This window comes from Acinetobacter sp. NIPH 542 (assembly GCF_000369825.1).
Lineage (GTDB): Bacteria > Pseudomonadota > Gammaproteobacteria > Pseudomonadales > Moraxellaceae > Acinetobacter > Acinetobacter oleivorans.
In genome coordinates, this window is sequence record NZ_KB850209.1 from 30,451 (window position 1) to 88,121 (window position 57,671).

The window sequence follows — 57,671 nt, forward strand, 5'->3', positions numbered from 1 at the left end:
GTTCAACCTGTTCAACCTGTTCAACCTGTTCAACCTGTTCAACCTGTTCAACCTGTTCAACCTGTTCAACCTGTTCAACCTGTTCAACCTGTTCAGCTACAAAAGCCTATTACCAATAATGTTGAGCCATTTCGGACACAGCATTCAAATATAAAACTTAATAATATTATTCTAGGCTTTTTTGAAGGTATTTTTATTGATGACCAAATTAATGAAATTGAGATTAATGCCTTAATAAAGTGGATAGAGTGTTATCCAGAAGTCTGTAATTTAAGCAATTTTGATGTTTTGTATCAATTATTGGTTAAAGCAAATGCTGATGCACAATTTTTAAAAGAAAATCGAGATGAATTGAATCAAGTATTAACAGGATTCAAGAGATCTACTTATTTTACTGCTGGGACTGCTGATGCTCAAAGATTACATGGTGTTCTTGCTGGATTGTTATGTGATGGGACAATCAATGACCGCGAGGTTGTTGCATTACGCATTTGGCTAGATGGCCATAAACATCTGGAACAAGACCATTTATTTAAGGAAGTTTATCCATTACTTGTTTCTGTAAGAGAATTAAATCAAGTTGAACCTGCCGTAATACAGGCATTAATTCAAACAATTAGTAAATACGTAGACCGTGAAAATTATTGTTTGCCTAAGCAAGCGGTAACTTCAACCTCAGAAAATATCAATCCTGATTTTTACCACGGTGATTTCGTTATTAATGGTTGTACTTTTTGCTTAACCGGCGCATCTGAACGATATACCAAAGCTGAATGGAAGGAAGTTATTGAAGTTAAGGGAGGTCTTTTTACAGATAGTCTCACTAAGAAAGTTGATTATTTAGTGATTTGTAACAAAGGAAATCCTCATTGGGCACACATGAGCTATGGGCGTAAGTTTGAACAGGCTCTGAAGTGGCAGAATGAAGGTGGAAAACTGAAAATATTAACTGAAGATGATTTTGTGAAGGTATTGGAGAGCAACCATGACTGAGTTAATCATTAAGATATTAAGTTTAGGAGGGGTTGCTGCGGTATTTGCATTTGGATGCAAATATGTATTTTTTTTCAATTTTCGCTATGGTTATAAAAAGAAAAAATTTGGTTTAATTAAAACTGGACTAGAAAATTTAAAAAAATTGTTCGATGAGCAATATGAAAATCCTAATTTACCACCTTATTTATTGCAAGCAGCTGTTAATGAACATCTGATAAGTACCAGATATAAATATAAAATTATTTTCTTTTTCATGAAGTATGAAGCTTTAAATATTGAGGAGAGTGCCAAGGCGGTTGATAGTGCATGGCCATTTTTAAAAGTTGTAGAAGTAGAAAATAATAAAGTTGAACTTAGAACAAAGTATACACTTGAACAGATAAAAAAAAGGAATAAATGGTGTTTAATGGTTTATGTAGTTCTTGGGGTGCTTTTGATCTCCGCTCAACTATTTGAAAATTATGTAGAAAGTTGGATAACGATTGATAGAATATTAATTGTTGTACCGATTATTATGTTTATTATGTTTATTGCTGCTTGGTTTGGAATAAAGTTTACTTCAATTATTGCACTTAAAAAGATGGTTAAATTTGGTGACCAAGATTTAAATCCATAGCTTATTAATAAAGCCCCATTGAAGGGGCTTGGCGTTATGCGACAAGATATAAGAACATGGAACTACTTAAAATAATGCCCATGATCATGCCGATTAAGATCGGGTATAGCTGCATTTATTACTCCCGTATGGATTTGCTGATTTAACTTGAGTTGGCTTTTGTTTTGGAGATCTTCTTCCTTATAAAAAGCTTTCATTTCAAGGATGTATCGAGTGAATTGATAATTCAGGATCATCCAAAAAATAATGAGGGCTAAAACAAGAATAACGATGAAAAAGATTAGAAAATTTGTCATTTAAAAGTAGCTTTATGAAAGTTTTCTTGTGTATTTTTACATTCCACCCAAAGGGTTACAGAGCCATAGCGCTGACGCTCAACGGGAATATCATTTCCACATTCTTCACATTCGGTAAGGAAAGGGCGGCTAAAGTGTTTAAGGTGTAATTATTAGAAAATTTAAAGATGGGTTTTCTCTTTTTTGTTATGATTTTGAACTCGCATTTCTAACATCTTACAACTCTCTACCTTCAAACATTTGTTGTATTTTCCTCAAGCATACCCACTTTATGTATCTGAAAACCTTTAATTGAAACTTCACATTTCTATTTTGAAAAGAACGTTGCTCTTTTAATGTACTGTGTTAAAGTTTGTAGTAGATCATAATGATTATAAGTACATTTTTTAAGAGCGGTTCCGACCAAAAACGACAAAATCTGTGAGGCGGGCAATGACATTCCAGCGTTTAGAACTAAATCAGGTTGAGCAGTTAAGTGCTTGTAGGATATCTCTGTTACTTGGATTAAATGCCGAGCAGAACTACATTGAGCAATTTTTCCGGTTTAGTCTTCGTCTTTTGAATTGTAAAAAAGCCTTATTGACTTTTAATCAGGAACCTTACTTTTGGCATCGTTGCCCAGAGGGCATGACAGCAATCTCGTTTAAACCTTCGAAACATTTAAAACAGTGCTTTGCTAAACAGCAGATCATTAATCACTCACATCCCTCTTATCAAAACTTAACCAACTATTTAAAAGAACTAAACATCGAGTGCAGCAGGGCATTGGCCGTGCATCTTTTACATCCTGATAAAACGTCTATGGGCTTTGCTGTCTTTTTCGATGACGATGCAGCTACATTTGAAGATGACGATATTCAATTGCTGCTCGATTACTGTTCGACTTTCATGCAGCAAGTCGAATTGAAGTTTAACTATGAAGAGTTAAACGAACTCTATGAACAACAAGTTGCGATTAACTCAAGTAAAACTAAATTTTTCTCGATTATTTCGCATGACTTGCGAGCGCCGTTTCATGGCTTGCTCGGGTTTTCTGAAGTACTCGCCAAAGAGCGTGAGACTTTAGATGAGTCTAGCATTCAAAACATTGCTGATTATTTATATGACACGTCACAATCGACTTATAACTTACTTGAAAGCTTACTGACATGGGCGATGGCAGAGGGTGGGCGTTTTGTTTATCACCCGATTAACTTTAAGCTTAGACAGGTTAGCAATATTGTTTGCGATGTACTGCACACCTTAGCTTTGAAAAAAAATATTGAACTGGTCAATGATGTTCCAGATGATTTAAACATCTATGCCGATATCAATATGATGACCTCTGTCATTCAAAACTTGGTTTCAAACGCGCTGAAATTTACAGATATTGATGGCTCTGGCAAAGTCTTTATTGAAGCCAAACAAGCTGATAAAAATATAGAAATAACCGTTCGAGACACTGGTTTAGGCATGACCGAAAAGCAAATGACAAATTTGTTCCATCCACGTATTACAGCCAGCTTTAAAGGAACCGCTGGTGAAAAAGGTGCAGGTTTAGGTTTAAGTCTTTGTAAACGTTTTGTCGAAATTAATCAGGGTAAAATTGATGTTAGTTCAAAAGAAGGGGTAGGAACGACATTTAAAGTTTTATTACCTTCTGCTCAAGAAAGTCATGAGGCTCATGCAGAGCATTACTCTTCAGCGGAAGCAAAATTAGTCTAATCCCTTTTCCTACCACTACTCGAACTGCTATAACTAAAAACAGAGTACGAGGAAAAGAGCTTTTTATATGAATGCGGAGCAGTTACAAAAAACATTGCGTGCTAGTCAGTATGCAGAACAAGTTTTAGGCTTGCATCAAGCTGTTTTAGAACAAGATTATCAACTAGATCAATTTACTGCACCGCTCTCGACTGAACAGATTTATCAATTTGTACAAACTACATTAGATGGAATTGGTGACGAAATATCTTGGATGCGTGGATTACGCATTTTACGAAGTCGTTTAATGTTCCGTTGGATTTGGCAAGATGCCAATCAGCTTACCGATGTTGTCACACTCACACGCGAACTTTCTGATTTTGCCGATGCCAGTATTTGTGCGGCAAAGGACTTTGCACGTGTAGCACTTGTGGCGAAACACGGTGAACCGATGAGCTACTCTGGCAAAGTTCAAGATTTGATAGTTGTTGCCATGGGTAAGCTGGGTGCGCAAGAGCTTAATCTGTCGAGTGATATTGACTTGATTTTTGCTTTTGATGAACAGGGCGAAACCAATGGTCGCAAATGCATTGATGTACAGCAGTTCTGTATTTTGTGGGGGCAAAAACTTATTTATTTACTTGAACACATTACCGCAGATGGTTTTGTATTTCGAGTTGATATGCGCTTACGCCCTTGGGGCGATGGCTCAGCACTAGCAATTAGTCACGCAGCTTTAGAAAAATATTTAAGTCAGCATGGCCGTGAGTGGGAACGTTATGCATGGATTAAAGCGCGTGTTGTGACGGGAGGTAAAGAAGGACAAGACTTGTTAGAAATGACACGTCCTTTCGTATTCCGCCGTTATGTCGATTATACCGCTTTTGCCGCGATGCGCGATATGAAAGCGATGATTGAGCGTGAAGTGTTACGTCGCCATATTGAGGATGATATTAAACTCGGGGCAGGCGGTATTCGCGAAATTGAGTTTATTGTTCAAGTCTTCCAGCTTATTTACGGTGGCTCTAAACGTGAGCTTCAAGACCGCCAATGTTTAGTCAGCCTTGAACACATTGGTGAAGCTGGCTTATTAGAAAGACAAGCTGTTTTAGAACTTGAGGATGCTTACCTGTTTTTACGCCGTGTTGAACACGCAATTCAAGCCCTCAATGACCAACAAACCCAGCTATTACCAGAAGAAGTAGACTTAAGACAGCGCATTATAGATACCTTAGGTTTTACGAGTTGGGATGAATTTATTGATGTTCTTAACGAGAAACGTCAAAAAGTTAAAGTTCAATTTAAGCAGCTCATTGAAGATACCAGTTCAAATGCCGCAACTGAAAACTTTGGACAGTTAGAACAGCAGTTAGATGAAGTGTTGGATGACAATGCGAAAAATCTGATTCATGAATTCTGGCACGGTCACGCACTCAAAAAATTACCATCAAATGCTGTTCAGCGATTAAAGACATTCTGGCCTCATTTAATTGAAGTGATTTTACAGTCAGAACAACCTCAAACTGCACTTTTGCGCTTAATGCCGTTGATTGAATCGGTCATGCGTCGAACCGTGTACTTAGTGATGTTGATTGAAAGTAAAGGCGCATTGCAACGCTTAGTGAAAATGGCGACGGTGAGTCCGTGGATTTGTGAAGAACTGACACAGTATCCGGTACTGCTGGATGAGTTCCTATCGATGGGCTTTGAGTTACCAAAGCGTAAGGACTTAGAAGACTCATTACGTCAGCAATTGCTTCGTATTGAAATTGATCAAGTGGAAGATCAAATGCGGGCACTTCGACTGTTTAAAAAGAGCAATGTACTCACTGTTGCGGCAAGTGATGTGTTAGCTGAAAGCCCGCTAATGAAAGTATCTGATGCATTAACTGATATTGCTGAAGTGAGTGTTAATGCAACACTTCATTTAGCTTATCAGACCGTAGCAAAGCGTCATGGTTATCCATGTGATGTCGATGGAAAACGCTGCTCACTCGATTATAAAGCCTTTGCTGTTATTGGTTATGGCAAAGTGGGTGGCATTGAGCTTGGCTATGGTTCTGACCTGGATCTTGTCTTTATTCATTATCTAGATGAGCAAGCAGATACGGATGGAACGAAGTCAATTAGTGGCTTTGAGTTTGCTATGCGTGTCGCTCAAAAGTTTATGTCACTCATGACCACTCAAACCCTTGATGGCCGTGTCTATGAAATTGATACGCGGTTAAGACCTTCAGGTGAGGCCGGTTTATTAGTGACAAGTCTTAAGGCCTATGAACACTATCAGTTGAAAAGTGCATGGCTTTGGGAGCATCAGGCATTAGTACGTGCCCGCTCTATTGCTGGTGACGAGGTACTTTGCCAGAAATTTGAAATATTTCGACGCGAGATATTGACTCAATCTAGAGATGAGGCTTATGTTCGTGAGGAAGTGTTGAAAATGCGTCAGAAAATGAAAGACCACCTAGGTTCGTCTTCTGAACAAAAAAAACATGGTATTTTTCATTTAAAACAGGACGCAGGTGGTATCGTCGATATCGAATTTATGGCACAGTATGCTGTACTTGCATGGAGCGGGACGAAACCCGATCTCGCCCATTATTCTGATAATGTAAGAATATTAGAAGATGCTGCTAAAGCAGACTGCTTATCCAGTGAAGATGCCACAGCATTAATTCGAGCCTATCTTAGTGAACGTGCCGAAAGCCACCGCTTAGCCCTTGCAAATCAATCCATGCAAGTCAGCGCAGCGGACTGGCGTAGTACCCGTGCGGTCGTTTGCAATTTATGGCAAAGATTAATAGACCCAACCGCCTCGGTTGAGTTGGATAGTGAATGATTTTATAACAATTTGGAGTGTTCCATGAATTTGGCTGATCGTGATGGTTTTATTTGGCAAGATGGAAAATTAATTGATTGGCGTGATGCAAAGATTCACGTTTTAACCCATACATTACACTACAGTATGGGCGTATTTGAGGGTGTTCGTGCTTATGAAACACCTAAAGGTACTGCCATTTTCCGTCTTCAAGACCACACAAAACGTTTGTTAAATTCAGCAAAAATTTATCAAATGAAAGTGCCGTATGATCAAGCCACGCTTGAACAAGCACAAATCGATGTTGTTCGTGAAAATAAATTAGCTTCTTGCTATTTACGTCCATTAATCTGGATCGGTTCAGAAAAACTTGGTATTGCAGCAACAAATAACACGATTCATGCCGCAGTTGCAGCATGGGCGTGGGGCGCATACCTTGGTGATGAAGCAATGGCGAATGGTATTCGTGTTAAAACTTCATCATTTACTCACCATCATCCAAACGTGACGATGTGTAAAGCAAAAGCATCTGGTAACTACACGTTGTCAATTCTTGCTCACCAAGAAGTTGCACATTCTGGTTACGACGAAGCAATGTTAATGGACCCACAAGGTTATGTGTGCCAAGGTTCTGGTGAAAACGTATTCTTAATTAAAGATGGCGTTTTACACACTCCAGATATCGCTGGTGGTGCGCTTGATGGTATTACACGTCAAACAGTAATGACGATTGCTAAAGATCTTGGTTATCAAGTTGTTGAGCGTCGTATTACACGTGATGAATTCTACATTGCAGATGAAGCATTCTTCACAGGTACTGCTGCGGAAGTAACACCAATTCGTGAATACGATGACCGTCCAATTGGTACAGGTGGCCGTGGCCCAATTACTACTGAAATTCAAAAGACTTACTTTGATGCAGTTCAAGGTAGAAATCCGAAATATGAACACTGGTTAACTTACGTAAAATAAGTTAATCCGTTAACATAAAAAGGCGAACATAAGTTTCGCCTTTTTATTTTTGGCTTCGGGAGCTTTTATGCATATTGTCTATGTCTCTGATGGTAAGGCAGGGCACCGTTCACAAGCATTAGGCTTGTTTCAGGCAATGCAAAGACAACAGCCAGAAACAACTTTTGAAGAGATCCTTATTTCTGATTTGCCAATTATTTCTTTAATTCAGGCGCTTTTCTCTTCAAAAAAATCGTTATTAAAAAAAGCACCCGATTTTATATTTGGAGTGGGAAGCCACACTCATTTTCGTGTCTGGTTACTCGGCAAAATTTTTAGAAAAGCCAAAACTATTATATTGATGAAGCCTAACTTACCTGTGGTTTGCTTTGATTACGCTGTTATTCCAGAACATGACGGTATTCACGCCGACAGCCATGTGATTGTCACGCGTGGTGCATTAAATCCAATTCGTAATGAAAACCGCCATCAAAAAGACCGAATTTTAATTGCTTTAGGTGGTTCATCTAAACGACATCAATGGAACCAAAACAAAGTATTAAGCAGTGTTCAGAAAATTGTTGAGAGTAATCCAGCTGCTGAGATTATTTTGACAACTTCACGCCGTACACCAGCAGAATTTATCGATAGTTTAAGACAGCAACGCTTTGCTGGGCATTTACAAATATTTCCTGTTGAGCAAACACCGCAGGGTTGGATTTTTGAAGAAATGCAAAAAGCAGAAGCTGTTTGGGTAACAGAAGACAGCGTATCTATGATTTTTGAGGCACTTACCGCGGGTTGTCGAGTCGGGGTAATGGCAATGGACCGGTTGAAAGACGACCGGATTACCCACTCAGTTGATCAAATGTTAGAATCAAAATTAATTTCACAGCAGACTTGTGTTGTACAGTTACCACAACCTTATGCTTTTAAAGAAGCAGACCGTGTGGCAACATATCTTTTAGCGAAAAATTAAATTTTTTATTTTGAGTAAATAAATGAAAATATTGCATATTGCGAATTTTGGCTTTAATAAACAAGGCGCCCATTTTTACTGCACAGACCGTAAAATTTCTGCCGGATTAATTGAAAATGGCCATTTCGTTTATGACTTTAGTTTTCGTGACATGGCTCGAATGGGAACCATTTTTAAAACAAAAAAACTGGGTGCCAATTGGGCCAATAAAGAAGTACTAAAGGTCGTTAATAATATTGAACCTGATCTGGTACTCATTGGACATAGTGACTTAATGAGTCCAGATGTTCTTAGACAGATTAAAGAAACTTATCCAAATACTAAAATTGCATTTTGGTATGTTGATCCGCTTTATCTTGAAAGCAAACTCGACTTTGTTAAAGCATTCTCGCCGTATTTAGATGCTATTTTCTGTACAACAGGTGGCGAATATCTACAAAAATTAAAACAGCCGCATTTAAGCGTAGCCTATCTGCCAAATGTGGGTCACCGTAATGTAGAAACACTACAGCAATTTTCAAATGTTAATACGGATAAGACCTTTATTTTTTGTGGCGTAGTCTATAAAGAACCTGAGCGTGAGAAGTTCTTAAAGGACTTAGCAGATGCATTGCAACAAGGTCATGTGAATTACCAATATTATGGTTGTTTTGAACAGCCTGGTGTCTACGGTAAAGCGTATTATAAAGTTCTATCTGAAACAAAAATGGGACTTAATTACTCACGCCGTAATGATGTAACTCTGTATAGTTCTGACCGTATTGTACAGCTGACTGGTAATGGTTTATTGACTTTTAGCCCAAGAATTCCGGGCTTTGAGAAGCTCTACACCGAACAGGAAGTGGTTTACTTTGATGATCAGTTTGATTTGGCCAAGAAGATCCAATTCTTTGATCAAAACCCAGATCAGGCTGAAAAAATAGCGAAAGAGGGCTGGGAGAAAACACGTAGATCTTTCAATGCTAAACGCATCACCCAATTTATGGTTGAAGTGACATTTAAGCAGCCCCTTTCAGAAGATTATGAATGGTCACATGAGGTTTATGCATGATGTGGTTTTTGTACGTTGCGGTAGGCCTACTAGTACTTGCTGCACTGTTATATGTGCTGGGTAATTATACTTTCTGGCTTCCGTTTCGTTCGAACAAACTACCACGCATTGTGATGTTGCATCAGGTTACACCTAAAGATGCAGCCTCTGGTATGAATATGCCTCCTGAAAAGTTTGAACAACTCTTAACGTTGTTGACACGTAAGGGGACTACTTTTTGTTTTGTCTCTGAGCTTGAACAATACCGGAATCAAAAAAATGTCGTTGCTTTAAGTTTTGATGATGGCTTTATGGATAATTATCTTTATGCCTATCCATTACTTAAAAAATATAATGCAAAGGCAACCATTTATTTGGCAACGCAAATTGAAGGAATCGAAAAGCTAACTCATGAGCAAATCCATGAAATGGCGAATTCTGGTTTGATTGAATTTGGTGCGCATACCCAGCATCATGTGAACTTACTTAAGCTTGATGATCAAACTGCTTATGATGAGATGCTTCAGTCTAAACGTGACGTTGAGGCATTAGTTGGGAAGTGCCCAAGCTTTGCCTATCCATTTGGTCGATTTAACGAAAAACACCAGAAAATGGCTGAAGAGATTGGCTTTAAAAATGCTGTATCGACTCGTAAAAAAATCGAAGCTTATGAAGCAGCTAATCAATTTAATATTCCACGTGTCAGCACGCATGGTGCCATGAATGCTTTACAGATGCGTATCGCCCTTGCTAAAGGACGTTATAAGTTATGAATAAAATTCCATGTAGTGTCTATATTGTCACTTTAAATTGTGGTGCTTGGTTAGAGCGAACATTACAAAGTGTCAGTGAATTTGATGAAGTCATTATTTTAGACTCTGGCAGTACTGATAATACTTATGAAATTGCAGAGCGCTTTGAAAATACGCAAATCTCTCATCAAGATTGGCAAGGTTACGCTGGGCAAAAAAGTTTAGCTTTAGCAAAATGCCGAAATGATTGGGTACTTAATTTAGATGGTGATGAAGTCTTATCTAAAGAGTTAAAACAAGAAATTATTGAGACCATTCAGCAAAACAAGCTTGATGCTTTAATCACACCGATTAATGACGTGTTTTTAGGTGTTCCCAACAGCAAACATACTAAAAAACATGCAAAGGTGCGTTTTTTCCGTAAGTCTAAAGGGCATTATGATCTTGCCAATAAGGTCCATGAAAATGTGATTGTAGAGGGTGAATCTCAGCGTGCTCAACATGATATTTATCATTATGGCGAGTCGAGCATTTTCGTTAAAGTCGAAAAAAATAACCAATATTCCAACCTCAAAGCATTAGAGAAATACCAAAAAGGAAAGTCTCCAAGCGTTGCAAAATTAGTTTTGGTAATGCCAGTGACTTTCATGAAGTCTTATTTTATTCGCCGTAGTTTCTTAAATGGTTGGCGTGGTTTCGTAAATAGTATGATTAACGCGTTTTATGCTTTTCTAAAAGAAGCCAAACTATTTGAACAGACGATGAATAAAGATAAAAAATAAGTAGGCAAGCTATGAAAATTGTTCAGGTATTGGCAACTAGTGGTGGAATTGGTGGTTTAGAGCAGCACACTTTTAACCTTGTTAATGAGCTCGCTTTAAATCATGAAGTACATGTGATTGCACATCCTTGCTATCTAGACAAGTTTAGCCAACAAGTACATTTTCATGTGGTTGATTTTGCACGTAGCCGTTGGAATATTTTTTTACTCTGGCAACTTAAAAATCTTATCCAGCAAATTCAACCTGCTATTGTTCATGCACAAGCAGGAAAGGCAGCTGAACTGATTGCCCGAATTAAGCCATTTTTATCTGGCCCAAAGTTTGTGACAACAGTACATGGTACTAAAAAGAATAAATCTGCCTATTTAGCAGGTGATGCCGTTATTGCAGTGAGTCAAGCACTCACGCAAGGCATACCAGAGTCTAAAGCACACGTGGTTTACAACGGGGTCTATCCTCAACCCGTACTTACAGTTGAAAATAAAGAAAAGTTACTTCAATCGATTCAAAAAGATTTTGCTGAGCTAGATGCAAGCAAAAAAGTTGTTATGTGTATTGGACGTCTAGAGCCAGTAAAAAATATCAGTTTACTGATTGAGTCGATGCAACAGATTGATGCCAATTTATGGATTATTGGTGATGGTTCACTTCGAGCAAGTTTAGAAAAACAAGTCAGTGAATTAAACATGCAAGATCGGGTCGCTTTTCTTGGGTTTAGAACGGATGCTCGAGATCTAGTGCAATTAGCAGATATTGTGGTTTTGTCATCAGATCGTGAAGGTTTTCCACTCGTCATGGTCGAAGCTTTACAGGCCGATAAAGCAATCGCTTCAACCAAAGTGAACGGTGTGATTGAGTGGTTGCCGGAGCAATATCTGGCAGAAATTGGAGATGCACAAGGTTTAGCAAAAGCGATTAAATGTGCGCTTCAACCTGAGGCTCAACACGACTTTAGCCCTTTATATGCAAAAGCCAAGGCTGAACTGACTGTACCAGCCATGGCTGAGCAGACGCTTAATATTTATAAAGGCCTGCTGAAAACTTAATTATTCTTCGGTGTAAGGCGGATGGCATCAAGTACCACGAAGTTATCTTCGACATTAATGGTATGACAACCGTCATCTGCTTGATTCCAGTCAGGTAAAACTACTTCTAGTAATTTTTCTTCGTAAGCTGTCGGGCTAAGCTGAGTAATCGCTTTTAATTCGATATTACCGCCATAACGTTTTAAAGAGTCTTGGCTTGGTCGAACCAATTGGCCTTTATAAATAAAAGGTTTACCCGCCATACGGAACTGCTGACTGCCTCGGCACACTGGGTTCATTGGGTGCTCTTGCCAGTTCGGATTTAAAATATCTTCGGTAAAGAATAGATCTAAACGATCACCAAATTTCTTACAATCACGACGCGTTGAAGTAAAAAGATACCATAAGCCTTCATGATAGAAAGGGGTGCTGTCGACTGCTTCGATATTCTCGATCAGATTAGAATGCTTTTCCCATTTCAGTGGAAATTCAGTACATTTCCAAAGTTCTATCGTCTTGTTGGCAGAAGTCTCTGGGATCATGTACCAAGTGTTTTCTAACTTAAATACACAAGGATAAGAAAGGTGATAGTCGAGCTTTAAGATTGTCTCTGGTGGTGTGTAGGTGCCATCTTTAAAGACTTCTAAAACAGAAAGAAAACCTACTGGATGTTCGTCATCAACTTCTTCAAAAAAAATGAAATGACGGCCATTTTCATAAGCATAAAAGCTGTCTGCAAATGTAAACTTTTTAGGGGAGTGGATCTCAAAGAGAGAATCTAGTTGCTCAAGTGTAGTAAACGGTTGTTCTAACCAGCCAAAACGCATATACCAATGAGAGTCAAAAGATTTTGCTTTTTTTGCTTGTTGGTATTTATACCATTTTTTTTGAATCAGGCGATTTAGCATTAAATTTTACACTCGATATAACTATAATTAGATAGACTATCCCTGACTCATTTTAACATTTGAATGAAATGAAAAAATATTTAATCAGTATTGAATCTGCTAATAGTGAACGTTTAAAAAAGTTGTACTCTCAAGCAACATTTTACAAATATCGTGATGAATTTAAGCAGTTTGGGGTAATCGGTAAGAATTTAAGCGTTAGTGAATATTTTCAACAAGGTGTAGCAGGCAAGAAAAAACCGATGACGCCTGGTGAGCTTGGTTGTGCCATGTCTCATATTGCTGCACTAAAAGATTTTTTAAACTCCGATGAAGAATATGCAATTATTTTTGAAGATGATGTGATCGAGCGTTTTGAAATTGATTTCCAAGATTTAGAAAAGCACATTCACTCTTTGAATCTAGGGCCTTGCTTTTTTCTAAGCTTGGGCGGTATTCAAATGAAAATATGCAATCGCGTTCGTGGAAAATTTTTACCCGAAGAGTTGTATAACCAGAAAATTCTAAAAGTTGATTACGATTATCTCGAAAAACTAGCCTATGCGTATGCCTATGTTGTAGACCGTAAAATGGCACAAATGTTGGTTGATTATCATCAGCCAATAAAAATTTATGATCACTGGCAAGGCCTTGTTGGACGAGGTGATTTCAGTTTCTATGTCAGCTTTTTATTCGATCACCCGATCATCGAAAATAATCATGCTTTAAGTTATTTAGAAAAAGAAAGAAGCTTAATTACTCCTATTTCACAAGATGACAGTGATTTGTTACGTTACCTAAGAGTTAAACTAAAGAAATATATACTTAATAAATATATAATTTAGTCGTTTTTTTAGATTTTCTTACTAATTTTATGACTAAGCAAAAAAATATTATTATCGGGTCAGCAACTGGATACAGTGCTGACCTCATTTCTTCTTTTGTATATTCTTTGGAAAAGACAGACTTTGATGGCATTTTGACTTTAATTATCTATAAAGAGCAAATGCCGGAGTTTGTTAATGCATTTTCAGATATCAAAAATTTTAAAATTGAATTTAAAGTTTCAACGATTGGGAAATTTAAATCAAAGTCAAAATACTCAGGTATTTACAAGTTTAAGTTTATAAAAAATATTCTTAAGAAAATTATTGGATTAACTGTAAATGAAGCAGTTCCTGATTCAAAAATAAAAGCACTTAAAATCACAGGCTATCCGCATGTGAGTCGCTTTTTTGAATATAAAGAAGTTGTAGAAAGTCATCCGGATGCTTCACATGTGCTGCTTAGCGATGTGCGAGACGTTTTTTTTCAGGGTAATCCTTTTAAAGATCTCGGCAAAGGACTCTTTGTTGGTATGGAAAATCCAGATTATACGATAGGCACTGAGCAATATAATCAAAAATGGATTATCGATGCGTATGGAGATGGTTTTTATAATAGTGCAAAAGATGAGCAGGTTTCGTGCTCAGGCGTCACAATTGGAGATATGAACTCGATTAAAGTCTATATCAATAAAATGATTGAAGAGTTCTGCAAACAGCCATATCAAAAAATGTCTGAAAGAATCTATGATCAGGCAATGCACAATAAATTATTAATTACTGATGAATTAGCTGATGTAACTCGCTGTCAGCCATTTGAATCTATTATTGTAACTCTTGGATTATATCCAATAGATCAAATTACGATTAATGATCAAGGTCTTATTATCAATCGTAACCAAAAGATCATTCCTATTGTCCATCAGCATGACAGACATCCGGAATTGATACAGTTATGTGATAACTATATTGGGAAATAAATTTTAGGATTATCTAAATTTTATGAGGGGAAGCGGATATTAATTTTTATCCGCATTTCCTTTTAAAACCATATAAATCAGCGCAACAAAAATAAGCAATGCACCTGCTAAGCTACTTACGCAGAAATAAAGAATACGTTGATTTGTAGTGATGTTAAATAATTCATTTGCAAGGATGTAGCGCATGAAAAACCACTGCGCAAGAGAGAATACAATTACGATTAAAGCATGTCGACGTACATCAGGGCGCATTGCCATAATGAATCACCAAGGGAGAAAAAGTGGTGATATTATGCCATTTGCCCACACTCATCTCAATAGAGTCTAAATTGAGTCAATTGTGTAGAAAAATTAAAATTATGAATAAATTGTGAATTTTTATTAACATTAATAAACCTTGAATTCCATTTTTTATCTGAAATTTTCTAGTAAATTTCTGTACTTATTTGGATATATGTTTAATGCAGCCTGTTGATTTTGTAATGATTTGGGTAGACTCAACTGATACGAAATGGCAGCAACAATACATATATTATAAATCCAAAGAAACTAAAACAAAGGCGGTTGAACATGTTGATCAATGCCGCTATCGCGACTGGAATAATCTTCATTACTGGTTTCGATCTGTTGAGAAATTTTGCCCGTGGGTTAGAAAGATCCATTTAGTGACTTGTGGTCATTTCCCTGAATTTTTAGTCAAAAATCATCCTAAGTTAAATTTGGTCACACATGATCAAATCATGGAATCAAACTGTTTACCGACATTTAACTCGCATGCTATTGAAATCAATATTCATAAAATTGAGGGACTAGCAGAGCATTTTGTCTATTTTAATGATGATACTTTTATCAATAGGCCTTTAGAGCCTGAGTTCTTTTTTAGAAATGGTTTACCTTGTGATGGTGTGCGTTTACAGCCACTTATGGTTGTAGGTGAAGAGAACTTTCTAGGTGCCGTTGCCCTGACTGATGTTGCGATTATTAATAAGCATTTTGATAAGCGAAAATTGCTTCATAAAAATCCCTATGCACTTTTTAACTATCGCTATTCTATGAGCAGTAATTTGGGTAATTTTTTAAGTTTATATAATCGAAAATTTTCAAGTTTTTATAGTACTCATTTGCCTCAACCTTTTTTGAAATCAGTATTTGAAGAAGTTTGGAAAACTGAAGAAGCTTATTTAAATGAAGTATCAAGTCATCGATTTAGACAGCCTTTAGACGTTAATCAGTATCTTTTTCGATTGTGGCAGTTGTGCTCATCCCGTTTTTATCCTGTCAATATATTTGAGCGTGGACAAAACTTTAACTTAAGGCTACAAAATCTTCCTGAAATTAATCAAGTTATTAAGAATGAACAACTTCCACAAATTTGTCTAAATGATGACGAACACGTGGTCGATTTTGAAAAGCTTAAAACAGAAATCATTCAAATTTTTGATCAAAAATTTAAAACACTCTCAAGTTTTGAAAAAGAAATATCCCATTAAAAATTGAAATTTACTTAATAAAAAACCCTGCATAAGCAGGGTTTTTTAATTTGAAAATCTAAAAAATTATTTAGATTCTTCAGCTTTTGGTTTTTCACGTAAGCGGATGCCCAAGTCACGAAGCTGATTTGCTTCAACAGGAGCAGGAGCTTGAGTAAGTGGACATTCAGCAGTCTTAGTTTTAGGGAATGCAATAACGTCACGAATAGAAGTCGCGCCAGTCATTAACATTACTAAACGGTCAAGACCAAATGCCAAACCACCGTGAGGAGGAGCACCGTAACGAAGTGCATTTAATAAGAAGCTGAATTTTTCTTCTGCTTCTTCATCAGAAATACCAAGCGCTTCGAAAATCGCTTTTTGCATTTCTAATGTATAAATACGTAGAGAACCACCACCAACTTCAGTACCGTTCAATACCATGTCGTAAGCAACAGAAAGTGCTTCACCTGGATTGCTCTTCACTTCTTCTACACTTGATTTTGGTAGAGTGAATGGATGGTGAACAGAAGTCCATTTGCCATCGTCAGTTTCTTCAAACATTGGGAAATCAACAACCCAAAGTGGAGCCCACTCACAAGTTGCAAGATTCAAATCATGGCCAATCTTCACACGAAGAGCACCCATTGCATCATTTACAACTTTAGCTTTATCAGCACCAAAGAATACGATATCGCCATCTTGCGCACCAACACGTGCCAACAATTCAAGTACGATCGGTTCAATGAATTTCACGATTGGAGATTGAAGACCTTCAATTCCTTTAGCGAGTTCATTAACTTTGATGTAAGCCAAACCTTTTGCACCATAGATGCCAACGAATTTAGTGTATTCATCGATTGCACTACGTGGCAATGATGCTGCACCTGGAACACGTAAAGCAACAATACGGCCTTTAGGGTCTTTTGCAGGACCTGCAAATACTTTGAACTCTACTTCTTGCATTAAGTCTGCAACGTCAACAAGTTTCAACGGAATACGCATATCAGGTTTGTCTGATGCATAGTCACGCATTGCATCTGCGTAAGTCATGCGTTGGAATTTATCGAATTTAACGCCAAGAAGTTCATCGAACATCTTCACAGTAAGGACTTCCATTAAGTCCATAATGTCATCGTCACTCATGAACGATGTTTCAACGTCGATTTGAGTAAATTCTGGTTGACGGTCAGCACGTAAATCTTCGTCGCGGAAACATTTCGCGATTTGGTAGTAACGATCAATACCACCCACCATCAACAATTGTTTGAATAATTGTGGTGATTGTGGAAGTGCATAGAAACTACCATTTTGTACACGACTTGGTACTAAGTAGTCACGCGCACCTTCAGGAGTTGCACGTGTCAAAATAGGTGTTTCAACGTCTAAGAAACCATTATCTTCGAAATAGTTACGAATAAGATTGGTCAATTTAGAACGGAAGCGTAAACGATCCAACATTTCAGGACGACGAATATCTAAGAAACGATATTTCAAACGAATTTCTTCAGAAATATTGGTATTTTCATCATTTAAAGGGAATGGAGGTGTTTCTGAAGCGGCAAGAACTTCGATGTCTTTACCTAAAACTTCAATTTGACCACTCACCATGTTGGCATTTTCAGTACCTTCATAACGGCGACGAACACGACCTGTAATTTTTAATACATATTCAGAACGTGCTTTATCTGCAGTTGCGAATGCTTCTGGAGTATCTGGGTCAATAACCACTTGAACGAGACCATCACGGTCACGCATATCAAGGAAAATAACACCGCCATGGTCACGGCGACGATGTACCCAACCGCATAGTGTAACGGTTTGGTCGATTTGGGCTTCAGTTAAAGAGCCACAGTAATGAGTTCGCATCATGATGAAAAATATCCAAACTATATTGGCTGAAAAGACGGATGCGTAAACCGCGCACCGTCAAAAAAATAAGTTTTCGATTATGCCCTGTTGCATGGTTTGCCACAAGAACTAGATCAAAAAACCGCGGAAATTAACCTGAAAATGAGCAATTTGGCAGCAAATTTTGTGATTCATCCCATTCTTTGTTGCCGATCTAAAAACAAGAATAATAAGCATCCTAAGCTAAAAGTACTTAACCAACCTTGCATAAACTCATTGATAGAACGGCCCGTAAAATAATAGGTATCAGCATGCCAAACTTCATGAGGGATGTAACGTGCATAATCCCAAAATGAAAATAAGCCTAAGACTGTAGATAGAATAAACAGAGACCACGCGAAAATTTTAATTTTTTTATCTACTTTCCAGTGTTGTTTGTAGCGCTGGTAATAGTGAATACCCATCCAACCAAGAAAAGGTAAGGCAAGAGCAGAGGAGCCAAGTTGTAAAAGACGATGCAAAGGGTAGGGATGACCCAAAAAATGAATAGTTGTCGCTAAAACATCTTTAAATACAAACGTTCGAAAGTCTGAATGTGTTAAACCATCCCAAATTAGATGAGTTGCTATACCGACAATGAGTGCAAATATAACTCCAATAAAAAATATTAAAATACGTTTTAAAGAGCTGAGGCCAAGATCATGTTGTACACCAAAAAAACGGTACACCACTGGGCGATAAAGAAAATACCAAACTGCACAAAAGACGAGGCCTAATGCAAGGTTGGGATAAATCAGACCTTTCCATTGGTGCGTCAGCATGCTGGACTGAACTGTAAATAAGCGGTAAAGATCGGGTGTCATACTCCCAATGGCTAACGCGGCAATCGGTAAAGTGTTTTGACTAAGCTTAGATAAGGGAGGAGCTATAACGGCATGAGAGATGGTAAAAGGCATTAGAAATCAAAAATTACTCACATCATTTAGTTGACCAGTCTAACTAATCGTCGAATCAGAAATGTTTTTTATTGCAAAACAAACGAAATGTTATAATATAACAAAAATAAAACATATCGTGATTCGGGACACATCCAATGCAGTTTTATAAAAATATTTTGACCTTATCCATTTTAGCTGTCATATCCGTTCCTTCGTTTGCAGCAGAAAGTGAAAATGTTGAAAAGTTAGAAACTATTCGAATTAAGGCTCATCCACTTGAGCAAACTTCACAAGATTTTGCTGTGGCAGATACTGTTGTTGATCAAAAGCATCTGTCGCAAGGCGCTGCTACCATTGGGGATGCACTCAGTAGTGAAGTGGGAATTTATGCTAATCAGTTTGGGGCTGGTTCGAGTCGACCAGTGATTCGTGGGCAAGATGGACCACGCGTTAAAGTACTCCAAAATTCATCAGAAAATATTGATGTTTCGACCTTGTCTCCTGACCATGCGGTAACTGTAGATCCTGTGCTTGCCAAGCAAGTGGAAGTGATTCGAGGTCCTTCAACTTTACTGTTTGGTGCTGGAACAGTTGGCGGTTTAGTCAACGTAATTGATAACAAGATCCCTACGCAAATGCCTGAAAATGGTTATGAAGGACAAGTTGGCTTACGTTATAACACTGGAAGTGATGAAAAACTGGCGAGTGCTGGAGTAACTGTTGGCTTGGGTAGCCAGGTTGCTTTACGTGTCGAGGGGTTAACACGTGATGCGAATAACTACATTGCGCCAAATTATATTCATGAAGGTGAAAAAGAGCGCCGTGTAGACAATACTTTTGCTCAGGGCGATTCAGTTAACGTTGGGTTGTCTTGGATTTATGACCGTGGTTATACAGGTATTTCTTATAGCAACCGTCGCGATCAATATGGCTTACCGGGGCATAGTCATGAATATGAAACCTGCCATGTAGATGATCTGAGTTTGCATTGTGGAGATCATGACCATGAAGGACATAGTGATGAAGAAGCTCATGATCACGAACATGGCGGTCCATGGATTGACTTAAAATCTGAGCGTTATGATTTTAAAACTGAGTTAAATGATCCGTTTGCAGGCTTCCAAAAGTTACGTGCACAAGCGAGCTATACCGACTATCAACATGACGAAATTGAAGAGGGAGCAATTGCAACCCGATTCCAAAACAAAGGCTATGACGGGCGTGTTGAGTTAGTACACAACCCAATTGCAAGTTGGGAAGGGGTGATCGGTGCACAGTTAGGTCAGCAAAAACTGAATTTAACTGGCGAAGAAGCCTTTATGGCACCGACCACTACCAAGAAGTGGAGTGTATTTGCTTTAGAACATAAGCAATGGAAAGACGTACACTTTGAGCTTTCTGCACGTGCAGATCAGCAAGAAGTTGATGTAGACGATAACTCTAAACAAGATTTTGATGGCTCTGCATTTTCTTACGCAGGTGCTGCGAATTGGGAGTTTGCACCGAACTACAAACTTTCTTTTGTCGCTTCACATCAGGAACGTTTACCTTTAGCTCAAGAGTTATATGCAAATGGTGGACACTTTGCGACAAATACTTATGAGTTAGGAAGTGATCAACTCAGTAAGGAAAAATCCAATAATGTTGAGTTAGGTTTGCATTTTGATAATAACAAACTTGATTACCATCTTCATGTTTACCATAACTGGTTTGATGACTACATCTATGCACAAACCCTTGACCGTTATAAAGACTTCCGTTTAGTCCAATACACTCAAGATAAAGCACGCTTCTATGGTGCAGAGGGTGAAATTGGTTATCAAATTACCCCAATGTATAAGATCAGTGCTTTTGGTGATTATGTACGCGGTAAAATTGATGCAGAAGGTAATGCCCCGCGTATTCCAGCAGGACGTTTAGGTACTAAAGTCGACGCAGATTTTGGTGATGGTTTTAGTGGTTCTGCTGAGTATTATCATGTCTTTAACCAAGACAAGATCGCAGCTTACGAGACCGAAACTGAAGGCTATAACATGCTTAATCTTGGGGTGGCATATTCTGGGCAATATGGTGCAAAAACAGATTATCGTGTTTATATGAAAGCGAATAACTTGTTAGATGACACGGTTTATCAACATGCATCTTTCTTATCAAATATTCCACAAGTTGGACGTAATTTTACTGTAGGTGTTGATTTTAGTTTTTAAGGCTTTAACACGAAACTAAACTTGAAAAATCAATCCAAAAGACCTAATTTGAAACCATCAAGTTAGGTCTTTTTTATGCGTATTTTTCAACGAATTCATCAAAAAATAAATTGGTCAGGGCGTCGTTATATGGCGATATTACTTTGCGTTGTTGCTATTGCATATATTGCATCGGCAATTTACCACACAGTAAAACCATTGCCGCAAGGGATTAACTTTAGTGGCAAGCTTAGACATGCCGATGTCAAATTTTTAGCAGATAAAACCTACCTTGATGCAAAAGGGCAACAACAGGTTGATCAGCATATCTTTGATGAAATCTTGAAAATGATTGATGAGGCAAAAACCACAGTTGTGGTTGATATGTTCTTGTTTAATTCAGAAGTGGGTGACTCAAAACTGAAACAAAGGCCATTAATGCAAGAGTTAACCGATGCATTAGTCAGTAAAAAAAGACAAAATCGCCAAATCCAGATTGTATTAATTACTGACCCGATTAACTCAGTATATGGTGGTTTAAGCCCTGAACATTATCGTCAGTTACGTCAAGCGGGTGTTGATGTGATTGAAACCAATTTAGCTCCTTTACGTGCTTCTAATCCATTCTGGTCAGGCTTATGGTACATCTGCTGTCAGAATGTTGGAAATAACCCTGAAAAAGGCTGGTTGCCAAATCCATTCGGTGATGAAAAAATTACACTGCGCAGTTATTTGAACTTATTTAACTTTAAGGCGAATCACCGTAAAACTGTAGTCGTCGATACCGATGCAGGTTGGAAGTCACTAGTGACTTCAGCAAATCCGCATGATGGTAGTTCTAGACACTCAAATGTTGCATTAGTTGTAACAGGAGCGACAGCGGCAGATGTTTTACAATCTGAAGCCGCGGTTGCGCGAATGTCAGGTAGTAGTTCTCCATCGCTCATTTTAGGTGACTTTGAAAAAGACGTAACCAAACCTCAAGTTCAGGTGTTAACTGAAGGGGCGATTTATCAATCTGTATTGAAATTGATTAACTCGGCTAAGCCTAAAGAGCATCTTGATTTAAGTATGTTCTATTTATCTGAACGCAAGATTATTCAGGCTCTAAAAAGTGCTCAAGATAGAGGGGTTATTGTCCGAGTTTTACTTGATCCAAATAAAGATGCATTTGGCCGACAAAAGAATGGTATTCCTAACCGACAAGTTGCTTCAGAGCTACATGCTGCGGGTATTCCAATCCGTTGGTGTGACACACATGGTGAGCAGAACCATAGCAAAATGATTTTGAAATATAACGCCCAACACGCTGAGCTAATTGTGGGATCTGCTAATTTTACAGCCCGTAATTTAAAAAATTACAACCTTGAAACAGATATGCTGGTTGTGGGTAAAGTTCAAGATCAAGTCTTTAAAGATGCGCAAGATTACTTCAATACCTCTTGGTCAAACCTACAAGGTAGACAGATGAGCGTGGATTACTCGAAGTATGCAGATGAGTCTAAAGTGAAGTATTGGATTTATCGTTTTATGGAATGGTCAGGATTGTCGACTTTCTAAGGAGAACAGCCTTGGAGTTTTCCAAAAATTGGCTTGTTCCTAGAGTCATCCACAACCTGAGCGAAATCTGAGATTAAATTGTTTTTGCAATAAAATTAGATAAGCGAAAACAGTGAACAGGTTTTGTGGATGATAAATGCTTTTGGTTACTTTGGGCGAAACCAAAGTAACGAATTGGCTACTACAACTAGAACTTAAAGCGGTAAGACTCCGTCGTGCTAATTAAAAAAGAGAATAAAACTTTGAATATTTTAAGGCGCTGGAGGAATCAACTGATCCAACGTCTTATCATCTAACTTTTCTAATTCACTCAAATCAGTCTTAATTTTCCACTGCGACTCATCATCTACAGGATTTGGTAAACGAGCCTCAAGCCAGTCACAGACCACATCTGGGTTAAATTCAGGATGGTTACACTGAATAATCCACGATAGAAAGTCTTTTGCTTCACCGTTCATGTATGGTGGTGGAGAAACAGGGAAGAATAAAGTCGGTAGACGTTCATTCGTCGATAAATAGTTTAAAACATGTCCTAATTCTTGAACTGTTTGCCATGCTAGCGGATGTTCTACATCAATACTGAACTTAAACCACCAAGCATGTTCGCCGTCTGCTCCATGAGCCATGATACGGGCTTCTTGTACGGTTGGAACTTTGCAAAAAAATTGATGAAGACGTTCAAAACTGATTTCAGACACAGCAATTGACCTAGTTTGAAAAATGGTAATGGTAGCACAGATACAGATTCTTCATATTTTCTTTATAGTCATTACAAACAATATCAATCAAAGCTGTTTTATTCATGGTTTCTCCTTGACTCTCTTTTAATCTAGCTTCAGATCAAGATAAAAGGAAATAGGTCATGAAAAAGCCAATCGTTCTTGTACTTTCAACATTAATGTTGGGTATGTCAGCTACTGCGATGGCCGATACAAGTCATCGTTGGGACAATAATCATGGTAAAAACTATGATCGATATGAGCATCGTGATGACCGCCATCATGACTACCGAAATGATCATCGCGCTCCACAGTGGTCAAATGCCGATCGCGGTAAGCACTATGGTCGATATGTAGCATTTAAACGTGGCGATCGTGTTCCAGCAGAATACCGCAATAGTCGCTATTATGTTTCAGACTGGAGATCGCATCGTTTGTATGAGCCACCACGTGGATACCGTTGGGTTAAAACACCGAATCAATATTTACTCGTAGACTCAAAACACCAAATTTATCGTGTCCGTTAATTTTGAAATATAGAATATGTAAATGGCCTCAATATTGAGGCCATTTTTTTATGCTAATTCATCATCTTGAGGCTGAGGGGGCTTTAAAGGTGTTGGTGTTTTTGCATGTTTCTCTTTCATCACTGAAGGATAATTCCAAGATGCAAAACGAACCACCAGAATAGAAAGAGCTAAAATAAGAATCGAGCCCGTAATAATGACTTGATCGATATCCGCTTTATGGTCATGTTGAATATCTGAAATGAGTAGGCGAGTTAAGGCCGTAATCGCAACATAAATAAGAAAGCGTACAGGCATATGATTGGTTTTAAAGTAAATTCCAACCATTGCGCCAAGTTCTAAGTATATAAATAATAATAAAATATCATCAATTGAAGCATACTTTTTGACAGTCAAAATTTCAAAAACAGTATTGGCTGCGGACCAAGCCACCATACATCCAATAATAAACAGGGCTAAATAGTGGAAGGCTTCTACGGCGTAATGACCAAAACGGTCAAGTATTCGCTCGTATTTTTTAGGATCAGGCATAGTAAGATCTTTTGTTTGTTTCTTAATGTTTAGAAATTAAACAAATTTCATGCCAATGGAAATAGTAAATACAAAATAAAAAAGCGCCTGAATATTCAGACGCTTTTTCATAAAGAATTTAATTAAGCTTGATTCGTAAAGTAGTCTTCACTGAAGCCCATAATTAAGTCAGAACCCGCTTTAATTTTAGCAATACGTGCATCAATATCCGGCAAGATACGATCAGCAAAGTATTGAGCTAAAGCAAGTTTGTTTTGGTAGAAATCACCAGACTTATCTTTTGCTGCTGCCGCAATTTTCGCAAACATATAAGCGAAGCTGAGTAAACCAACTGCATGTAGATAATCAACAGCAGTAGCATTCGGGAAGTCTACGTTTTCAGCAGCTTGTTCAATAATAAACTGAGTGATTGCTTCGATTTCAGTTGCAGCATCTAAAGTTGCATCTTTAATGAAGTTCAAATCGGTATCTAAGTCATTTGCAAAGTCACGAATTTCAGTGATGTATTCAGCAATAAACGCACCGCCACATTTAATGGTTTTACGACCAATTAAATCTTGAGACTGAACGCCGTTCGTTCCTTCGTAGATTTGAGCAATACGAAGATCACGAATACATTGTTCCATGCCCCATTCACGAATATAACCGTGACCACCAAACACCATCTGAGCATCTAAAGTTGCTTGGAATGCGGTATCTGTGAGGTAAGCTTTAGCAATTGGTGTCAAAAGCGCAACGCGATTATTGGCTTTTTTCACAGCTTCAGCATCAGTTGAGAATTTAGTGATATCGAGCTGTTGACCAACATAGACTGCAAAAGCACGTGATGCTTCATTGTTTGCACGTACGTTTAACAACATACGACGAACATCACCATGGACTAAAATGCTGTCAGCAGGTTTATTTGGTGATTGAACACCAGTTGCACTGCGACCTTGTAAGCGGTCAGTCGCATATTGCGCTGCATTTTGATAAGCAAATTCAGATGCGCCTAAACCTTGGATACCCATAGATAAACGTTCATAGTTCATCATAACGAACATGGCAGCAAGACCTTCGTTTTCTTTACCAACAAGGTAACCTTTTGCTGCGTCAAAGTTCATCACACAAGTTGCAGACGCTTTAATCCCCATTTTGTGTTCGATAGAACCTGGGCCAACGAGGTTACGTTCACCTAATGAACCATCTTCGTTCACCAAATACTTTGGCACGATGAACAAAGAAATACCGCGTGAACCAGCAGGAGCATCTGGAGTTTTAGCAAGTACCAAGTGAATGATATTTTCTGCTAAATCGTTGTCACCGCCAGTGATAAAGATTTTAGTACCTGTAATGTTATAAGTACCATCTTCATTAGGTTCTGCTTTGGTTTTAATAATACCTAAGTCAGTACCCGCATGTGGCTCGGTTAAGCACATCGTGCCCGACCATTCACCTGAATAAATCTTAGGTAAGTAAGTTTCTTTTTGTTCTTGAGATGCATAGCTGTTTAAAGCCATGCCTGCACCCACAGAAAGAAGCGGGTAGAGCATAAATGATGGGTTAGTTGCAAATAACATTTCATCAGAAAGAACGGTGAGCATTTTTGGCATGCCTTGACCGCCCCATTCTTCATCGGCACCTAAGCCAATCCAACCACCTTCTGCATATTGACGGAATGCATCTTTAAAACCAGCTGGTGTGAACACCTCACCGTTTTCATAGCGAGCGCCTTCTTCATCACCGGTACGGTTTAATGGATGAGTCACGTTCTGAGCAAATTTAGCCATTTCTTCTAAAATTGCTTCAGCTGTTGCAGCATCTACATGAGCGAGTTTCTCATTAGACTGCCAAAATTGTTCTGCTTTAAATACATCATTTAAGATGAATTTCATATCAGCTAAAGGAGCATTGTAAATTGGCATAATCGTTCACCTTTTTTGTGCACATTGGCCTGTGCTAGATATCCTGTAAAACGAAATGGATATGGAATTTAAAGTGTAAATTTATCATTGATTTTATAAAAAAAGGACCGTCAAAACTGAGCAGTCCTTTTTTGTTTTTTAACATTGCATATCGCAACTAACTATGGTTAGAAAGCGAAATGTTCAGCGTCTAATGACATCAATGGATCTAGGCCACCTGCAATCACATCAACATGTGAGCGAACACGTGGCAAGATTTTTTTGAAGTAGAAGCGAGCAGTTGTAACTTTTGCATTGTAGAAATCAACATCGGTAGTACCTTCTGCTAATTTCTCTTGTGCAACAAGTGCCATACGAGCCCATAGATACGCTAAAGTGATATAACCTGAGAAGTAGAGGTAATCTACAGCAGCAGCACCTACTTCATCTGGGTTTTGCATTGCGCGCATACCAATTTGCATAGTGAGATCGCCCCATTCTTTGTTAAGAGCTGCAAGCGGCTCAACAAATTCTTTCATGGCAGCGTTGTCTTTATTTGCTTCAACAAATTTGTGAACAATTTTGGTAAAGTCTTTTAGCATTGCGCCTTGAGTTTGCAATACTTTACGGCCTAACAAATCAAGTGCTTGAATTTCGGTTGTACCTTCATACAAACATGAAATACGTGTATCACGTACGATTTGTTCCATGCCATGCTCAGAAATAAAGCCATGACCACCGAAGACTTGAACACCGTGCTTAGCAGACTCAGAACCTGTTTCAGTTAAGAATGCTTTTGCAATTGGAGTCAATAAAGACAAGATGTTGTCAGCAAACTTACGCTCTTCTTCTGTTTCGCCTTTTTCAACGATGTCAGCATATTGAGCAAGTAAGTAAACAAGTGCACGACCGCCTTCAGCAAATGCTTTTTGAGTTAAAAGCATGTTACGAACAGCAGGGTGAACGATAATTGGGTCTGCATCTTTTTCTGGAGCTTTAGGACCAGAAAGCGAACGCATTGCTAAACGTTCTTTTGCGTAAGTTAACGCACCTTGGAAAGATGATTCAGATGCTGCTAAACCTTGAACCGCAGTACCAATACGTGCTGTGTTCATGAAGGTGAACATACAGTTCAAACCACGGTTTTCAGGTCCGATTAAGTAACCTTTAGCTTGGTCAAAGTTAATGACACAAGTCGCGTTACCATGAATACCCATTTTGTGCTCGATAGAACCACAACGAACCGCATTACGCTCGCCCACAGTACCGTCTGCATTTACATGGAATTTAGGAACGATGAATAATGAGATACCTTTGGTACCTTTTGGCGCACCTGGTAAACGAGCAAGAACGATATGGATGATGTTCTCAGCCATGTCATGTTCACCAGCAGAGATAAAGATTTTCTCGCCAGAAATTGCATAGCTACCGTCAGCATTTGGTTCTGCTTTAGAACGGATAATACCTAAGTCAGAACCTGCATGAGATTCAGTTAAGCACATCGTACCTGTCCAAACACCTGAAACAAGGTTTGGTAAATAAGTATTTTTTTGTTCATCAGAACCATGATGTTCTAATGTACGTACAGCTCCGTGAGACAAGCCAGGGTACATACCCCAAGACCAGTTTGCTGTACCAACCATTTCAGAAATTGCAATACCTAAAGAGTTAGGTAAAGCCTGACCACCGTATTGTTCTTCTGCTGATAAAGACGGAAAGCCAAGTTCAATATATTTTTGATAAGCTTCTTTAAAGCCTGTTGGAGTGGTAACTACGCCATCATTCCAAGTACAACCTTCACGGTCGCCAACTTGGTTTAAAGGAGAAAGTTCATTTTCACAAAAGTCTGCCGCAGCTTCTAAATATTGATCAACCAATTCACGGCTTACGTTACCTTGGAAATCAGGTAATTTTGCATAGTGTTCTTCAGCATTTAATAATTCATGCAAAACGAATTGCATATCACGTAAGGGCGCTTTGTATTGTGGCATATCGGGTTCCTCAATACTGGTGAAACCAGAGTTATAATCTTAATCTATGAGAATGTGCCATGAGGCACCTTGGACTATTACATCGTGCAACAACTTGCATAACTGCACAAGCACCTCAGGACCTTTACTTTGTGACTGCAAAGTCAAGAAAAAAATGCTTAAACTAGCTAAGTGCTTTGAGTGTAAACACTTTTGGTTATGTTTATATGATACAAATAGTCAAAATCGTAAACAGTTATGTATAAACAAAAGGCGCCTATAGGCGCCTTTTGTTTTATGATTTTTTAGAATTATTTTGCTTGAGCTGATGCAGGAGCAGGGGCGTTAACTGGTGGTTGAGGGCGTTTTGGTTCAAAACGAAGGTTACAAGTACCTTCAAGTGTCTTATCTCCAACTTGAACATTTACTGCTTGTCCGTTGGCCTTACCATCACATGCTTTTTGGATTTGTTCAAAGCGAGCTTGACGTTCTGCACGGTGCTGTTCCCATGCCGCTTTTTGTTCTGGTGTGAACTCACGATGTTTCATACGGTGGTGGCCTTCACGTGGGCCATCTTGCATCATTCCACGCTCTGGCTTTGGTGGTTGAGTTGTCGATTGACACGCCGCTAAACTTCCCATTGTTACAATTGCCGCACTGAATAATGCAATTTTTGCCGTCATTTTCATATTTAAAGCCTTTTAATGTTGTGTTTACTGATGGCTTAAAGATTAGATAATAAAGATGTAGAAACAATGGAGAGTTTTTCTTTTCGTTGTTGGTTACAATGCGAAATATAGGGTAAAAATGAGAGAGTGCTTTTGAACGTTCTACGTGTTCCCATTGCATTACGGTTGTTTTTGACAGTCTTGCTCACCACATTGCTTATTGCGACTGCAAGCTTGAGTGTTTTGCACTGGACAATGCAAAAGAACTTTGCCAAATACGTGGCTGACGTTGAAATGCAGAAGCTCGACCGCCTTATAACCAATCTAGGTGATGTCTATACGGTGTACCATGATTGGGGGAATGCGATTCAGGCACAGATTTTACAAATCGAAGGAACTGCGGCTCCCGATGACTACGATCGTCTTTCGCAGTGGTGGCTTCGTCGTCAATATGACATTGCCATACAACAGCACTCTTTCGATGAACATGCCCTTATTAATATTTCACCGCAAGTTGCACCGACAAATAAAAATACTATTTTTAGCGATGAAGAGTTAAGAACGCTTGAGCAAAATTTACCTTCTCAATATCAACCCTTTGAAGGATTAAGATTCCCCTTAAGCGCAAACCAATTTCGCCCAAGTGATGATAAAAATAAGTCTAAGAAAGGGAGCTTAAAAGATATTGAAACTCAAAATGGTAAAAAGCGTTTTATTGCTTTGCCCGACCGTTTAGGTTTGAGCTCACGTTTATCTTTATATGATGCACGACACCAGTTTGTTGTAGGTGAGCCACCTTCTTCAGATCAGATGTCATTTCGTCCGATTATCTTAAATAATCAAGTGGTTGGATATTTAGGTTTAAAACCTGTTCTAGATAAAGAAGATGCTTTGAGTATTAATTTCTTTAGTAACCAAAAGCGCTATTTACTCTTAATTTATGCTTTAACCTTACTTTCAAGTTTAGTTGCAGCGCTATTGATGGCGACTTATTTTAAAAAGCCGATTCAGCGTTTATTAAATGCAACCAATGAATTAACGAAAGGAAATTATCAACATCAAGTTGTTATTAAACGAAATGATGAGTTGGGTGATTTATCAACTCAATTGAACCATTTAGCAGAAATTTTACATCAGCATGAAGAGTCGCGACGTCAATGGGTGGCAGATACTTCTCATGAGTTAAAAACGCCGTTGGCTGTATTACAAGCACAAATTGAAGCGATGCAAGACGGGATTCGAAAAGCAACCCCTGAACATTTAGATGCGATGATGCGTCAGGTTTCAAGTCTGAAAAAATTGACCCAAGACCTTGCAGACTTGGCACAGGCAGATGCCCAGCAGCTTAAGTGTTATTTGAGTTCTGTTAATCCATGGGAAGTGGTATTACAGGAAGTAGAAAACTTTAAACCTAAACTTGAGCAGGCTGGTCTCGAAATTCAGATTGAAGGAACAAGTTCTCCGCTATTATTAGACCGTGATCGGTTTAAACAGATTATTGTTAATTTAATTAGTAATAGTATTCGTTACACAGAAACAGGTGGCAAAATTCATATTCATACAGCTCAAACTCCGCAGGAGTGGACTTTGTATGTTGATGACAGCCCATTTGGTTTAAACGATGAGCAGTTATCTCGTTTAGGTGAACGTTTCTATCGCGTAGATGATTCGCGTACGCGTAGTACAGGTGGAACAGGGCTAGGCTTGGCTTTGTCTTGTAAAATTGCGCAGGCGCTTGGTGGTACACTCAGTTTTGAACATTCACCGTTAGGTGGTTTACGTTGTGTGCTCACTTTTAAAAAGCAGAGTTAAATATAAAAGGAAAAATATCTCATGAAACATGTGATGTTGGTTGAAGATGAAGTCGAATTAGCGCATTTAGTGCGTGATTATCTTGAAGCTGCCGGTTTTGAAGTAAGTATGTTTCATGATGGTCAAGATGCTTATGCGAGTTTCCAGCAACGTAAACCTAATTTAATGGTTCTGGACTTAATGGTTCCACGAATGGATGGTTTGACCATTTGCCGTAAAGTTCGTGAACAGTCAGATTTGCCGATTATTATGGTGACAGCTCGTACTGAGGAAATTGACCGTGTATTAGGTCTCAACATGGGCGCTGATGATTACGTATGTAAGCCATTTAGTCCAAAAGAACTTGTTGCTCGCGTACAAGCTGTTTTGCGCCGTTTAGAGCGTAAAGCAGAGCCTGAACAAAATGATTCTTTCCGAATTGATAAAGCCCAGCAAAGAATTTGGTATCAACAAAAATCATTGAGCTTAACGCCAACCGAATTTCGCTTACTTGAGCTATTTTTAGAGCATGTAGGACAAGTATATTCACGTGCACAATTATTGGATCATATTAATCCTGATAGTTTTGACGTTGCCGATCGTGTAATTGACAGCCATATCAAAAACTTGCGCCGAAAAATTAGTGAAGCGGCTGAAACTGGTAACCGTCATGAATGGATTCAAGCTGTTTATGGTGTAGGTTACCGCTTCGAATATCCTGAAGAGTAAAACACTCGCGAAAGTTATTCTGTGGATAACCACAATGTTATCCACAGAAAATGTGGATAGTTTTAAAGATTTTATGGATAAATAATAATCTTCGTATGATTTGATACCAATTGCCAAATCTCATCTATATCTGCATTTCTAACCGCAATACATCCTAATGTCCAATCCTTATGGGGCATATAAGTCGAGCTAAAAGGCATGGATAAAAAGGATTTTGGAACTGATCCATGAATCATGATATCTCCACCTGTTGGTTGATTATGTTGCTTGGCATAAGCAATATCTTTCGTATCGGGATAGGAAATATGCAATGATTTATAGAAAGCACTTTGTGGATTGCGCCAATCTATAGAATAGATCCCTTCAGGTGTTTTTCCATCATTTTCAAAGTGTTTATGTCCTTTTGGATTAAAGCCAAGACGGATAGGATAACGACGAATCACATCCTGATTACTCTTGAGCAGAAGTACGCGTTGACTTTTAAACACTTCAATTGAGGTGATGGGCTTTGTCTTGATTAGATCCGAAATCTCTTCGTGTGAAAGAGCTTTATGGGATGATGTAAAAGTCGGTAAATATTTTTCATATTTATAAAAAGCGATTCCGAGTGGAACTATAAGAAGTGTACAAATAATGATAGGTCTAATTTTCATATATTATTCTTTGATGTTTAAAAAACTCTCTTAAGTGACTTAAGAGAGTTTTAGTTTTTAAAGTATTAAGAAGAACAGCTGACAGCTACGTCTGGTACGTCACTTGGTAACGGGCCTAAATCTTGTGGTTGTTCGAGCTCTGGTTGTCTTGTATATGGCTGATCAAGAAGCTTAAACAAACGGTCTACTTCGCTAAAATCATCACGTTCCGCAGCTTCAATAGCACGCTGAGCCATGTGATTACGTAAAATATAAATCGGATTTGCTTGCTGCATGTTTGCATCAAGTTCAGAAGTATCTTGATGTTCACGAATGCTTTGATATTGGCTAAGAAATTCATCAAACTGTCGAATATCAAGGCAATCATCTCGTAGAGTTTTATATTCTTTATTTTGAAGTCGGATAAAGCTCTGAGTGTAATCGAGTTGTTCAGTTTGTAAGATTTTTAAAAAACTAAAACTACAATCAAGACTGTCTTTATGAAAATGGGGAAGTCCCATTTTTTGACATAAACCAGTTGTGTAATGTTCAATAAAAGTCGGTTCAAATTGTTCTAAGCAACGCGCTAACTCTTCTTTGAACTGATCCTTTTGTTCAGGTTCAGCAAGTGGAATCAAGTTGTTTAACCACGTCCATAAATTCCAATGGCCTATGCTTGGCTGATTTTGATAAGTATAACGGCCTTGATAATCTGAGTGGTTATTAATCCAGTTCGGGCGGAAGCGTTCCATAAAACCATATGGACCAAAATCGAGTGTTGAACCAGTAATATTTAAGTTATCGGTATTCATCACGCCATGAGCAAACCCAACCAATTGCCATTTTGCAATCATGATTGCAGTCCGCTCAATTACCTTTTTGGCAAAGGATAAAATAGGATTCTCAGTTTCTAGACACTCAGGATAATGCCATTCAATACATTTTTGAGTGAATTCTGGCAGTAACTCTGGAGCGTATTGATTGATCCATTCAAAATGTCCTAAGCGGATATGACATTCAGATGTTCTGAGCAGCATTGCGCCTAACTCTAATTTTTCGCGCTGTACCCCTTGAGTAGAGGTGGTAAAACCTACCGCGTGACTAGAAGCGACGCCTAAGGCATTTAAAGCATGTCCAGCCAAATATTCGCGGACAACGGAACGCAATACTGCACGTCCATCTCCCATTCTTGAATAAGGGGTAGGGCCTGCACCTTTGAGATGTAGATCGATGGTTTGACCCTTTGTATTGAGTATTTGTGCAATCAGTAAGCCACGACCATCACCGAGTTGTCCAGCCCATTGTCCAAATTGATGGCCAGCATAGACCATCGCCAGAGAAGGGAATTCAGAGAAAGTACGCTGTCCGCTACAGATTTCAACCCATGCATTTTTTTCGTCTTCTGACCATTGCAGTTCATCTGCCAAAGCGGCATTGAAATGGCCTGCTTTTGCACCACGCAAAGGAGATGGCTGCTGAATATGGAATAATTTAGAAGGAAGTGAAGGGTAGAGCGGATTAAATTGCATGGGCTTGGCAAAATAGAGAGAGCGGATTTTACTATACCATAGTTAAAAAGCAGGCATAAAAATAGCTCCCGAAAGAGCTATTTTTGATCAGAATTTATTTTAGTCTGACACCACGTTGGTATTCTTTTTAACACTACGCATAAGTGTTTCTAAGCATTCACGGTGATGACTTAAACGGTGTTCAAGCAACTGAAAATCAACTTTAAGCTTGTGATCCATTCTATGAATCTTTTCAGCCATTGCTGCTTTTTTCGCTTGTAACTCTTGTTCTTTAAGTTTTGCCCAATCATTTAAAGTATGGGTAAATGCTTCGTATTCTTGTGCAATACGTTGTTTCATTTGACTAATGTCAGCATTTACATCATGACCATAGATAGCAAGATCTTGCTCGGCATATTTAAACTTCATCGCCAGTTCTGCTTTTTTAATATTAAAGCTTGGAATACGACGTAAATTTTTAGCTAAACCAAGTTTAGAACAAGACCAAATCAACCATTTTGTTGGGTCATATTGCCACCATTTCACACCATTACGATAATCGTATTGGAAGATATGGTGATAGTTGTGGTAACCCTCGCCCCAAGTGGCGATAGCTAACCAGAAATTATCACGTGCCGAGTTTTCGTCTGTATAAGGACGTTTACCAAACATATGACAAAGTGAGTTAATAAAGAAAGTCACTTGATGGCTAATGATTAAGCGTAAGAGACCACCTATGAGGACTACACCCCATAAATCGCCAGTTGCCCAACCAATTAAACCTAAAATTCCAACATGAACTGCAACTACGAGTAAAGCATAGTATTTATGCTGGAACATAACCAATTTATCATTGAGCAAGTCAGGTGCATTTTTAAAGTCTGGCTCAGATGGCGAATGATCACGGATCATCCAACCCATATGGGCATACCAAAAACCACGCTCAATTGAATATGGATCTTCATCGACATGATCAACATGTCTGTGGTGAGTACGGTGACCAGATGCCCAGAACAAAATACTATTTTGTACGGCAAAAGTTCCACCGATCATTAAAAGAATTTTAAGCGGTAACGACGCTTCATAAGCTCGGTGAGCCCACAGGCGGTGATAACCAGCAGTAATCCCCATACTACTTAGAGCTAAAAGAAAAAATAAGCTTACCCATGCGCTTACACTAAAATCATAATAATACGCGTAAATCGGGATTATGATTGCGGCAAGAATTGGTAAACCAATTAAGGTAATGCTAGCGGTCCAGTTAATTGGGGCTTTGAGTGGGGCGGAAGTCATATCCGGCAGCGCTCCTAGAATCCTTGTCAGACAAGGTACAAAGACAAAACGACATAGCAAAACCGATCATCAAGATATATTGCTATTCTATCCTTCATATTAGCACGTGCTTAGTGAGAATCACTAGCATTATTGTACAGATGTATTGAAAGAACGGTAACAGAATTAAACTATGTCACAGAGTTTTTCAAGTAGGAGAAGTTGTTTAATGAACGTACAACGATTGAAAAAAAAGAACAGCATTGATATTGCAAGGAAATTATCATTGAAGTGTATCTTGGTCACAATCAGTCTTGTATTAGCCGCATGTCAAAGTGCACCCGATCAAAATACAAAAAAAGTTCAAACAAAAAAAACAGTTCATCATGTTCAATCGCTTGTTGTAAAAAAGAGAGTGAGTGCTGATGGCATTCAAGATATTGATTGGCAGATTACTCAGATCAGTGGTCATAAGGCAAAATTCTTTACACAGTGGCCGACGCTCTCTTTAAATTCTGCTATCAAAACAGTATCAGGCCATACTGGATGTAACGCAGTTTTTGGTCGTTATACATTTGATTTTAGTCAGCAAAAACTTGACATGCAGGTAAATGCAGGACATTTAAGCTGTGATGGTGCTTTGGCTCAAGAGGCAGAGCTAGTGGATGCTTTGCAACGTATTCAACGCTTCCAACTCGTAGGTAATACGCTATATCTGCTTGATCAGAGTGGACAACGCCTTATTCAGGCACAAAAGAAATAAAAGGTGGTTTTACCACCTTTTTTATATTTATAGAGCTTGTAACATCGTGGTTGGAATATCTGTAATTAGCCCTTGTACATCTAAATCCCGTAGCTTTTTTGCTCTTTCTACATCATTCACTGTCCAGACACTAATATTTAAGTCGGCCTGCCGTGAAAGCTGAATCATTTCATCTGTTGCGAGTTGATCGTGCCAGCCAATATGACAGCAACCATATTGATGAGCGAGTTCAATTGCTGTTGCTCCAACTGGAAGTTCGACTAACAACCCCCGTTTGAATTGAGAGTTTATATCGCGTAAGGCAGTTAAAATTTGAAGATCAAAACTGGTAATAGTTACGACATTCTTAAAACCCTGCAATTCAGACTCAAGCTTTTCAACTAACTTTTCTGCGAATGCCATGTCTCTTACAGCTTTCACTTCGACTTCAATATGATCGAAGTTATCAAGCAGGTTTAAAACGCCTGTGAGAGTTGGTGTTGGCTCTGAACTTGGCCAGTCAGGCCAGTTTTGACGATGATCAAATGACAGGGCTTGAGCCAAAGTAGATTGCTCAACAATTTGATCGACTCCAGCTGTACGTAAAAAATTATCATCATGGATCACGACCAACTCTTCGTCTTGAAGCTGACGAATATCAAATTCGACACCACGAATACCTAAATTTTTTATGTGCTGAAAACCGCCTAGTGTATTTTCAGGAGCTTCTTTGCGTGCACCACGATGACCAATAATGCGCATAATTTTCTTCTATGAAATATTTTGACGATGGTCTCTTTAAAAAGAGCAGAGACCATGTTTAATCTAATCTATTTTTAAATAATCTCATTAATATTTTTTCGCCAAAGCACTTCTTGGCCGCCCTCGGCACGTTGTAAAGCACGAGATGCAACAAACAACCAGTCAGACAGGCGGTTTAAAAGCTGGAGTGCTGTGGTTTGAATGTTTTGATCACGTGTTTGTACCGACAGTAGAGATCTTTCTGCACGGCGACAAACGGCACGGGCTTGATGGGCATAACTGCAAGTTAAAGAGCCTGATGGCAGAATAAACTCTTTAAGCATTGGTAAGTCTTCATTCATACGGTCAATTTCTTTTTCAAGAAACTCAATACAAACAGGCTCAAGTAAATTGTAGTTTGGAATACAAACCTCTCCACCTAAATCAAAAAGCCAATGCTGAACAAGGCTGAGACTTTTATCCCAATCGGCTTTGTTGGTCACTTGACTAGTTGTGATTTGAGCACGAAGTACCCCAATAATCGCATTGAGTTCATCGACATCACCAAGTGCTGCAATTCGTAAATCATCTTTAGCAACACGAGAGCCATCGCCTAAACCTGTTGTGCCTGAGTCGCCTGTGCGTGTATAGATTTTGCTTAAACGGTGTCCCATGTTGGATATCCTGAACATAAAAAAGGGGATAATGTCGGTCAGAACATTACCCCGAAACTGGAGTTAAGAAAATATTTTTATAATCAGAGTGAAAAATTAATAACGGAAAGTGACCCCAACAGAAGCTTGGCGGCCACCATTAATGTAATAGTAACCGCTACCATAAGCTGTAGTCTCATATTGAACATCACCAATATTTTGGATGTTTGTAAATAGTTTTATATTGGGATTCACATTCCAAAATGCATTCACATCGACAGTAGCATAGCCTGAAATGGCACTATTTTTAGGTCTAGATTTTGCAGAAAGTGACGTGCTTATACCATAAACTTCGTTTTGTAAACCAGCAGTCAGCGTCAGACTTTGACGTGAACGACGACTTAAATCTTGATCTGTCTCTTTATCTTTAGGCTGAACATATGCATAAGACAGGTGAGTAAATAATTCATCATTTACCCAATTTAGATTGAATTCACCACCTGTAAAGGTGGCTTTTTTGACATTGTATAATCTGCCTTCATAGGTAACTGGATCTGTAACAAATGTAATTAAATCATCGACTTCATTGCGATATGCAGAGAATCCTAAACTTAACTGATCAGTAATTTTTTGATCTAAACCAATTTCATAAGAAACACTTTCTTCAGGCTTTAAATTAGGATTTCCCCCCCAATTAAGTGCATAAAGATCATTGTTGGTTGGCGCACGAAACGCTGTACCGATATTAGTATAAATACTTGTAGTAGGTAAAACTTGATAGCGAACGGCGGCTTGTCCAACAGTATGAGTGCCAAATGTTTCGTGATCCTCTACACGTAAACCTAATTGGGTATGGAGTTTATTGGATTGATATTGATGCTGTACGAAATAGCCTGTACTGTCGACCTCTTTATTATAATCAACTTCATAGGGAGCAGTGCCTGAAAGGACATCAGACTTTATATTTCTAGTTGCAACACCTGCTAAAATATTCTGTTTTGGGGTAAATTGCCACTTGCTATAAAGTTCAGCTTCTTTTGTTGTGTTATAGATAGCATCGTGTGATTGATTTTGTTCTAAGTCATCTTTAAATTGTGATAAGCGCGCATTCACTGATACGTTATCGTTAATGTTTAAACGACCTTTAATATTAATGATCTCATTCTTAAAATCTTGAGATACATTCTTTAACCCTAGTAAAGTATAATTGGCATCTTGAATAGATTGGACATACACAGAATTACCTTGGTTTTGTGAATAGTCTACAGAAGCAGCATACTGTTCTTTTTCAACACCAATTTTTGTACTGAATCCTTTTTGATCATAAGATCCAGTTTTTACATTAGCATTTTTAAAATCTGTAACTTGAGTACCATCAGATTCTAAACGTTGTCCACGAATTTGTGCATAGAAACCATTTTCAGCGAGATCAGCACCGACCACAGATTTATAAGTATTTTGTTCACCTATTTCACCAGTGATGAAAGCACCAGTTTTCTCAGGTGTTTTTGAAATTAGTTGTACTACCCCTCCAATAGCATCTGTTCCATATAAAACAGAAGCTGGCCCTTTTAATACTTCAATTTGTTTGATGTCTGTTGTATCAATAAAAGCCAATGATGCAGAGCCAGCAGAACCCGTATTTAAACGAACACCATCACGAAGTACTAATGTATGGGTTGAATTTGTACCACGTGTAAAGATAGATGCCGCTTGCCCGTAGCCACCATATTGCATCATATCAATAGAGGCATCACTCATAAGTAAGTGTGGTAGCTCGGCGATTGGTGATTGTTCAAGTATCTGTGGCTCAATAATTGAGATACGAGCGGGTACATTTTTAATTTTTTCTTCTGAACGAGTAGCAGTGATTACAATTGGATCAAGCTGAGTTGCGTTCGTTGTATCTTCAGCAAAAATAACAGGTGAAAACCCCATCGCAATAGCGATAGCCCCTACCAGACGAGTAGGTTGAAAAGACTTAGACATAACATGCTCCATACATTCACCCCACGTGAATGATCGGGTAGATAGATGAAACAAGTAGGTCTCCGGACTTCAGCGCCATATTCATGTTATGGACATATTCACCTTCCCACATTATTGCAGTGGTGTAAGTCGATATCGACTTAAAAAATATGCTTTACATTGTTACCGTTGCGGGGGCAGTGCCGGACTTTCACCAGCTTCCCTAAAGCATTAATTGCTTACACTTGCTTCCAATTTTACGCAGTATAAAGTGGCGATTTATTTCATACAATGTCATTTGGAGCAATTCCCAGAGAACTTTTACGCAAGGGACAAAAATTGCATTACAATGGCGCTTATTTTAAGAAATGGTTGTAGTTTAGGCAGATCATGAGCCCATCAAACCAAAAACGTACACGCGCAAAAATCTGTGGAATTACTCGCATTCAAGATGTTCAGGCAGTTGTTGCTGCTGGAGCAGATGCGATAGGTTTTGTTTTTTTTCCGCCAAGTCCAAGACATGTGACAGTTGCAGCGGTTCAAGAATTTACAAAAGTAATTCCACCTTATGTACAAATGGTTGGTTTGTTTGTGAATGCAAGTGCCACTGAAATTCAGGATGTACTTGATTGTGTTCCCCTAGATGTATTACAACTACATGGCGATGAAACTCCAGAACAATGTCAGGAAATAGCTCGCCATTGTAAACGTCGCTGGTATAAAGCGATTCAGGTTAAACCTGATTTAGATGTAATTGCTGAAATTCAAAAATATCAGGCGGCTGGTGCTAGTGCTGTATTGCTCGATGCGTGGCATCCTGAGCTTAAAGGGGGCACAGGACATCAGTTTGACTGGTCTAAATTCCCAAAACTTGATATTCCTTTAATCTTGGCAGGTGGTTTAACCCCTGACAATGTCATTGACGCTATTCATACTACCGGTGCTTTTGCAGTAGATGTGAGCGGAGGCGTAGAATCCGCAAAAGGTATAAAAGACCAACAACTCATTGAACGATTTATGCAAGGAGTCCAACGTGGATCAGCAAAACAATGTGATTGACTATACACAGTACCCAGATGCTGCAGGGCATTTTGGTATCCATGGCGGACGTTTTGTGTCAGAAACTTTAATGGCGGCATTAGAAGATTTAGAAAATCTCTATTCCCGCATGAAAAATGATGAACAGTTTCTGGCAGAATTCGACCGCGATCTCGCCTACTATGTAGGTCGTCCTAGTCCACTTTATTATGCTGAGCGATGGTCAAAAGAGTTAGGTGGTGCGCAAATTTACCTTAAACGTGAAGACTTGAATCATACAGGTTCACATAAGGTAAATAACACGATTGGTCAGGCGTTATTGGCAAAGCTTTCTGGTAAAAAACGTATTATTGCCGAGACTGGTGCTGGGCAACATGGCGTAGCAACAGCAACGATTGCAGCACGTTTAGGTCTTGAATGTGTTGTTTATATGGGTGCTGAAGACGTTAAGCGCCAAGCCATGAATGTTTATCGTATGCGTTTGTTGGGTGCTACAGTTGTTCCTGTACAAAGTGGTTCTAAAACGCTGAAAGATGCCATGAACGAAGCGATGCGTGACTGGGTAACCAATGTTGATACGACCTACTATGTGATTGGTACAGTTGCAGGCCCGCATCCATATCCTCAACTCGTTCGTGACTTCCAATCGATTATTGGCCGTGAAGCACGCAAACAGATCCTGGAGCAAGCAGGTCGCTTACCAGATGCATTGGTTGCATGTGTGGGTGGCGGTTCAAATGCAATGGGCTTGTTCTATCCATTCTTAAACGACGCCAATGTGAAAATGTATGGTGTTGAAGCAGCTGGTTTTGGTATTGAAACTGGTAAACACTCTGCGCCGTTAAATGCAGGTCATGTGGGTGTATTACATGGTAACCGTACTTACTTAATGAGTGATGAACAAGGTCAGATTATTGAGACACATAGTATCTCAGCTGGTCTTGACTATCCTGGTGTTGGTCCTGAACATAGCTTCTTGAAAGATATGAAGCGCGTAGAATACGTGCCGATTAATGATACAGAAGCTTTGCAAGGTTTCCGTGATTTAACCAAAATCGAAGGGATTATTCCTGCACTTGAAAGCTCACATGCAATGGCATACGTTTCTAAGCTTGCACCAACAATGTCTAAAGATCAGATTATTATTGCGACTGTTTCAGGTCGTGGTGATAAAGATTTAATGACAGTTGCACGCATTGATGGCGTAGAAATGGTCGAGATGTAAGAGGATACAATGCCAAGCTTGTTTATGGTGATGTTAGGCGGGCGTCATGCACGTGCTAATACAGAAGTTCATGATGTTGTCATGGCGGTAGGAGATACTTTGGAAGAAGTTTATCCTCAACTTAAACAGGCTTGGTTTGGTGAGGTTCAAGGATTACATATTGATGCTTGGGCCAAGCTCTCTGGTGTTAACTCTCAAGGGAAAAATTATCAAATTCATTTTACAGATGCAGCACCCAAACCAGATGATTTAAAATTATATTTAATTAATCTGGGTGGATATAATGCTCGTGAATTCGGTGAGCTCCACCGTTATGAGTTTGTAGTTGCACCAAATGCTATCGTTGCAAAACAATTAGGTAAACAATTTATAGATCAACAGTGGCAAAAAGCACACACAGATCGAGTCATTGATATTGATGACTGCTTAGTAATAGATTGTGTAGCAGGGCGCTATATTCATTTAATAAAAGGCGATTTTGCTGCAACAATTTGGGAAAATACGTATTTGACCGTGGTATAGGTCATTTGAAATCTAATATTCATATGGAAGTGGGTAAATGGATTTAATTCAAGAAAATGGACAGCCTCGCTACGGGCGTTTTGAATCTGTACCGTCAACCATTCACGTACAACATTATATTTATAAAACCCCTTATGGTAAGGTCTTAAAGGGCTGGCGTAAGCAATTAAAATATAAAAAATTTAAATTCTGCGGTATTCAACACAAACATTATAGTATTGGTTTAGCGATTGCAGATATCGGTTGGGTCGGGCACGGTTTTTTCTATATTTATGACCATGAAACCCAGCAAGTCATTGAGTGGAATGCGATTCAGCCTTTAGGTCATAAAACCTATCTTGATGAACAGCCATTGTTTAATCAAAGCTATTTTTCTAAATCGCCTTATCAGTTTGATATCCAACATGCCAATGGTGTGCGATATATTCGAGTAACTAAATATGGTGAGATCCAACTTAGCGCTCGTATTTTTTGTGCTGGAACCGATATCTTAAGTTTATGTACACCGACAGGTATTAACGGTTGGACCTATACCCAAAAGCAGACCACGCTGGGTGTAGAAGGGATGTTTATTAATAAACAAAACCAAATTGTACAATTTGATGAAAAGACATTTGCATCTCTAGATGATACATGTGGTTTTTTGCGACCTGAAACAGCTTGGTTCTGGCTTTCATGTAATTTTTGGGATGAGCAAGGGCGGCGTATTGGTTTAAATTTAGCTTCTGGTGTTAATGAAAGCTTTGGTAATGAAAATTGCTTATGGATTAACGGAGTTTTATTTCCACTGACTGATGTTTTATTTGAAAAAGTAAATGATGAACTTTGGCAAATTAGCTCTCTAGATCAAAAACTTAATCTACAGGTCCATATTGGTTGGTGCCGATACGAAAATATTAATTTAAGAATGATTGGAAGCCAGTTCAATCAGTGGCAAGCTAAAATTAGCGGCACGATTGAGCATGAGGCAACTGATATAATCAATTGCAATGAGCAATACGGTTTACTAGAACAACATTATGCAAAATGGTAACAAGCAGGTTATAAACCTGCTTGCCAGAATGCTTCCCCAGCCGCAATAGGATCATTGGTCTTTTCAAGTGTTTCAATCCAGACTGGATATTGACGAATGACCGGATGCTGACTTGGATGAAAATCTTTTTTAAACCAATCTAGATATTGGCTTTTCATAGCAGTTAATGTGCCATTTTTGCCGAAGAACCAAGGTAAGCCTTTAAGGCTCATTAAGAGTCTTTCTCTAGAACTAAAACCATCACATTTCAACATGATGTTGGTGCGATAGAGCGTAAAACCAAACATGAGTACTGTTGTAAGAACCAATACAAATCGACGAGTCGACTCAGGAACTTCACCTACTTGTTTCATGACATCAAAAGCAACATCACGATGCTCCATTTCTTCAATGGCATGCCAAGCAAAAAGCGCTCGGACATAGGGGTGAGCATTTTCTAAAGTTTTTTTATTGCTATAAAACGTTTCTGCCATTAATGCCGTTAAATGTTCAGCTGCTGCCGTCATTGCAATATTGTATTGTGGTGAGCGTTTGGTGAGTTCAAAACGAAAAATTCTTTTTAGTGTAGCTGTGAATTGATCAACAGGCATACCTTGTTCTTTCATGAGCTGATTCATTTTGTCATGAGCAATACCGTGTTGAGCTTCTTGTTTAATAAAGTCCACAACTCGTTTTTGTAGTTCTGGATCTTCAATTTTGTCACGGAACATACGAACGCATTCGATGAAATAACGCTCCCCATCAGGAAAGGTTAAGCTGAGTGCATCAAACATACGAGTCAAAAAAGGATCATTATTAAACCAAAAGCGAGGCGCTTCGTTTAAGTGAAAATCTAGATCTTTACGAACCACTGGCTCGACTTGATAAGAAACATGTGCGTTCATATTTTATTTCTCGCATCTAACTTGTTTATTAGTATGTCGCGGCTGGTCGGCTTTGTTTTGACAGTTATTGCCAATTTTTATACAGTTTGCGACAAGATGGCAGTAAAAAAAGGATGAGCCATGCAGGATTTTACGATTTCAAATGGGTATTTTTATCTTTGGAATACTTACTTAAAAGAACGGGGAATGGACTGGCAGGCATTAAATCTGACGGATGTTCAGGCCCGACAAGTTCAAAATATTTTAGCTTCGTCTATTGATGCTCAATCATCTTTAAATTTTTTTCTTGAGCTTTTAGAGCTAACTGAATCTCAGCTACAAGTTTCCAATTTAGCTTTGGAAATGGCCACTTGCATTACACCTGCTAATTTTGGTGTATTGGGCTATATGGCATCCCGAAGTGGCAGTTTTGCAGAGGTTCTTGAATATATTATGAAGTTTCATCGTTTGGTGATTGACGGTGAACAAGTGGTGCCTATGCAAATTGAGCAAGATGCTTCTAAAATTCGTTTGTATTGGCCATTGGTTGATGACAGCAATATCATACTTTGTGAATTGACCTTGGCCGCGATGGTACAGCTTGCTAAACAGATAGCTCCACTACATGATTTTCTCTTGCAACAAGTTGAGTTCGTGCACCGTGCACGTGGTCCGTTAGTGCACTATCAGCGTTTCTTTCAATGCAAATTATCATTTGAAAAACCTTACTATGCATTAACTTTTGCAAGTGAGGGACTAAGTATTCGTCCTCAGCATGCAGACCCAACCTTAATGCAACTTTTAGTGAAACAGGCAGAAGAAGCATTAGCTCAGCGTAAAATACATACAGATTTAGCTCAGCAAATACATTGGATCGTCCATGAATATTTTAAGCAAAAGCAGCAGGCCCCTAAAATAGAAGATATTGCCATCGAGTTGAATATTTCAGTACGAAGCTTGCAGCGCCAGCTACAGTCATTAAACACTTCATTTAAATTAATTTTAGATGCAGAGCGTATGAGGCGCTGTGAGATATTACTTAACCAAAATGCCAGCCTCACTTTAATTGCTGAACAATTGGGATATTCGGACCAGTCAGCACTTGCACGTGCCCATAAAAATTTGACAGGGCAAACCCTATTAGCAAGAAAAAGACAATTACAGCTAACAAATAAAAATGCAATAAAATAGCCTTTCTGTGGCGATTTTCTATTCAGATGACGATCTAATAATGGCTCGAAAATAGGAAGCTTTGATCATTGAGAAAAGTTTCAAAATATTGATAAATGTACGCCATGGGTTGTATGAATCATACAATCGAATATCGCCATAACGTTAGACCTGTTCAATGGGCAAAAAATAGCGTTAAAATGCGATGTTCTTGTATTTCTACAAACAACTCCTCAATTTTAAATAATTCAAGGAAAGCACAACCCTATGTCACGTCTTGCCACCCGTTTTGAAAAGCTTAAGTCCCAACAACGTAAAGCGCTTGTATCTTATGTCATGGCGGGTGATCCACAACCGCAAGTAACAGTTCCGTTACTGCATAAAATGGTTGCGGCAGGAGTAGATGTCATTGAGCTTGGTTTACCATTTTCAGATCCAATGGCCGATGGTCCAGTAATTGCGCTTGCAGCTGAACGTGCGCTTGCGGCAGGGACTAACACATTAGATGCTCTTAACATGGTAAAGGAGTTTCGTGAACAGGATCAGGATACACCTGTTGTTTTAATGGGTTATCTAAATCCGGTTGAAGTGATTGGTTACGAGAAGTTTGTTTCTCATGCGAAAGCGTGTGGTGTAGATGGCTTATTACTGGTGGATTTACCGCCAGAAGAGTCAAAAGAGTTTGGTGCTGTGTTGAAGCAACATGACATGGATCAAATCTTCTTGCTCGCACCAACTTCTACAGACCAACGCATTCAGCATGTGGCAAATCAGGCAAGTGGATTTATCTACTATGTTTCACTTAAGGGTGTAACGGGAGCCGCAACACTAGATACGACAGAAGCTGCTGCACGTATTCAAAAAATCAAAAATGCCACTGATATTCCAGTAGGTGTTGGTTTTGGTATTAGTGATGCTGCTTCAGCAAAAGCAATGGGTAGCGTTGCTGATGCGGTGATTGTAGGTAGTGCTTTCGTTAAAAATTTTGCAACGTTGGCAGCGGATGACGCTGTTGAACAGACGGTGAATAAAGTCAAGGAGCTTCGAGCAGCGCTCGATGAGTTAGTATGAATCAAGAAGTGAAATCAGGGAAAGTTCTTAGCCCTTCGACACCATGGACAAAACGTCCGGTTCCAGGTATTGAAGTCGCAAATGAGCAACAAATTCTCAAAGCAACATTTACTGAGCCAACGATTGAATGCCCTGAATGTCATGCTCTAGTGACACGTACAGCAATCTCTTTCAATGCGTATGTTTGTCCGCAGTGTGATGAACACTTACGTATGAAAGCTCGTGATCGTTTGAACTGGTTCTTCGACAATGTAGTAGCAGAATTAGGGCAAGAATTTAGCGCGAAAGATCCGTTAAAGTTTGTCGACACTAAGCCATATCCAGATCGTATGCGTGAAGCGCAAACCAAAACTGGTGAAACGGAAGCCTTAATTGCCATGCAAGGTAATTTAAATGGCGTAGATATGATCGCATGTGCTTTTGAGTTCGACTTTATGGGCGGCTCTATGGGTACAGTTGTAGGCGACCGTTTTGTTCAGGCTGCTGAACTTGCTATTGAAAAACGTCAACCATTGATCTGTTTCGCAGCTTCTGGTGGTGCACGTATGCAAGAAGGTATGCTGTCTCTTATGCAAATGGCACGTACTTCAGCGGCAATCCAAAAGTTAAAAGATGCAGGTTTACCTTATATCGTGGTGTTAACACATCCTGTATATGGCGGTGTAACAGCTTCTTTAGCAATGTTGGGTGATATTCATATTGCTGAACCTAAAGCGATGATTGGCTTTGCTGGTAAACGTGTAATTGAGCAGACTGTACGTGAAACTCTAGAAGAACCGTTCCAACGTGCTGAATATTTGCTTGATCATGGTGTAATCGATCAGATTGTTCATCGTCACGCTTTACGTGATACTGTATCTCGACTTGTATCGAAATTGATGAACTTACCTTGAACCAACAAGCTCCACTTTCAATAGACTCTTTAGATACATGGCTCAATTATTGGAGCCATGTTCACGTTACAGGGATAGATCTTGGTCTGGAACGTGTAATTCCTGTTGCAGAAAAGCTGGGTGTGACTCAGCCTACTGCTAAAGTTTTTACAGTAGCCGGAACGAATGGTAAAGGCTCAACTACAACCACACTGGCCGCGATATTAAACGCACAGGGTTATAAAGTTGGGTTATATCAGTCACCGCATATCTATCGCTTTAATGAGCGAGTCAAATTAGGTGGAGTTGAAGTCGATGATCAAAGTCTGATTGATGCTTTTGTTCAAGTCGATCAGGCTCGTCGCGATTGTGATTTAAGCTTATCTTTTTTTGAAGCAACCACTTTGGCTGCTTTTGTCATTTTTAAACAACAGCAATGTGATGTATGGGTGCTCGAAGTTGGTTTGGGTGGACGCTTAGATGTCGTCAATGTAATTGATCCCGACGTTGCAGTTATTACTAATATTGGTCTAGATCATACTGACTGGTTGGGCGATACTATCGAAAAAATTGCTTTTGAAAAAGCAGGCATTATTCGTCCACAAATTCCGGTTGTCTTTGCTGGTGAACAAATTCTACCTCAAGCAATCCAAGATAAAGCAGAAAGTACGCAAGCAGACTTATATACCGTTAATCGTGATTATTTTTATAAACTCGCCGATGATGGACAAAACTGGTACTTTGCCTCAGAAGGAACTACTTTAAAGCTTCCTTTAGGCCATTTAGCCATTGAAAATATTGCGGGAGCGGTTGCCGCTATTTTAAACAGCGGACTTGAAATTTCTCAGTCAGCATTAGAAAAAGGTATTCAATCTGCACGTTTAGCAGGACGTTTTGAGCAGCGTCAAGTGGAGGGGAAAACGGTAATTTTTGATGCCGGACACAATCCACATGGTGTTGAATTTTTGTTAAAGCAATTGCGAAATTTCTTAGAATACAATAAACAGTACACAGAAGTTGTCGCAGTATTTTCAATGCTGGCAGATAAAGATATAAAATCAGTAGTCGATTTATTGAAACCTACTGTTTTACATTGGAAAATTGCTGAGTTGAATGTGCCGCGTGCTGCACCGATTCAGCAACTCAATGATGCCTTGCAAGGCCAGACAGTACAACAATATGGCAATATCAAAGAGGCTTTTAAATCAGCGCTTGAGCAAACAAATAACAATCAGCTGATTTTAGCCTGTGGTTCGTTTCATACTTTAGAAGCGATTTGGGAGTATTTGGAAGAATGTCAATGAATAACAAACAACGCTGGATGGGTGGTGTTGTTTTACTGGGAGGTGGTGTTTTATTGGCAGCATTACTTCTAAAAGGAAATGAGGAAATAAAACAGGTTGAAGTTCAACCACCGGCATCCACATCACCAAAAACTCAAACTAAGCCAAAGCAAGCAACCGAAGGACAAATGGTACAACTACAGCCTTTAGCGGTTGATGTTGAAACAGAAAAACGTTTGTTAGAAGAACAGCGCCGTTCGCGTGAAAAAGCGGTTGCTGAGCAAGAAGCACGTGCAGCTGAGTTTTTAGCAATGCAACAGCAAGCTGAAGCTGATGCTGCTCGTAAAGCCGCAGCAGAATACGCTGCGATTAATGCCCGTCGTACAGCTGCTCAAGAAAGTTCAGATAATATTCCACCAGAGTTAGTGGGTGAGGCGAAAGCTAAAAACCAGCAAACTAATGTGGCAAATAAAACAACTGATACTTCAAAAATAGATGCAGACAAAAAAGCAGCTGAAGCAAAACGCCAAGCGGAAGCTGATAAGAAAGCAGCTGAAGCAAAACGTCAGGCAGAAGCTGATAAGAAAGCAACTGAAGCAAAACGTCAGGCAGAAGCTGATAAGAAAGCAACTGAAGCAAAACGCCAAGCAGAAGCTGATAAGAAAGCAGCTGAAGCAAAACGCCAAGCGGAAGCTGATAAGAAAGCAGCTGAAGCAAAACGTCAGGCAGAAGCCGATAAGAAAGCAACTGAAGCGAAACACAAAGCAGAAGCTGATAAGAAAACATCAGAGGCTAAGCGTAAAGCAGAAGCTGATAAAAAAGCTGAGGCTGAAAAAGCGCGTGAATTGCTGGAAAATGGTGATAAAAAGTGGATGGTGCAAGTTGCATTGGCTGCTAACCAAGCAAATGCAGATGCAGTTGTTTCTAAATTACGAGCTAAAGGCTACAAGGTAACTACGAGCCAAACTAGCAAGGGAATCCGTATCATGGTAGGTCCTGCGAAAGACCGTGATACAGCAGATGCCGCCCGTAAGAAAATTACTTCTGATTCAAGTTTAAATATGAAATCGGCTTGGGTCATTGATTGGGTGCCATTAGATCAGCGTTAATCTGATCTAAGGGTTACTCAAAAAATGTAGTTAAGATGGATTCGACAATTGTTGTTGAATCCATTTTACATTTTCAGGGGTGAATAAACGATCAATATTTTTCCAGATAATATGGTAGCCATAACCACCTTCCTTCATTTCTTTAACCGCATCATCAATTGCCCAATTTTCAAAAATAATGCGATACATGGCAACGCTGGCGCCTGTACGGTCTGAACCATGGTAGCAGTGCAATAAAACACGCTGATTATTCTGTTTAGCAATTTTGATTTGTTGCATGACTTCTAATAAATCTTGGCGGTTAATTGCCCATGTGTTGATAGGAATATGCACAAGATTAAAATTTTCATTTTTAAAAACTAAAGTATCTGCATCTTTGGCTCGTAAATTAATAATCGTTCCAATTTGATGATTCTTTAATTCTGAAATCATTGCAGCACTAGGTTGTTCACTGCGAAAAACATCATTACTAATTTGATAAAAGTTATGGTTCTGAGAGACTAAAGTGCCCCAGTCTTTTGGTCGTTGCTCATGAGCGATACTTTCATGCTGCATACATCCTTGTAAATTTATACAGATGAGAAGTGTGATGAGCGATAATTTTTTCATGTTTGATACCGATTAAGCTCATAAGGATCATGAGCACAAATAATTTCAATCGTTGGCTCATGTTGAGCTAAATGCTGTAAGCGTTTGAGATTAACAAGGCGTTGCTCATTATCTTCTGCAAATGTTTTTTCCAGCACATTAAGTGATCTTAATTTATTTTTAGGGTTTAACTCTAGATGTGAGTAGTAAGCATCTCCACAAAATAATAGCCATTGATTTTGTTGCTTAATGGCAATACCACAATGACCAGCTGAATGCCCCAATAGAGGCACCATTAAAATTTCATCTTGAAATAGCGGAAAACCTTTTACTTTTTCGAGGTTAAACCATGCTTCACCTTGCTGATATTCAACAAAGTTCCAGTAGCGATGATCTTTATATTGATTGCTTCTATAGCGAAGTTTGCCCTTAAAATTTGGAAGTTGGGCTGCGTTATATTCTGCAGCTAAAACATGCACAGTGGCATGTGGAAAATCTGAAATTCCGCCTGCATGATCAAAATCAAGATGAGTGACAAAGATGTGTTGTACATCCTTTGGATTAAACCCGAGCTTTTGAATTTGCTGAATAGCACTAAACTCAAGGTTAGGCTCAATTTTACCTAAACGTTTAACTAATGATCCTAGGCGTTGTTTCATATGTAAATAATCTTGCAAGCCAAAGCCTGTATCAATAAGCACTAAGCCTCGATCAGTTTCAACCAGAAGGCAATGGCAGACGACTTCAGCTCGAAAGCCTTTTTGTCCAAAGAGTGGGGCACAAACTGGGCACATGCTGCCACACTTTAAATGATGAATTTTATAGATCATGATTTTTATTTTTTATACCGAATCGCTTCGAGTTATAACTGATCTGAGCAGTAAAAACCATGTGTATTCAATGTATAAATAAAAAAGCCATCACGTTCGATGGCTTTTTAAGGGTGAAAAATTTACTTATTTTGCTTACGATTTACTACGCGGTTGGCTTATTTAAAATCTTTTGATGCTTGCCTACGTACTTCGCTTGTCTTGTAGCCAACTTTTCAAGTGTTTGCCTACGCACTTCGTTTGTCTTGCAAGGAACCTTTCAGATGCTTGCCTACGCGCTTCGCTTGTCTTGTAAGCAATAAAACCTTTAGTCGGTTTTATTGCTTTCAGGCTGTGGTGTTAGGCGTAAATAAGGTTTAACCGCAGTATAACCTTTAGGGAAGCGTTGTTTAATTTCTTCTTCATCTTTAAGTGATGGCACAATAACAACATCTTCACCTTGCTGCCAGTTCGCAGGTGTAGCGACTTTATGCTTGTCAGTTAATTGTAATGAATCCACAACGCGTAAGACTTCATTAAAATTTCGGCCCGTCGAAGCAGGGTAGGTAATGATTAAGCGAACTTTTTTATTCGGATCAATAATCACTAATGAGCGCACTGTCAGAGTTTCGCTGGCATTAGGGTGAATGAAGCCATAAAGCTCAGATACTTTACGGTCTTTATCTGCAATGATTGGAAAGTTTACAGTTGTGTTTTGTGTTTCATTAATATCGTTGATCCAGCCCTTATGAGACTCTACATCGTCTACTGACAAAGCAATCGCTTTAACATTACGCTTCGTAAATTCATCTTTTAATTTTGCTGTGTAACCTAACTCTGTTGTACATACTGGCGTATAGTCGGCTGGATGTGAAAATAAGATTCCCCAACTATCCCCTAAAAAATCATAAAAATTAATTGGGCCTTCGCTCGATTCTTGTTGAAAATCGGGGGCAGTGTCTCCTAATCGTAGTGTCATGATATTTCCTCAATTGCTCATAATTTGTTATTCGATTGAATGAATATGCAGCATTTACTTTATGATTAAAATTATTGTTTTTATATTTTATTATGAAATTTTTATATAAGTGTAAATATATATGACTAAAACTCATTATTTTAAGTGCTTAATCAATGTAACTTTAAGGTAAATTTGCTAAATTAGATTTCTCGGAAGTTATGCTTAATAGATGAGCGTTAATGGTGCGTTTTAGGCGCCAAATACATTAAGGGGGACTAGATGAATGAAATACCATTCATCTAACTATCAGATTTTTTTTAGAGGTTTTGTGCAAACCCCTTGTACTTCAAATTTCTGGCACCATAATAAACGACTGAGAAAAAGTTTATTCATTTGACCAAGCAAGATTTAGAGAGTTTATCCATGTTGGCAAGTCTGATCGGAGGTATCTTCGGTACAAAAAATGAGCGCGAACTCAAACGAATGCGCAAAATTGTTGAGCAAATCAATGCGCTCGAGCCGACGATATCAGCTTTAAGCGATGCAGACTTATCTGCAAAAACTCCAGAATTCAAACAACGTTATAATAATGGCGAAAGTTTAGATAAATTACTTCCAGAAGCATTTGCAGTTTGTCGTGAAGCAGCCAAGCGTGTAATGGGCATGCGTCACTATGACGTTCAGCTTATTGGTGGTATTACCTTGCATGAAGGTAAAATTGCCGAAATGCGTACCGGTGAAGGTAAAACCCTGATGGGTACTTTGGCGTGTTATTTAAACGCATTAAGTGGCGAAGGCGTTCATGTCATTACGGTGAACGATTATTTGGCACAGCGTGATGCTGAGTTGAACCGTCCATTATTTGAGTTTTTAGGTTTAAGCATTGGTACGATCTATTCAATGCAAGGTCCGTCTGAAAAAGCGGAAGCTTATCTGGCTGATATTACCTATGGTACCAATAACGAATTCGGTTTTGACTACTTACGTGACAACATGGTGTTTTCTTTAGCAGAAAAGAAACAACGTGGTTTGCACTATGCCATTATCGATGAAGTTGACTCAATCTTGATTGATGAAGCACGTACACCATTAATTATTTCTGGTCAAAGTGAAGACTCTTCGCATCTGTATTCTGCAATCAATACCATTCCTCCTAAATTACATCCTCAAAAAGAAGAAAAAGTTGCAGATGGTGGGCACTTCTGGATTGATGAAAAGCAGCGTTCAGTTGAAATGACCGAAATTGGTTATGAAACTGTTGAGCAAGAACTTATTCAAATGGGTCTGTTAGCTGAAGGTGAAAGTCTATATTCAGCAACGAATCTGAGCCTTGTTCATCATGTGTCTGCTGCTATTCGTGCACATTTCTTATTCCAACGTGATGTTCACTATATTATTCACGATGGCGAAGTCGTGATTGTTGATGAACACACTGGCCGTACAATGCCGGGTCGTCGTTGGTCAGAAGGTTTGCATCAAGCAGTTGAAGCGAAAGAAGGTTTGGAAATTCAGCCTGAAAACCAAACACTAGCGACCACAACATTCCAGAACTATTTCCGCCTATATAAAAAGCTTTCAGGTATGACAGGTACGGCTGATACTGAAGCTGCGGAAATGAAAGAAATTTATGGCCTTGATGTTGTGATTATTCCAACTCACCGCCCAATGGTACGTAATGACCAAAACGATTTAATTTATTTAAACCGTAACGGTAAATACGATGCGATTATTCAGGAAATTACGAATATTCGTGAGCAAGGTGTTGCACCGATTCTGATTGGTACAGCGACCATTGAAGCCAGTGAAATTTTATCTTCTAAGTTAATGCAAGCTGGTATTCACCACGAAGTGTTGAATGCAAAACAACATGAGCGTGAAGCTGACATTATTGCTCAGGCGGGTAGCCCGAATGCAGTAACGATTGCAACCAACATGGCTGGTCGTGGTACGGACATTATCTTGGGTGGTAACTGGAAAGCAAAACTTGCCAAACTTGAAAACCCTACTGCTGAAGATGAAGCACGTCTGAAAGCACAATGGGAACAAGACCACGAAGATGTATTGAAATCAGGTGGTTTGCACATCATTGGTTCTGAGCGCCATGAATCACGCCGTATTGATAACCAGTTACGTGGTCGTGCGGGCCGTCAGGGTGATCCTGGTGTTTCTCGTTTCTATTTGTCTCTTGAAGACGACCTTATGCGTATTTTCGCAGGTGATCGCGTAGTCGGAATGATGCGCGCAATGGGTCTCCAAGAAAATGAAGCGATTGAACACAAAATGGTGAGTCGTTCAATCGAGAACGCTCAGCGTAAAGTTGAAGCGCGTAACTTTGATATTCGTAAAAACTTATTGAAATACGATGATGTGAATAATGAACAACGTAAGATCATTTATTCACAACGTGATGAAGTGTTAGCTGAAAATACTTTAAAAGAATACGTTGAAGAAATGCATCACGAAGTGATGAAAGGCGTGATTGCTAACTTTATTCCACCAGAGTCAATTCATGACCAGTGGGATGTTGAAGGCTTAGAAAACGCTCTACGTATTGATTTGGGTATTGAGCTACCAATTCAAGAATGGTTAGATCAAGATCGCCGTCTAGATGAAGAAGGTTTAGTTGAGCGTATTAGCGATGAAGTAATTGAACGTTATCGTCAACGCCGCACTCAAATGGGTGATGAATCAGCAGCAATGCTTGAACGTCACTTCGTTTTAAACTCTCTTGATCGTCATTGGAAAGATCACTTGGCTGCAATGGATTATTTGCGTCAAGGTATTCACTTACGTGGCTATGCGCAAAAAAATCCTGAACAGGAATACAAGAAAGAAGCTTTCAACCTGTTTGTAAATATGCTGGGTATTATTAAAACTGATGTTGTGACTGATTTGTCTCGTGTACATATCCCAACGCCAGAAGAACTTGCAGAAATGGAAGCTCAACAGCAGCAGCAAGCTGAATCAATGAAGCTTTCTTTTGAACATGATGACGTAGATGGTTTAACTGGTGAAGTTACACTTTCTCAAGAAAGTATGAACGAGTCTAATGATCAGCAAGCTTTCCCTGTTCCAGAAAGCCGTAATGCACCATGTCCATGTGGATCTGGACTAAAATATAAACAATGTCACGGTAAGATTTAATCTGCCTTGACGAAAAAAGCAGAACAATTGTTCTGCTTTTTTTATGTTTGTAGTAAGCCTGTGAATAATGTTTGCAGTTTTAAGCATTAAATGCTATTTACTTCTCATCCAGAGTGTATGTTGGAAAGACAATGAAAAAAGTATTACAACCTTTATTTTTAACTGTTCTTGCTGTGCCTAGTTTTGTTTTCGCAGCAGAAGCAGCTTCAGCCCCTCAAACGACAACGGTTGATAAAGTACTTGCAGCAAAAGGCCCAACTTCGGCTCAAGCTGTAGTGAAGCAAGAAAATACTACAGTGATTAGCCCGCGTACAGGTATTCGCTATACGTTGGGTAACACAGGTAATCGCCCAATTATTTTACAAACGACTGCGATTGCTCCGGCAAACTCAGCAAACATTAATCGTATTGTAGCAACTAACCCTGCTTTATCTGTGAAGAGCCAAGAAAAAGCAAAAGTTGCACTCATTGGTGAAGCTGCCGTTGCTGGTCCAGCAGCCGTTGCAGCAAGTAATGTAACAGCTCCTGCTGTATCAAATAGCATTGCACCTTCGAATCCAGCATCAATGAATTAAGATCATATATTTATAAAAAAGCCGGTTCAATTTTGAACCGGCTTTTTTATATCAGAATTTCTTAATTTTTAGATCTGATTATTCACATCATCATTTTTCGTTTCACGAATGAGTAAGAAAGCGATGAGTGATAAAAGCGATGCTGCAGTAAGATAATAACCAACCGCATATAAACCATAAGTTTCAGCAAGCTTAGTTGCAATAAGTGGCGCAAATGATGCACCAAAAATGCCTGCTAAGTTAAACGTTAATGCCGAACCTGTGTAACGAACTGAAGTTGGGAAAAGTTCGGAAAGAACTGTACCAATCGGACCATAGGTCAATCCCATAATCGCCAAGCCAGTACATAAGAAAAGGAAGACGATTAAGGTATTTCCAGACTCTAACATGCTAGAGAAGAACAAGCCGAAAATCGCAGCAGCAATACAGACGCCAATAGAGGTTGTTTTACGACCAAATTTTTCTGCAAAAATAGCTGATAAAGGAATGAATGCAGCAAAGCAAAGGGTAGCAAAGAGTTGAAGTTCTAAGAACTCACCACGTGCATAGCCAAGCTTTGTGGTTCCCCAATTTAAGGCAAAGACGGTAGTAAGATAGAACACGACAAACGTACAGATTGCTGCAATCGTACCAAGAATCAGCTTACCCGTATGTTTAGTGATAACTTCTTTAAATGGAATATTAACTTCTTTTTGCTTATCTAAAACTTTTTGGAATGCTGGAGTTTCATGTAGTTTTAAACGGATATATAAGCCTACAATCACTAATACAGCACTTGCAATAAATGGAATACGCCAGCCCCATTGCATAAATGCCTGCTCAGGAATAGTTGCGCTCAATAATAAAAATGAACCAGTTGCCAAAATAAAACCAAGTGGAGCGCCAAGTTGTGGGAACATGCCATACCATGCTCTTTTACCTTCAGGGGCATTTTCAGTCGCGAGTAATACTGCACCGCTCCATTCACCACCTAAGCCTAGCCCTTGTCCTAAACGGCATACAGCCAATAGTAGGGGGGCGAAGATTCCGATGTGTGCATAGGTAGGGAGTAAACCAATACATACGGTTGAAATACCCATGGTCAGTAAAGCTGCAACCAATGTGGCTTTCCGACCAATACGGTCTCCTAAATGACCAAATACTGCTGCACCGATGGGGCGGGCAATAAAGGCAATTGCGAAGGTTGCTAAAGATTGTAAGACTGCGGCACTGCCACTACTAGCAGGGAAAAACAGGTGAGGAAAAATAATAACGGCAGCAGTTGCATAGATATAAAAGTCGAAGAACTCAATGGTTGTACCGACTAAGCTTGCAAACAAAACCCGTGTTTTTGAATTAGTGGCTACTGCCGGAGCAGCAGTCGCAGAGGTTGAATCCATATAAAACCTTATATCAGTTAAAATTTATTTTTAATTTACTATTCCTTTTAAAGACGTATTTTTTCTAAAAGAATAGCGTGAAAGAACATCATCCATGACTCTTTCAGGATCACTGAATAAGAGTGAAAAATGAACTAAACTATGTACCAATAGATAGCAAGAAAATGTGCTCCTGCACCTAAAAGCACAAAAATGTGCCAGATCGCATGGGTATATCTTACCTTTTTTAACGCGTAAAACAATGCTCCAACCGTATAAGCTAACCCGCCAATGATCAAGAAAATCAATGCGTCTTTACTTAAATAAGTGCGCATGTCATCCATTACAAATACAGCAAGCCATCCCATTAAAATATAAGCGAGCAAAGAAATTTTTTGAAAACGATGAATAAAAACTAACTTGAAAAGTGTACCAATTGCAGCAATGCTCCAGAGTGCAATCAACAGATAGTGAGCTTTTGTAGTAGGAATTGCGATGCTTAAGAATGGTGTATACGTTCCAGCAATTAAATAATAAATGGCTGTATGGTCAAGTTTCTTATACCAGTAGCGTAGATTTTGTGTTTGAGCAAAGTGATAGAGTGTAGAACTGGTGAAAACCAAAATGAGACTGAATGAGTATATCCACAAACCTACCCACTGAGCAGTTGAAAGATAAGATCCCTTTATAATTAAAAAGATAGAAGCTATAGCGGCCATAATAATACCAGCCCCATGACTATAGGCATTAAATAGTTCTTCTTTTGGATCGTAAGTTTCCAACACAGATTTACTCATAAGTTTAATTTTTTTGATTAAAAATACGAATGTATAGAAATACAAAACAGTCGTAAAGTTATTTTATTTTTAATCCTAGACCCTTTAAACTTCTCTTTTATATGAGTCTTCATTTTTAGGTATATCCGTGTCGGTTTTCTCCTTTGAGCAAGAACAGCAATTCTTTCATGAAATCAAGCAAATGCTTGACCAACAAGCTTTTGAGCGATTGATCTTGAGCCAATATAAAGGAGAGTTGGCTCAGCTGGAAAAAATTACTTTCCGTGTTGTAGAGCTACATGGTCAAAAACAGCTTT

The 57,671-nt window shown here is 38.9% G+C and carries 52 protein-coding genes, 1 pseudogene and 1 riboswitch (1 of these 54 running past the window's edge); of the genes and pseudogenes, 31 read left to right on the plus strand and 22 right to left on the minus strand.

All coding sequences use genetic code 11. From position 1 onward, the window contains the following. Positions 1–168: 168 nt before the first annotated feature. A complete protein-coding gene (locus tag F886_RS18405) occupies positions 169–993 on the plus strand; it encodes a BRCT domain-containing protein (RefSeq protein WP_228129984.1) in 825 nt (274 codons plus the stop codon). Then, a complete protein-coding gene (locus tag F886_RS18410) occupies positions 986–1,612 on the plus strand; it encodes a hypothetical protein (protein ID WP_005309564.1) in 627 nt (208 codons plus the stop codon). Before F886_RS18405 ends, F886_RS18410 begins: the two co-directional genes overlap by 8 nt. Positions 1,613–1,904: 292 nt before the next feature. Here F886_RS18410 and F886_RS20640 read toward each other — a convergent pair. Then, positions 1,905–2,048, minus strand: a pseudogene (locus F886_RS20640) (conjugal transfer protein TraR); the annotation flags it as partial. A gap of 292 nt (positions 2,049–2,340) precedes the next feature. On the opposite strand from F886_RS20640, the gene F886_RS18420 reads away from it, so the two are divergent. The 8 genes from F886_RS18420 to F886_RS18455 all read left to right on the plus strand — a co-directional run bounded on the left by F886_RS18420 (position 2,341) and on the right by F886_RS18455 (position 11,949). After that, the gene (locus F886_RS18420; RefSeq protein ID WP_005309567.1) at positions 2,341–3,612 is read left to right on the plus strand and encodes a sensor histidine kinase; all 1,272 of its coding nucleotides are present in this window, start codon (positions 2,341–2,343) and stop codon (positions 3,610–3,612) included. Positions 3,613–3,679: 67 nt separating this feature from the next. Then, on the plus strand, positions 3,680–6,430 hold the full coding sequence (glnE, locus tag F886_RS18425) for a bifunctional [glutamate--ammonia ligase]-adenylyl-L-tyrosine phosphorylase/[glutamate--ammonia-ligase] adenylyltransferase (RefSeq protein WP_005309569.1): 2,751 nt from the start codon (positions 3,680–3,682) through the stop codon (positions 6,428–6,430). Positions 6,431–6,454: 24 nt separating this feature from the next. Next, positions 6,455–7,381, plus strand: coding sequence for a branched-chain amino acid transaminase (locus F886_RS18430; RefSeq protein WP_004789093.1), 927 nt, complete (start codon positions 6,455–6,457; stop codon positions 7,379–7,381). A gap of 67 nt (positions 7,382–7,448) precedes the next feature. Then, a complete protein-coding gene (locus F886_RS18435) occupies positions 7,449–8,339 on the plus strand; it encodes a mitochondrial fission ELM1 family protein (RefSeq protein ID WP_005309574.1) in 891 nt (296 codons plus the stop codon). 22 nt (positions 8,340–8,361) lie between these two features. Next, positions 8,362–9,390 (plus strand): glycosyltransferase family protein, encoded by a 1,029-nt coding sequence (locus F886_RS18440; RefSeq protein WP_005309576.1) that lies wholly within the window; start codon positions 8,362–8,364, stop codon positions 9,388–9,390. Beyond that, on the plus strand, positions 9,387–10,142 hold the full coding sequence (locus F886_RS18445) for a polysaccharide deacetylase family protein (RefSeq protein ID WP_005309579.1): 756 nt from the start codon (positions 9,387–9,389) through the stop codon (positions 10,140–10,142). Before F886_RS18440 ends, F886_RS18445 begins: the two co-directional genes overlap by 4 nt. Further along, a complete protein-coding gene (locus F886_RS18450; protein WP_005309582.1) occupies positions 10,139–10,903 on the plus strand; it encodes a glycosyltransferase family 2 protein in 765 nt (254 codons plus the stop codon). Before F886_RS18445 ends, F886_RS18450 begins: the two co-directional genes overlap by 4 nt. Positions 10,904–10,914: 11 nt before the next feature. Further along, the gene (locus tag F886_RS18455) at positions 10,915–11,949 is read left to right on the plus strand and encodes a glycosyltransferase (protein ID WP_005309584.1); all 1,035 of its coding nucleotides are present in this window, start codon (positions 10,915–10,917) and stop codon (positions 11,947–11,949) included. On the opposite strand, the gene ghy is transcribed toward F886_RS18455, so the two are convergent. Further along, on the minus strand, positions 11,946–12,836 hold the full coding sequence (ghy, locus tag F886_RS18460) for a glycosyl hydrolase Ghy (RefSeq protein ID WP_005309587.1): 891 nt from the start codon (positions 12,834–12,836) through the stop codon (positions 11,946–11,948). The genes F886_RS18455 and ghy overlap by 4 nt on opposite strands. A gap of 68 nt (positions 12,837–12,904) precedes the next feature. On the opposite strand from ghy, the gene F886_RS18465 reads away from it, so the two are divergent. Together F886_RS18465 and F886_RS18470 are read left to right on the plus strand one after the other, a co-directional pair. Continuing rightward, positions 12,905–13,660 carry a glycosyltransferase family 25 protein gene (locus F886_RS18465; protein ID WP_005309590.1) on the plus strand — a complete coding sequence of 252 codons (756 nt, stop codon included), beginning with the start codon at positions 12,905–12,907 and terminating at the stop codon, positions 13,658–13,660. Positions 13,661–13,689: 29 nt separating this feature from the next. Continuing rightward, complete coding sequence (locus tag F886_RS18470; RefSeq protein WP_005309593.1) at positions 13,690–14,619, plus strand: lipooligosaccharide outer core biosynthesis glycosyltransferase GtrOC6; 930 nt, start codon at positions 13,690–13,692, stop codon at positions 14,617–14,619. Positions 14,620–14,658: 39 nt separating this feature from the next. Here the strand turns inward: F886_RS18470 and F886_RS18475 are convergent, their stop codons facing one another. After that, positions 14,659–14,877, minus strand: a complete 219-nt coding sequence (locus F886_RS18475; protein ID WP_004789113.1) for a hypothetical protein — start codon at positions 14,875–14,877, stop codon at positions 14,659–14,661. A 203-nt stretch (positions 14,878–15,080) separates the two neighbouring features. On the opposite strand from F886_RS18475, the gene F886_RS18480 reads away from it, so the two are divergent. Further along, positions 15,081–16,109, plus strand: a complete 1,029-nt coding sequence (locus F886_RS18480; protein WP_005309597.1) for a stealth conserved region 3 domain-containing protein — start codon at positions 15,081–15,083, stop codon at positions 16,107–16,109. A 66-nt stretch (positions 16,110–16,175) separates the two neighbouring features. Here the strand turns inward: F886_RS18480 and aspS are convergent, their stop codons facing one another. Next, on the minus strand, positions 16,176–17,960 hold the full coding sequence (aspS, locus tag F886_RS18485; RefSeq protein ID WP_004789117.1) for an aspartate--tRNA ligase: 1,785 nt from the start codon (positions 17,958–17,960) through the stop codon (positions 16,176–16,178). Between the two features lie 170 nt (positions 17,961–18,130). After that, positions 18,131–18,895, minus strand: a complete 765-nt coding sequence (locus F886_RS18490; protein WP_005309601.1) for a DUF4184 family protein — start codon at positions 18,893–18,895, stop codon at positions 18,131–18,133. 137 nt (positions 18,896–19,032) lie between these two features. On the opposite strand from F886_RS18490, the gene znuD reads away from it, so the two are divergent. Together znuD and F886_RS18500 are read left to right on the plus strand one after the other, a co-directional pair. Continuing rightward, positions 19,033–21,084, plus strand: a complete 2,052-nt coding sequence (gene znuD, locus F886_RS18495; RefSeq protein WP_005309604.1) for a zinc piracy TonB-dependent receptor ZnuD — start codon at positions 19,033–19,035, stop codon at positions 21,082–21,084. A gap of 75 nt (positions 21,085–21,159) precedes the next feature. Then, the gene (locus F886_RS18500; RefSeq protein WP_005309607.1) at positions 21,160–22,623 is read left to right on the plus strand and encodes a phospholipase D family protein; all 1,464 of its coding nucleotides are present in this window, start codon (positions 21,160–21,162) and stop codon (positions 22,621–22,623) included. A gap of 251 nt (positions 22,624–22,874) precedes the next feature. Here F886_RS18500 and F886_RS18505 read toward each other — a convergent pair whose 3' ends face one another. After that, on the minus strand, positions 22,875–23,321 hold the full coding sequence (locus F886_RS18505) for a hypothetical protein (RefSeq protein WP_004789125.1): 447 nt from the start codon (positions 23,319–23,321) through the stop codon (positions 22,875–22,877). Positions 23,322–23,485: 164 nt separating this feature from the next. Here F886_RS18505 and F886_RS18510 point away from each other — a divergent pair, with 164 nt between their 5' ends. Then, positions 23,486–23,869 carry an RcnB family protein gene (locus tag F886_RS18510; RefSeq protein ID WP_005309611.1) on the plus strand — a complete coding sequence of 128 codons (384 nt, stop codon included), beginning with the start codon at positions 23,486–23,488 and terminating at the stop codon, positions 23,867–23,869. Positions 23,870–23,917: 48 nt separating this feature from the next. Here F886_RS18510 and F886_RS18515 read toward each other — a convergent pair whose 3' ends face one another. The 4 genes from F886_RS18515 to F886_RS18530 form a co-directional block, all read right to left on the minus strand. Further along, entirely contained in the window at positions 23,918–24,400 is a 483-nt protein-coding gene (locus F886_RS18515) for a phosphate-starvation-inducible protein PsiE (protein ID WP_005309613.1), read from the minus strand. A 122-nt stretch (positions 24,401–24,522) separates the two neighbouring features. Next, positions 24,523–26,304: an acyl-CoA dehydrogenase C-terminal domain-containing protein gene (locus tag F886_RS18520; protein ID WP_005309615.1), complete on the minus strand. Its 1,782-nt coding sequence runs from the start codon at positions 26,302–26,304 to the stop codon at positions 24,523–24,525. Between the two features lie 167 nt (positions 26,305–26,471). Beyond that, entirely contained in the window at positions 26,472–28,274 is a 1,803-nt protein-coding gene (locus F886_RS18525; RefSeq protein ID WP_004789135.1) for an acyl-CoA dehydrogenase C-terminal domain-containing protein, read from the minus strand. Between the two features lie 290 nt (positions 28,275–28,564). Beyond that, entirely contained in the window at positions 28,565–28,942 is a 378-nt protein-coding gene (locus tag F886_RS18530) for a hypothetical protein (RefSeq protein WP_005309618.1), read from the minus strand. A gap of 132 nt (positions 28,943–29,074) precedes the next feature. On the opposite strand from F886_RS18530, the gene baeS reads away from it, so the two are divergent. Together baeS and F886_RS18540 are read left to right on the plus strand one after the other, a co-directional pair. Further along, positions 29,075–30,733, plus strand: coding sequence for a sensor histidine kinase efflux regulator BaeS (gene baeS / locus F886_RS18535; RefSeq protein ID WP_005309621.1), 1,659 nt, complete (start codon positions 29,075–29,077; stop codon positions 30,731–30,733). 21 nt (positions 30,734–30,754) lie between these two features. Next, complete coding sequence (locus F886_RS18540) at positions 30,755–31,441, plus strand: response regulator (protein ID WP_003655179.1); 687 nt, start codon at positions 30,755–30,757, stop codon at positions 31,439–31,441. Positions 31,442–31,512: 71 nt separating this feature from the next. On the opposite strand, the gene F886_RS18545 is transcribed toward F886_RS18540, so the two are convergent. The 3 genes from F886_RS18545 to F886_RS18555 all read right to left on the minus strand — a co-directional run bounded on the left by F886_RS18545 (position 31,513) and on the right by F886_RS18555 (position 34,874). Further along, positions 31,513–32,094, minus strand: coding sequence for a L,D-transpeptidase family protein (locus tag F886_RS18545; protein WP_005309623.1), 582 nt, complete (start codon positions 32,092–32,094; stop codon positions 31,513–31,515). Positions 32,095–32,159: 65 nt separating this feature from the next. Further along, positions 32,160–33,602, minus strand: coding sequence for a protein adenylyltransferase SelO (locus F886_RS18550; RefSeq protein ID WP_005309626.1), 1,443 nt, complete (start codon positions 33,600–33,602; stop codon positions 32,160–32,162). A 99-nt stretch (positions 33,603–33,701) separates the two neighbouring features. Beyond that, complete coding sequence (locus tag F886_RS18555) at positions 33,702–34,874, minus strand: acyl-CoA desaturase (protein ID WP_005309628.1); 1,173 nt, start codon at positions 34,872–34,874, stop codon at positions 33,702–33,704. Between the two features lie 208 nt (positions 34,875–35,082). Between F886_RS18555 and F886_RS18560 the strand changes: the two genes are divergently transcribed. Beyond that, positions 35,083–35,616, plus strand: coding sequence for an META domain-containing protein (locus F886_RS18560; protein ID WP_005309630.1), 534 nt, complete (start codon positions 35,083–35,085; stop codon positions 35,614–35,616). 27 nt (positions 35,617–35,643) lie between these two features. Here F886_RS18560 and F886_RS18565 read toward each other — a convergent pair whose 3' ends face one another. The 3 genes from F886_RS18565 to F886_RS18575 all read right to left on the minus strand — a co-directional run bounded on the left by F886_RS18565 (position 35,644) and on the right by F886_RS18575 (position 38,978). Continuing rightward, a complete protein-coding gene (locus tag F886_RS18565) occupies positions 35,644–36,357 on the minus strand; it encodes a glycerophosphodiester phosphodiesterase (RefSeq protein WP_005309633.1) in 714 nt (237 codons plus the stop codon). 74 nt (positions 36,358–36,431) lie between these two features. Next, complete coding sequence (locus F886_RS18570) at positions 36,432–37,010, minus strand: cob(I)yrinic acid a,c-diamide adenosyltransferase (protein WP_005309635.1); 579 nt, start codon at positions 37,008–37,010, stop codon at positions 36,432–36,434. 96 nt (positions 37,011–37,106) lie between these two features. Further along, positions 37,107–38,978 (minus strand): TonB-dependent receptor plug domain-containing protein, encoded by a 1,872-nt coding sequence (locus F886_RS18575; protein WP_005309637.1) that lies wholly within the window; start codon positions 38,976–38,978, stop codon positions 37,107–37,109. 35 nt (positions 38,979–39,013) lie between these two features. Further along, positions 39,014–39,221, minus strand: a riboswitch (cobalamin riboswitch). Between the two features lie 126 nt (positions 39,222–39,347). Between F886_RS18575 and F886_RS18580 the strand changes: the two genes are divergently transcribed. From F886_RS18580 to F886_RS18595, 4 genes are read left to right on the plus strand one after another with little or no spacing between them, the layout of a single operon-like run. Continuing rightward, positions 39,348–40,016 (plus strand): phosphoribosylanthranilate isomerase, encoded by a 669-nt coding sequence (locus tag F886_RS18580; protein WP_005309638.1) that lies wholly within the window; start codon positions 39,348–39,350, stop codon positions 40,014–40,016. Beyond that, a complete protein-coding gene (gene trpB, locus F886_RS18585) occupies positions 39,991–41,220 on the plus strand; it encodes a tryptophan synthase subunit beta (RefSeq protein WP_002116129.1) in 1,230 nt (409 codons plus the stop codon). The genes F886_RS18580 and trpB overlap by 26 nt, the downstream gene beginning before the upstream one ends. 9 nt (positions 41,221–41,229) lie before the next feature. After that, positions 41,230–41,742: a DUF1543 domain-containing protein gene (locus F886_RS18590; protein ID WP_005309640.1), complete on the plus strand. Its 513-nt coding sequence runs from the start codon at positions 41,230–41,232 to the stop codon at positions 41,740–41,742. Between the two features lie 37 nt (positions 41,743–41,779). Further along, positions 41,780–42,775 carry a DUF2804 domain-containing protein gene (locus F886_RS18595; RefSeq protein ID WP_005309642.1) on the plus strand — a complete coding sequence of 332 codons (996 nt, stop codon included), beginning with the start codon at positions 41,780–41,782 and terminating at the stop codon, positions 42,773–42,775. 8 nt (positions 42,776–42,783) lie between these two features. Here the strand turns inward: F886_RS18595 and F886_RS18600 are convergent, their stop codons facing one another. Continuing rightward, complete coding sequence (locus F886_RS18600) at positions 42,784–43,659, minus strand: metal-dependent hydrolase (protein WP_005309644.1); 876 nt, start codon at positions 43,657–43,659, stop codon at positions 42,784–42,786. Positions 43,660–43,779: 120 nt separating this feature from the next. Between F886_RS18600 and F886_RS18605 the strand changes: the two genes are divergently transcribed. The 5 genes from F886_RS18605 (at position 43,780) to F886_RS18625 (ending at position 49,143) form a co-directional block, all read left to right on the plus strand. Beyond that, positions 43,780–44,829 (plus strand): AraC family transcriptional regulator, encoded by a 1,050-nt coding sequence (locus F886_RS18605; protein WP_005309646.1) that lies wholly within the window; start codon positions 43,780–43,782, stop codon positions 44,827–44,829. A 246-nt stretch (positions 44,830–45,075) separates the two neighbouring features. Next, positions 45,076–45,879 (plus strand): tryptophan synthase subunit alpha, encoded by an 804-nt coding sequence (trpA, locus tag F886_RS18610; RefSeq protein WP_005309651.1) that lies wholly within the window; start codon positions 45,076–45,078, stop codon positions 45,877–45,879. Next, the gene (gene accD / locus F886_RS18615) at positions 45,876–46,772 is read left to right on the plus strand and encodes an acetyl-CoA carboxylase, carboxyltransferase subunit beta (protein WP_005309656.1); all 897 of its coding nucleotides are present in this window, start codon (positions 45,876–45,878) and stop codon (positions 46,770–46,772) included. Before trpA ends, accD begins: the two co-directional genes overlap by 4 nt. Further along, positions 46,769–48,055: a bifunctional tetrahydrofolate synthase/dihydrofolate synthase gene (gene folC, locus F886_RS18620; RefSeq protein ID WP_005309659.1), complete on the plus strand. Its 1,287-nt coding sequence runs from the start codon at positions 46,769–46,771 to the stop codon at positions 48,053–48,055. Before accD ends, folC begins: the two co-directional genes overlap by 4 nt. Continuing rightward, complete coding sequence (locus tag F886_RS18625) at positions 48,046–49,143, plus strand: SPOR domain-containing protein (protein ID WP_005309662.1); 1,098 nt, start codon at positions 48,046–48,048, stop codon at positions 49,141–49,143. The genes folC and F886_RS18625 overlap by 10 nt, the downstream gene beginning before the upstream one ends. Before the next feature lie 30 nt (positions 49,144–49,173). Here the strand turns inward: F886_RS18625 and F886_RS18630 are convergent, their stop codons facing one another. The 3 genes from F886_RS18630 to F886_RS18640 all read right to left on the minus strand — a co-directional run bounded on the left by F886_RS18630 (position 49,174) and on the right by F886_RS18640 (position 51,519). Then, entirely contained in the window at positions 49,174–49,752 is a 579-nt protein-coding gene (locus F886_RS18630; protein ID WP_005309665.1) for a dual specificity protein phosphatase family protein, read from the minus strand. Beyond that, the gene (locus tag F886_RS18635) at positions 49,749–50,561 is read right to left on the minus strand and encodes an MBL fold metallo-hydrolase (protein WP_212749666.1); all 813 of its coding nucleotides are present in this window, start codon (positions 50,559–50,561) and stop codon (positions 49,749–49,751) included. The genes F886_RS18630 and F886_RS18635 overlap by 4 nt, the downstream gene beginning before the upstream one ends. 307 nt (positions 50,562–50,868) lie before the next feature. Then, a complete protein-coding gene (locus tag F886_RS18640) occupies positions 50,869–51,519 on the minus strand; it encodes a peroxiredoxin (protein WP_005309671.1) in 651 nt (216 codons plus the stop codon). Positions 51,520–51,924: 405 nt separating this feature from the next. On the opposite strand from F886_RS18640, the gene secA reads away from it, so the two are divergent. Beyond that, on the plus strand, positions 51,925–54,645 hold the full coding sequence (gene secA / locus F886_RS18645; RefSeq protein WP_005309676.1) for a preprotein translocase subunit SecA: 2,721 nt from the start codon (positions 51,925–51,927) through the stop codon (positions 54,643–54,645). A gap of 131 nt (positions 54,646–54,776) precedes the next feature. Then, complete coding sequence (locus F886_RS18650) at positions 54,777–55,220, plus strand: hypothetical protein (protein WP_005309679.1); 444 nt, start codon at positions 54,777–54,779, stop codon at positions 55,218–55,220. A 68-nt stretch (positions 55,221–55,288) separates the two neighbouring features. On the opposite strand, the gene F886_RS18655 is transcribed toward F886_RS18650, so the two are convergent. Together F886_RS18655 and trhA are read right to left on the minus strand one after the other, a co-directional pair. Then, the gene (locus tag F886_RS18655; RefSeq protein ID WP_005309683.1) at positions 55,289–56,599 is read right to left on the minus strand and encodes an MFS transporter; all 1,311 of its coding nucleotides are present in this window, start codon (positions 56,597–56,599) and stop codon (positions 55,289–55,291) included. 134 nt (positions 56,600–56,733) lie between these two features. Beyond that, the gene (gene trhA, locus F886_RS18660) at positions 56,734–57,375 is read right to left on the minus strand and encodes a PAQR family membrane homeostasis protein TrhA (RefSeq protein WP_034591644.1); all 642 of its coding nucleotides are present in this window, start codon (positions 57,373–57,375) and stop codon (positions 56,734–56,736) included. A 127-nt stretch (positions 57,376–57,502) separates the two neighbouring features. On the opposite strand from trhA, the gene F886_RS18665 reads away from it, so the two are divergent. Further along, positions 57,503–57,671, plus strand: partial view of a class I SAM-dependent methyltransferase gene (locus tag F886_RS18665; protein ID WP_005309689.1) — the start only. Its footprint extends 1,043 nt past the window's final position; 169 of the gene's 1,212 nt are visible here — the first part of the coding sequence; its start codon is at positions 57,503–57,505; its stop codon lies off the right edge, out of view.

Coding starts and splice junctions, on each gene's coding strand:
- F886_RS18410 (WP_005309564.1), top strand. CDS start 986: ATGACTGAGTTAATCATTAAGATATTAAGTTTAGGAGGGGTTGCTGCG.
- F886_RS18420 (WP_005309567.1), top strand. CDS start 2,341: ATGACATTCCAGCGTTTAGAACTAAATCAGGTTGAGCAGTTAAGTGCT.
- glnE (WP_005309569.1), top strand. CDS start 3,680: ATGAATGCGGAGCAGTTACAAAAAACATTGCGTGCTAGTCAGTATGCA.
- F886_RS18430 (WP_004789093.1), top strand. CDS start 6,455: ATGAATTTGGCTGATCGTGATGGTTTTATTTGGCAAGATGGAAAATTA.
- F886_RS18435 (WP_005309574.1), top strand. CDS start 7,449: ATGCATATTGTCTATGTCTCTGATGGTAAGGCAGGGCACCGTTCACAA.
- F886_RS18440 (WP_005309576.1), top strand. CDS start 8,362: ATGAAAATATTGCATATTGCGAATTTTGGCTTTAATAAACAAGGCGCC.
- F886_RS18445 (WP_005309579.1), top strand. CDS start 9,387: ATGATGTGGTTTTTGTACGTTGCGGTAGGCCTACTAGTACTTGCTGCA.
- F886_RS18450 (WP_005309582.1), top strand. CDS start 10,139: ATGAATAAAATTCCATGTAGTGTCTATATTGTCACTTTAAATTGTGGT.
- F886_RS18455 (WP_005309584.1), top strand. CDS start 10,915: ATGAAAATTGTTCAGGTATTGGCAACTAGTGGTGGAATTGGTGGTTTA.
- ghy (WP_005309587.1), bottom strand. CDS start 12,836: ATGCTAAATCGCCTGATTCAAAAAAAATGGTATAAATACCAACAAGCA.
- F886_RS18465 (WP_005309590.1), top strand. CDS start 12,905: ATGAAAAAATATTTAATCAGTATTGAATCTGCTAATAGTGAACGTTTA.
- F886_RS18470 (WP_005309593.1), top strand. CDS start 13,690: ATGACTAAGCAAAAAAATATTATTATCGGGTCAGCAACTGGATACAGT.
- F886_RS18475 (WP_004789113.1), bottom strand. CDS start 14,877: ATGGCAATGCGCCCTGATGTACGTCGACATGCTTTAATCGTAATTGTA.
- F886_RS18480 (WP_005309597.1), top strand. CDS start 15,081: ATGCAGCCTGTTGATTTTGTAATGATTTGGGTAGACTCAACTGATACG.
- aspS (WP_004789117.1), bottom strand. CDS start 17,960: ATGATGCGAACTCATTACTGTGGCTCTTTAACTGAAGCCCAAATCGAC.
- F886_RS18490 (WP_005309601.1), bottom strand. CDS start 18,895: ATGCCTTTTACCATCTCTCATGCCGTTATAGCTCCTCCCTTATCTAAG.
- znuD (WP_005309604.1), top strand. CDS start 19,033: ATGCAGTTTTATAAAAATATTTTGACCTTATCCATTTTAGCTGTCATA.
- F886_RS18500 (WP_005309607.1), top strand. CDS start 21,160: ATGCGTATTTTTCAACGAATTCATCAAAAAATAAATTGGTCAGGGCGT.
- F886_RS18510 (WP_005309611.1), top strand. CDS start 23,486: ATGAAAAAGCCAATCGTTCTTGTACTTTCAACATTAATGTTGGGTATG.
- F886_RS18515 (WP_005309613.1), bottom strand. CDS start 24,400: ATGCCTGATCCTAAAAAATACGAGCGAATACTTGACCGTTTTGGTCAT.
- F886_RS18520 (WP_005309615.1), bottom strand. CDS start 26,304: ATGCCAATTTACAATGCTCCTTTAGCTGATATGAAATTCATCTTAAAT.
- F886_RS18525 (WP_004789135.1), bottom strand. CDS start 28,274: ATGCCACAATACAAAGCGCCCTTACGTGATATGCAATTCGTTTTGCAT.
- F886_RS18530 (WP_005309618.1), bottom strand. CDS start 28,942: ATGAAAATGACGGCAAAAATTGCATTATTCAGTGCGGCAATTGTAACA.
- F886_RS18540 (WP_003655179.1), top strand. CDS start 30,755: ATGAAACATGTGATGTTGGTTGAAGATGAAGTCGAATTAGCGCATTTA.
- F886_RS18545 (WP_005309623.1), bottom strand. CDS start 32,094: ATGAAAATTAGACCTATCATTATTTGTACACTTCTTATAGTTCCACTC.
- F886_RS18550 (WP_005309626.1), bottom strand. CDS start 33,602: ATGCAATTTAATCCGCTCTACCCTTCACTTCCTTCTAAATTATTCCAT.
- F886_RS18555 (WP_005309628.1), bottom strand. CDS start 34,874: ATGACTTCCGCCCCACTCAAAGCCCCAATTAACTGGACCGCTAGCATT.
- F886_RS18560 (WP_005309630.1), top strand. CDS start 35,083: ATGAACGTACAACGATTGAAAAAAAAGAACAGCATTGATATTGCAAGG.
- F886_RS18565 (WP_005309633.1), bottom strand. CDS start 36,357: ATGCGCATTATTGGTCATCGTGGTGCACGCAAAGAAGCTCCTGAAAAT.
- F886_RS18570 (WP_005309635.1), bottom strand. CDS start 37,010: ATGGGACACCGTTTAAGCAAAATCTATACACGCACAGGCGACTCAGGC.
- F886_RS18575 (WP_005309637.1), bottom strand. CDS start 38,978: ATGTCTAAGTCTTTTCAACCTACTCGTCTGGTAGGGGCTATCGCTATT.
- F886_RS18580 (WP_005309638.1), top strand. CDS start 39,348: ATGAGCCCATCAAACCAAAAACGTACACGCGCAAAAATCTGTGGAATT.
- F886_RS18590 (WP_005309640.1), top strand. CDS start 41,230: ATGCCAAGCTTGTTTATGGTGATGTTAGGCGGGCGTCATGCACGTGCT.
- F886_RS18595 (WP_005309642.1), top strand. CDS start 41,780: ATGGATTTAATTCAAGAAAATGGACAGCCTCGCTACGGGCGTTTTGAA.
- F886_RS18600 (WP_005309644.1), bottom strand. CDS start 43,659: ATGAACGCACATGTTTCTTATCAAGTCGAGCCAGTGGTTCGTAAAGAT.
- F886_RS18605 (WP_005309646.1), top strand. CDS start 43,780: ATGCAGGATTTTACGATTTCAAATGGGTATTTTTATCTTTGGAATACT.
- trpA (WP_005309651.1), top strand. CDS start 45,076: ATGTCACGTCTTGCCACCCGTTTTGAAAAGCTTAAGTCCCAACAACGT.
- accD (WP_005309656.1), top strand. CDS start 45,876: ATGAATCAAGAAGTGAAATCAGGGAAAGTTCTTAGCCCTTCGACACCA.
- F886_RS18625 (WP_005309662.1), top strand. CDS start 48,046: ATGTCAATGAATAACAAACAACGCTGGATGGGTGGTGTTGTTTTACTG.
- F886_RS18630 (WP_005309665.1), bottom strand. CDS start 49,752: ATGAAAAAATTATCGCTCATCACACTTCTCATCTGTATAAATTTACAA.
- F886_RS18635 (WP_212749666.1), bottom strand. CDS start 50,561: ATGATCTATAAAATTCATCATTTAAAGTGTGGCAGCATGTGCCCAGTT.
- F886_RS18640 (WP_005309671.1), bottom strand. CDS start 51,519: ATGACACTACGATTAGGAGACACTGCCCCCGATTTTCAACAAGAATCG.
- secA (WP_005309676.1), top strand. CDS start 51,925: ATGTTGGCAAGTCTGATCGGAGGTATCTTCGGTACAAAAAATGAGCGC.
- F886_RS18650 (WP_005309679.1), top strand. CDS start 54,777: ATGAAAAAAGTATTACAACCTTTATTTTTAACTGTTCTTGCTGTGCCT.
- F886_RS18655 (WP_005309683.1), bottom strand. CDS start 56,599: ATGGATTCAACCTCTGCGACTGCTGCTCCGGCAGTAGCCACTAATTCA.
- trhA (WP_034591644.1), bottom strand. CDS start 57,375: ATGAGTAAATCTGTGTTGGAAACTTACGATCCAAAAGAAGAACTATTT.